This window comes from Mesomycoplasma ovipneumoniae, assembly GCF_038095975.1.
Lineage (GTDB): Bacteria > Bacillota_I > Bacilli_A > Mycoplasmatales > Metamycoplasmataceae > Mesomycoplasma > Mesomycoplasma ovipneumoniae_C.
In genome coordinates this window covers 922,742-980,412 of sequence record NZ_CP146003.1, presented here as the reverse complement: position 1 = coordinate 980,412, position 57,671 = coordinate 922,742, and the positions used below count along the sequence as shown (strand labels likewise).

The 57,671-nt window shown below is 27.5% G+C and carries 54 protein-coding genes and 9 tRNA genes (1 of these 63 cut by a window edge); 38 read left to right on the top strand and 25 right to left on the bottom strand.

What is annotated here, in order from left to right:
- The 11 genes from V3255_RS03595 to V3255_RS03545 form a co-directional block, all read left to right on the top strand.
- Positions 1-492 carry the 3' portion of a ribosome-recycling factor gene (locus tag V3255_RS03595; RefSeq protein WP_333503536.1) on the top strand. It extends 69 nt beyond the left edge of the window, so the window shows 492 of its 561 coding nt (coding positions 70-561); the start codon falls outside the window, past its left edge; its stop codon occupies positions 490-492.
- A 3-nt stretch (positions 493-495) separates the two neighbouring features.
- The gene (locus V3255_RS03590) at positions 496-1,419 is read left to right on the top strand and encodes a phosphatidate cytidylyltransferase (protein ID WP_333503535.1); all 924 of its coding nucleotides are present in this window, start codon (positions 496-498) and stop codon (positions 1,417-1,419) included.
- A gap of 35 nt (positions 1,420-1,454) precedes the next feature.
- The gene (locus V3255_RS03585; protein ID WP_333503534.1) at positions 1,455-5,846 is read left to right on the top strand and encodes a PolC-type DNA polymerase III; all 4,392 of its coding nucleotides are present in this window, start codon (positions 1,455-1,457) and stop codon (positions 5,844-5,846) included.
- Positions 5,847-6,371: 525 nt separating this feature from the next.
- A complete protein-coding gene (locus V3255_RS03580) occupies positions 6,372-6,920 on the top strand; it encodes a hypothetical protein (RefSeq protein ID WP_333503533.1) in 549 nt (182 codons plus the stop codon).
- An 820-nt stretch (positions 6,921-7,740) separates the two neighbouring features.
- Complete coding sequence (locus tag V3255_RS03575; protein WP_333503532.1) at positions 7,741-8,337, top strand: hypothetical protein; 597 nt, start codon at positions 7,741-7,743, stop codon at positions 8,335-8,337.
- A gap of 396 nt (positions 8,338-8,733) precedes the next feature.
- Positions 8,734-9,291 carry a hypothetical protein gene (locus V3255_RS03570; RefSeq protein ID WP_341516244.1) on the top strand — a complete coding sequence of 186 codons (558 nt, stop codon included), beginning with the start codon at positions 8,734-8,736 and terminating at the stop codon, positions 9,289-9,291.
- Between the two features lie 604 nt (positions 9,292-9,895).
- The gene (locus V3255_RS03565; protein WP_069099184.1) at positions 9,896-10,255 is read left to right on the top strand and encodes a hypothetical protein; all 360 of its coding nucleotides are present in this window, start codon (positions 9,896-9,898) and stop codon (positions 10,253-10,255) included.
- The gene (locus V3255_RS03560; protein ID WP_333503530.1) at positions 10,209-11,498 is read left to right on the top strand and encodes a glucose-6-phosphate isomerase; all 1,290 of its coding nucleotides are present in this window, start codon (positions 10,209-10,211) and stop codon (positions 11,496-11,498) included. The genes V3255_RS03565 and V3255_RS03560 overlap by 47 nt, the downstream gene beginning before the upstream one ends.
- A gap of 845 nt (positions 11,499-12,343) precedes the next feature.
- Positions 12,344-12,772, top strand: coding sequence for a DNA (cytosine-5-)-methyltransferase N-terminal subunit (gene dcm_N, locus V3255_RS03555; protein ID WP_337898673.1), 429 nt, complete (start codon positions 12,344-12,346; stop codon positions 12,770-12,772).
- The gene (gene dcm / locus V3255_RS03550) at positions 12,739-13,554 is read left to right on the top strand and encodes a DNA (cytosine-5-)-methyltransferase (protein ID WP_337903061.1); all 816 of its coding nucleotides are present in this window, start codon (positions 12,739-12,741) and stop codon (positions 13,552-13,554) included. The genes dcm_N and dcm overlap by 34 nt, the downstream gene beginning before the upstream one ends.
- A 3-nt stretch (positions 13,555-13,557) precedes the next feature.
- Positions 13,558-14,748 (top strand): MAG4270 family putative restriction endonuclease, encoded by a 1,191-nt coding sequence (locus V3255_RS03545; protein ID WP_425355557.1) that lies wholly within the window; start codon positions 13,558-13,560, stop codon positions 14,746-14,748.
- A 24-nt stretch (positions 14,749-14,772) separates the two neighbouring features.
- On the opposite strand, the gene V3255_RS03540 is transcribed toward V3255_RS03545, so the two are convergent.
- The 3 genes from V3255_RS03540 to rplU form a co-directional block, all read right to left on the bottom strand.
- Complete coding sequence (locus V3255_RS03540; RefSeq protein WP_333503527.1) at positions 14,773-15,105, bottom strand: transposase; 333 nt, start codon at positions 15,103-15,105, stop codon at positions 14,773-14,775.
- A gap of 71 nt (positions 15,106-15,176) precedes the next feature.
- Positions 15,177-15,431 (bottom strand): 50S ribosomal protein L27, encoded by a 255-nt coding sequence (rpmA, locus tag V3255_RS03535; protein WP_010321253.1) that lies wholly within the window; start codon positions 15,429-15,431, stop codon positions 15,177-15,179.
- A gap of 7 nt (positions 15,432-15,438) precedes the next feature.
- On the bottom strand, positions 15,439-15,738 hold the full coding sequence (gene rplU / locus V3255_RS03530) for a 50S ribosomal protein L21 (RefSeq protein WP_044284344.1): 300 nt from the start codon (positions 15,736-15,738) through the stop codon (positions 15,439-15,441).
- A gap of 163 nt (positions 15,739-15,901) precedes the next feature.
- Here rplU and V3255_RS03525 point away from each other — a divergent pair, with 163 nt between their 5' ends.
- Positions 15,902-16,561 (top strand): uracil-DNA glycosylase, encoded by a 660-nt coding sequence (locus V3255_RS03525; protein ID WP_341516242.1) that lies wholly within the window; start codon positions 15,902-15,904, stop codon positions 16,559-16,561.
- Between the two features lie 46 nt (positions 16,562-16,607).
- Positions 16,608-17,678 (top strand): M42 family metallopeptidase, encoded by a 1,071-nt coding sequence (locus V3255_RS03520; RefSeq protein WP_333503525.1) that lies wholly within the window; start codon positions 16,608-16,610, stop codon positions 17,676-17,678.
- A gap of 47 nt (positions 17,679-17,725) precedes the next feature.
- Here the strand turns inward: V3255_RS03520 and V3255_RS03515 are convergent, their stop codons facing one another.
- Positions 17,726-18,001 carry a hypothetical protein gene (locus V3255_RS03515; RefSeq protein WP_333503524.1) on the bottom strand — a complete coding sequence of 92 codons (276 nt, stop codon included), beginning with the start codon at positions 17,999-18,001 and terminating at the stop codon, positions 17,726-17,728.
- A 74-nt stretch (positions 18,002-18,075) separates the two neighbouring features.
- On the opposite strand from V3255_RS03515, the gene V3255_RS03510 reads away from it, so the two are divergent.
- The 6 genes from V3255_RS03510 to rpmB all read left to right on the top strand — a co-directional run bounded on the left by V3255_RS03510 (position 18,076) and on the right by rpmB (position 22,100).
- Positions 18,076-18,867 carry a leucine-rich repeat domain-containing protein gene (locus V3255_RS03510; RefSeq protein WP_333503523.1) on the top strand — a complete coding sequence of 264 codons (792 nt, stop codon included), beginning with the start codon at positions 18,076-18,078 and terminating at the stop codon, positions 18,865-18,867.
- An 89-nt stretch (positions 18,868-18,956) separates the two neighbouring features.
- The gene (gene pyk / locus V3255_RS03505) at positions 18,957-20,393 is read left to right on the top strand and encodes a pyruvate kinase (protein WP_080684857.1); all 1,437 of its coding nucleotides are present in this window, start codon (positions 18,957-18,959) and stop codon (positions 20,391-20,393) included.
- 229 nt (positions 20,394-20,622) lie between these two features.
- Entirely contained in the window at positions 20,623-21,273 is a 651-nt protein-coding gene (infC, locus tag V3255_RS03500) for a translation initiation factor IF-3 (RefSeq protein WP_010321260.1), read from the top strand.
- Positions 21,266-21,460: a 50S ribosomal protein L35 gene (gene rpmI, locus V3255_RS03495; protein ID WP_044284348.1), complete on the top strand. Its 195-nt coding sequence runs from the start codon at positions 21,266-21,268 to the stop codon at positions 21,458-21,460. Before infC ends, rpmI begins: the two co-directional genes overlap by 8 nt.
- Before the next feature lie 61 nt (positions 21,461-21,521).
- A complete protein-coding gene (gene rplT, locus V3255_RS03490; protein ID WP_044284349.1) occupies positions 21,522-21,878 on the top strand; it encodes a 50S ribosomal protein L20 in 357 nt (118 codons plus the stop codon).
- 27 nt (positions 21,879-21,905) lie between these two features.
- Positions 21,906-22,100, top strand: a complete 195-nt coding sequence (gene rpmB / locus V3255_RS03485) for a 50S ribosomal protein L28 (RefSeq protein WP_337902995.1) — start codon at positions 21,906-21,908, stop codon at positions 22,098-22,100.
- A gap of 1,101 nt (positions 22,101-23,201) precedes the next feature.
- Here rpmB and V3255_RS03480 read toward each other — a convergent pair.
- The 12 genes from V3255_RS03480 to V3255_RS03425 all read right to left on the bottom strand — a co-directional run bounded on the left by V3255_RS03480 (position 23,202) and on the right by V3255_RS03425 (position 29,181).
- Positions 23,202-23,324 (bottom strand): hypothetical protein, encoded by a 123-nt coding sequence (locus V3255_RS03480; RefSeq protein WP_333503522.1) that lies wholly within the window; start codon positions 23,322-23,324, stop codon positions 23,202-23,204.
- A 1,010-nt stretch (positions 23,325-24,334) separates the two neighbouring features.
- Positions 24,335-26,890 carry a DNA gyrase subunit A gene (gene gyrA / locus V3255_RS03475; protein WP_333503521.1) on the bottom strand — a complete coding sequence of 852 codons (2,556 nt, stop codon included), beginning with the start codon at positions 26,888-26,890 and terminating at the stop codon, positions 24,335-24,337.
- A gap of 393 nt (positions 26,891-27,283) precedes the next feature.
- Positions 27,284-28,000, bottom strand: a complete 717-nt coding sequence (locus V3255_RS03470) for a hypothetical protein (RefSeq protein ID WP_080684858.1) — start codon at positions 27,998-28,000, stop codon at positions 27,284-27,286.
- Between the two features lie 337 nt (positions 28,001-28,337).
- Positions 28,338-28,413, bottom strand: a tRNA-Phe gene (locus tag V3255_RS03465).
- Between the two features lies 1 nt (position 28,414).
- A tRNA-Asp gene (locus V3255_RS03460) sits at positions 28,415-28,490 on the bottom strand.
- A gap of 1 nt (position 28,491) precedes the next feature.
- Positions 28,492-28,566 (bottom strand) — tRNA-Met (locus V3255_RS03455).
- Positions 28,567-28,591: 25 nt separating this feature from the next.
- A tRNA-Ser gene (locus V3255_RS03450) sits at positions 28,592-28,682 on the bottom strand.
- Between the two features lie 4 nt (positions 28,683-28,686).
- A tRNA-Ile gene (locus V3255_RS03445) sits at positions 28,687-28,762 on the bottom strand.
- Between the two features lie 30 nt (positions 28,763-28,792).
- Positions 28,793-28,869, bottom strand: a tRNA-Met gene (locus V3255_RS03440).
- Between the two features lie 2 nt (positions 28,870-28,871).
- Positions 28,872-28,948: transfer RNA gene (locus tag V3255_RS03435), tRNA-Ala, on the bottom strand.
- A gap of 3 nt (positions 28,949-28,951) precedes the next feature.
- Positions 28,952-29,028: transfer RNA gene (locus V3255_RS03430), tRNA-Pro, on the bottom strand.
- Positions 29,029-29,104: 76 nt separating this feature from the next.
- Positions 29,105-29,181 (bottom strand) — tRNA-Arg (locus V3255_RS03425).
- Positions 29,182-29,259: 78 nt separating this feature from the next.
- On the opposite strand from V3255_RS03425, the gene ylqF reads away from it, so the two are divergent.
- On the top strand, positions 29,260-30,051 hold the full coding sequence (gene ylqF, locus V3255_RS03420; protein ID WP_337902993.1) for a ribosome biogenesis GTPase YlqF: 792 nt from the start codon (positions 29,260-29,262) through the stop codon (positions 30,049-30,051).
- Between the two features lie 272 nt (positions 30,052-30,323).
- On the opposite strand, the gene V3255_RS03415 is transcribed toward ylqF, so the two are convergent.
- The 9 genes from V3255_RS03415 to V3255_RS03375 form a co-directional block, all read right to left on the bottom strand.
- Positions 30,324-31,814: a hypothetical protein gene (locus V3255_RS03415; RefSeq protein ID WP_333503519.1), complete on the bottom strand. Its 1,491-nt coding sequence runs from the start codon at positions 31,812-31,814 to the stop codon at positions 30,324-30,326.
- A gap of 452 nt (positions 31,815-32,266) precedes the next feature.
- On the bottom strand, positions 32,267-32,770 hold the full coding sequence (lepB, locus tag V3255_RS03410) for a signal peptidase I (protein ID WP_333503518.1): 504 nt from the start codon (positions 32,768-32,770) through the stop codon (positions 32,267-32,269).
- A gap of 55 nt (positions 32,771-32,825) precedes the next feature.
- Positions 32,826-33,524: a pseudouridine synthase gene (locus V3255_RS03405; RefSeq protein ID WP_333503517.1), complete on the bottom strand. Its 699-nt coding sequence runs from the start codon at positions 33,522-33,524 to the stop codon at positions 32,826-32,828.
- The gene (locus V3255_RS03400; RefSeq protein ID WP_333503516.1) at positions 33,511-33,933 is read right to left on the bottom strand and encodes an iron-sulfur cluster assembly scaffold protein; all 423 of its coding nucleotides are present in this window, start codon (positions 33,931-33,933) and stop codon (positions 33,511-33,513) included. Before V3255_RS03400 ends, V3255_RS03405 begins: the two co-directional genes overlap by 14 nt.
- Positions 33,926-35,071, bottom strand: coding sequence for an aminotransferase class V-fold PLP-dependent enzyme (locus tag V3255_RS03395; protein WP_333503515.1), 1,146 nt, complete (start codon positions 35,069-35,071; stop codon positions 33,926-33,928). Before V3255_RS03395 ends, V3255_RS03400 begins: the two co-directional genes overlap by 8 nt.
- Complete coding sequence (locus V3255_RS03390; RefSeq protein WP_333503514.1) at positions 35,064-35,777, bottom strand: TlyA family RNA methyltransferase; 714 nt, start codon at positions 35,775-35,777, stop codon at positions 35,064-35,066. Before V3255_RS03390 ends, V3255_RS03395 begins: the two co-directional genes overlap by 8 nt.
- Positions 35,778-36,239, bottom strand: coding sequence for a hypothetical protein (locus V3255_RS03385; RefSeq protein WP_333503513.1), 462 nt, complete (start codon positions 36,237-36,239; stop codon positions 35,778-35,780).
- On the bottom strand, positions 36,205-36,999 hold the full coding sequence (locus V3255_RS03380) for a transcription antitermination protein NusB (RefSeq protein WP_333503512.1): 795 nt from the start codon (positions 36,997-36,999) through the stop codon (positions 36,205-36,207). Before V3255_RS03380 ends, V3255_RS03385 begins: the two co-directional genes overlap by 35 nt.
- A gap of 202 nt (positions 37,000-37,201) precedes the next feature.
- Positions 37,202-38,398 carry a phosphopentomutase gene (locus V3255_RS03375; protein ID WP_333503511.1) on the bottom strand — a complete coding sequence of 399 codons (1,197 nt, stop codon included), beginning with the start codon at positions 38,396-38,398 and terminating at the stop codon, positions 37,202-37,204.
- Between the two features lie 75 nt (positions 38,399-38,473).
- On the opposite strand from V3255_RS03375, the gene V3255_RS03370 reads away from it, so the two are divergent.
- From V3255_RS03370 to V3255_RS03285, 18 genes are all read left to right on the top strand, one after another.
- Entirely contained in the window at positions 38,474-40,513 is a 2,040-nt protein-coding gene (locus tag V3255_RS03370; protein ID WP_337902991.1) for an Mbov_0121 family peptidase domain-containing ABC transporter, read from the top strand.
- Complete coding sequence (locus tag V3255_RS03365) at positions 40,485-40,868, top strand: MAG1140 family protein (protein ID WP_303438725.1); 384 nt, start codon at positions 40,485-40,487, stop codon at positions 40,866-40,868. The genes V3255_RS03370 and V3255_RS03365 overlap by 29 nt, the downstream gene beginning before the upstream one ends.
- A gap of 20 nt (positions 40,869-40,888) precedes the next feature.
- Positions 40,889-41,341 carry an rRNA maturation RNase YbeY gene (ybeY, locus tag V3255_RS03360; protein WP_333503555.1) on the top strand — a complete coding sequence of 151 codons (453 nt, stop codon included), beginning with the start codon at positions 40,889-40,891 and terminating at the stop codon, positions 41,339-41,341.
- Entirely contained in the window at positions 41,341-41,736 is a 396-nt protein-coding gene (gene cdd / locus V3255_RS03355; RefSeq protein ID WP_333503508.1) for a cytidine deaminase, read from the top strand. Before ybeY ends, cdd begins: the two co-directional genes overlap by 1 nt.
- A gap of 2 nt (positions 41,737-41,738) precedes the next feature.
- Positions 41,739-42,623 carry a GTPase Era gene (era, locus tag V3255_RS03350; protein WP_333503507.1) on the top strand — a complete coding sequence of 295 codons (885 nt, stop codon included), beginning with the start codon at positions 41,739-41,741 and terminating at the stop codon, positions 42,621-42,623.
- Between the two features lie 251 nt (positions 42,624-42,874).
- Positions 42,875-44,236 carry a dihydrolipoyl dehydrogenase gene (locus V3255_RS03345; RefSeq protein WP_333503506.1) on the top strand — a complete coding sequence of 454 codons (1,362 nt, stop codon included), beginning with the start codon at positions 42,875-42,877 and terminating at the stop codon, positions 44,234-44,236.
- A 1,136-nt stretch (positions 44,237-45,372) separates the two neighbouring features.
- Positions 45,373-47,166: an SGNH/GDSL hydrolase family protein gene (locus V3255_RS03340; protein ID WP_341516241.1), complete on the top strand. Its 1,794-nt coding sequence runs from the start codon at positions 45,373-45,375 to the stop codon at positions 47,164-47,166.
- 635 nt (positions 47,167-47,801) lie between these two features.
- A complete protein-coding gene (locus tag V3255_RS03335) occupies positions 47,802-48,599 on the top strand; it encodes a hypothetical protein (protein ID WP_333503666.1) in 798 nt (265 codons plus the stop codon).
- Between the two features lie 19 nt (positions 48,600-48,618).
- Positions 48,619-48,987, top strand: a complete 369-nt coding sequence (locus V3255_RS03330; RefSeq protein ID WP_258825294.1) for a single-stranded DNA-binding protein — start codon at positions 48,619-48,621, stop codon at positions 48,985-48,987.
- Positions 48,988-49,005: 18 nt separating this feature from the next.
- Positions 49,006-49,533, top strand: coding sequence for a single-stranded DNA-binding protein (locus tag V3255_RS03325; protein WP_318050892.1), 528 nt, complete (start codon positions 49,006-49,008; stop codon positions 49,531-49,533).
- A 21-nt stretch (positions 49,534-49,554) separates the two neighbouring features.
- Complete coding sequence (locus V3255_RS03320) at positions 49,555-50,283, top strand: hypothetical protein (RefSeq protein WP_277446691.1); 729 nt, start codon at positions 49,555-49,557, stop codon at positions 50,281-50,283.
- Between the two features lie 16 nt (positions 50,284-50,299).
- A complete protein-coding gene (locus V3255_RS03315; RefSeq protein ID WP_333503665.1) occupies positions 50,300-50,554 on the top strand; it encodes a hypothetical protein in 255 nt (84 codons plus the stop codon).
- Between the two features lie 2 nt (positions 50,555-50,556).
- Positions 50,557-51,975 carry a hypothetical protein gene (locus V3255_RS03310; RefSeq protein ID WP_341516240.1) on the top strand — a complete coding sequence of 473 codons (1,419 nt, stop codon included), beginning with the start codon at positions 50,557-50,559 and terminating at the stop codon, positions 51,973-51,975.
- A gap of 6 nt (positions 51,976-51,981) precedes the next feature.
- On the top strand, positions 51,982-54,294 hold the full coding sequence (locus tag V3255_RS03305) for a type IV secretory system conjugative DNA transfer family protein (RefSeq protein WP_337902987.1): 2,313 nt from the start codon (positions 51,982-51,984) through the stop codon (positions 54,292-54,294).
- 62 nt (positions 54,295-54,356) lie between these two features.
- On the top strand, positions 54,357-55,349 hold the full coding sequence (locus tag V3255_RS03300; protein ID WP_333503478.1) for a hypothetical protein: 993 nt from the start codon (positions 54,357-54,359) through the stop codon (positions 55,347-55,349).
- 129 nt (positions 55,350-55,478) lie between these two features.
- Positions 55,479-55,658, top strand: coding sequence for a hypothetical protein (locus tag V3255_RS03295; protein WP_333503479.1), 180 nt, complete (start codon positions 55,479-55,481; stop codon positions 55,656-55,658).
- Positions 55,659-55,722: 64 nt separating this feature from the next.
- The gene (locus V3255_RS03290; RefSeq protein ID WP_277446696.1) at positions 55,723-55,932 is read left to right on the top strand and encodes a hypothetical protein; all 210 of its coding nucleotides are present in this window, start codon (positions 55,723-55,725) and stop codon (positions 55,930-55,932) included.
- Positions 55,913-57,544 carry a hypothetical protein gene (locus V3255_RS03285; RefSeq protein WP_333503480.1) on the top strand — a complete coding sequence of 544 codons (1,632 nt, stop codon included), beginning with the start codon at positions 55,913-55,915 and terminating at the stop codon, positions 57,542-57,544. The genes V3255_RS03290 and V3255_RS03285 overlap by 20 nt, the downstream gene beginning before the upstream one ends.
- Positions 57,545-57,671 lie beyond the last annotated feature (127 nt).

Genomic DNA, 57,671 nt, shown 5'->3' with positions numbered 1-57,671 from the left:
TATTTGGAGAAAAGTTTCCAAAAAGTAAGTGTTGGCGCACCAAATCCCCAATTAATTTCCCATATTAAAGTTAGTTTTTACGGGACGCTAACCCCAATTAATGAAATTGCATCAATTTCAACCCCTGTACCCTTACAACTTTTAGTAAGACCGTATGAAATGTCACTTGTAAAAGAAATTGCAACCGCAATAGTTGCATCAAAAATTGATGCTCAAGTTCAAAAAGAAGCTAACCAAGTCCGTATAATTTTTCCTGAGCCAACACAGCAAAAACGCCAGGAAAGCGTTCATTTATTAAAAAAAATTCACGAAGAAGCTAAAGTTAAAATACGTCTAATTCGTCAAGATGTTAATAAATTAATAAAAAAAGAAGAGCTTTCCGAGGATCAAGAAAAAGACTATCTCAACCAGGTTCAAAAAATAATCAATTCACAAATAGAAAAAATTGATGAAATTTACGAAAAAAAAGTAAAAGAAATTCAAACTCTTTAAAAAATGCGGGCATTTTTCCCAAATTTTGCATCTAAGGAATTTTTATATCGCTTTTTATCCTCAGTTTTTATTATCGCAATAATTGCTCCAATTTTATTTGTAGGTTATTATTGACATTTTTGGGGACGAATAATTTCCTTTGGTGTTTTAGCATTTGTTTTATTTTATAGTTTATACGAAATTTTTTTTCACTTTCAATCCAAAAAAATTTTTGCTGCAATATCTGCATCATTAGGTTTTTTACTATTTTTATTACCTTCAAATTTTAATTTAAATCAAATCTATTTTTCTAAAGACGTCGAGTTTAGTTGAAGTTCAGTAGAATTTTTTGCAAGAGAACAAGTTTTAGATTATCATATTTTTTTTACCTTACCTTTTTTAATAGTTATTAGATTTATGGATTCTAAACAAAAAACTAATTCTCGTTTTTTCTCTGATATTTTACTTAAATTTATAATTATTTTTATAGTTACATTATTTTTTAAATTTTTGTGAATATTAAACACATTTAATGTGTTTTTAGTTATTTCTTTGGCTTTAATTGCCGTAATTTCCGACATTTTTGGCTATATTTTTGGTTCAATTTTTGGAAGAAAAATATTTGCTTGAAAATTTGATTTTTCTCCCAAAAAATCAATGGAAGGATTCATTTTTTCCTTCATTTTTTCCTTAATTTTTACTTTATTAATTTTTTTACATCTAAATTTCGGAATTAGTTTGAATAATTGACTACTGTTTAAAATTTTGGCAATAATTTTTCTACCAATTATAGCTATTTTTGGTGACATATTTTTTTCTGTTATAAAAAGATATTTGAATATAAAGGATTTTTCACAAATTATTAAGGGCCATGGTGGAATTTTTGACCGTCTTGACTCTATTAGCTTTGTTTTTTTATCATTTTTTACAATTATTCTAATAATTTAATTTTTTCTTTTTTTTAAAAAAGAATGAGGATGGCTATGAATGTAAGGTTCAAAAAATTTTGTGAGTGAGTTAATTGGCAAATACCGCCAGATTGAGATGATGTTCGAATAATTCAAAAAGAAAATTCAAACCAAGATAATAGCTCAAATGAATTTTCGGCAATATTTAAAAAAACTACCCTACCAAAATTTTTTGACTTATATTCATTTATTAAGTTAATTTCGACAATTAATAAAAAATCCTCAATTTCAAGTTGTAAAATTAATTTTGATTATGAAATTGAACAGAATTATTTTCATGAACATGAATTATTAGAGTATCTAAATGGTTTAATGGAAAAGATTTCAAAATCTAAGAATTTTTTTACAGATAAAGAAATCGTAATAGCCGGTCCAGCTAAATTTAAAATTTTCTTTTCAGATCCAGAAAGCTTTAATTCTTTTAAAGAGTACGAAAATAAATTGCTGAAAATAATAAAAAAAATTGGCTTAATTCATTTAGATCTAGTTTTTATACTTGAAAACAGGCAATTACCACCTCAAAAAGAATTAAATATACCTATAGAAAGTGTTTTGGACACTTCACCACCTCAAACTTCTGTTCGCAAGAAAAAAACCTCTAAAAAACATAGTAATTTTGAGCTTATTAATTTAAAATTCATTCGCTCACATAAGAATTCTAATGTCGAATTCCACGGCGAAATTTATAAAATTTCAACAATAAAATCAAAAAACGGTGGTCAAATTTTAAAAATTTATGTAAATGACTATGAATACACAGAAGCAGTTGTTGTTGATAAATTTTTGCGAGCAAATCAAAATGTTGACCTAAAAGTTGGCGATTTAGTAAAAATTCTCGCTGAAATCAAGGACACAACTTCGCGATATAAGTCAAATATTGATCTAACTTTGCGTGACATTACTAAAATAGAAACATCTGACTTTTTTCCTGAGCAAAATATTGATAGCGCTAGTGAAAAAAGAGTCGAAATTGCCGCTAGAACTTGAAAATCAACTATGGACGGAATCGCAAGTGCAAGTGCATATGTTCGTCATGCATTAAAAAATGGATATTCGGCAATTGGAATAGCTGATTTAGATTCGGTCCAAGCTTTCCCTGAGTTTTATGCTGCTATTAAATCGACAAATATTAAGCCTATTTACGGCTCAACTTTTTCAACATATCCATCAAAAATTGAAAAAGTTTTAAATTTTAACGGTAAAAATCAGTCACTAAATTCAGCTAGATTTGTCATTTTTGACTTAGAAACAACGGGACTTTCTTCATATTATAATGAAATTATTGAGTTTGGTGCGCTTGTTTTTCAAGATGGAATTGAAATTGAAAAACATCAGTTTTTTATTAAACCATCACAAAAAATACCACATTTAATTACAAAAATTACTGGAATTACCCAGGAAATGATTGATGAATTTGCGATTTTGCCGGTCGTTGCTGTTGAGAAAATAGAAAAAATTATTAAAAATTCGGTTCTAGTGGCCCATAATGCAAATTTTGACTTTAATTTTTTAAATCAATTTTTTAAAAAACATGCACAAAAATCAGTGGAAAATCCAATTATTGATACGCTCGAAGTAAGTCGTTTTTTGAATCCTTCAGAAAAAAGTCATAGTCTTAAAAATGTGGCAAAAAGATTTGAAATTTATTATGATGATGAGGTAGCTCACCGGGCAGATTATGATGCGCAAATTTTATCCAATGTCTGAAGAAATTTTCTTAATACATTACAAAATCAAAATATTCAAGATTTAGAGCAACTTTCATCAGTAAAAGACTCAATTTTTGATATTCGTCCAGAAAAAGTTTTTCCAAAACAGTTGACAATATTAGCCAAAAATCAAATCGGCCTAAAAAAACTTTATAAATTAGTGTCGCTAGCAAATACAGAAAATTTAATTTCCCGTCCGCTAATTTTTTATGACAAAATTGAAAAAGACCCTGATTTATTGGTAGGTTCAGGAGGAATCGATTCGCTTTTAATCCAGAATTTACTTTATTTTGGGCCTGATAGTGTTCAAAAATTTGAAAAAATATTCGATTTTATCGAAGTTCCGCCTCCAACTGCGTTTGTTCATTTAGTAAAACGTGAAATTTTTACACAAAATCAGATCGAAGATTTGATAAAAAATCTGTTGAATTTGGCAAAAAAATTAAAAATTCCAGCTGTTGCAATTGGTGATGTTCGTTATTGCCAGTCTCGTGAAAAAATTTTTCATGAACTTTATATTTATGCAAAAGGTGTCGGCGGAGTCAACCATCATTTGTTCGATCACCAAGAAAAGGAACGAAAAGACCCTAAAAACAGTCACATTTTTCCCGATAAGCATTTTTTTACAACTGATGATTTAAAAAAACAGTTTGAATTTTTACAAAATCCTGAATTAGTTGATGAATTTGTGGTAAAAAACTCCAATTTAATTGTTAATTCAATTTCAGATAGCATTGAAATTATTAAACCCGGCCTTCACCCGCCAGAATTTGATAATTCCGAAGTTAATTTAAAAGAAACTGTTTACAAAAATGCATATAAAAAATACGGAAATCCATTGCCAGAAATAATCAAAACTAGAATAGAAAAAGAACTTATTCCAATCATTCAGCACGGTTTTCACGTTGTTTATTGAATTTCAAAGCGAATAGTCGATGAAGCCAAATCTCAAGGAGCAATTGTTGATTCTCGTGGGTCGGTAGGTTCTTCTATTGTTGCATATTTGACCGGAATTACAGATGTAAACCCACTTTTACCGCATTATTTGTGTCAAAAATGCTCTAAAGTGGAATTTTTTGACTCACAAGAATTTTTATCAGGTTATGATTTGCTTGACAAAGAATGTCAAAATTGTGGTGAACTTATGGATAAAGACGGTCATAACATCCCTTTTGAGACTTTTTTAGGATTTAATGCCGAAAAAGTTCCTGACATTGATCTAAATTTTTCAGGTGAGACGCAACTTAAAATGCACGATTTTGTTCGTGACCTTTTTGGAAAAGATAAAACATTTCGTGCTGGAACTATTTTGACAAATGCCGAAAAAACTGTTTTTGGTCTAGGGAGAAAACTTGGCGAATTTAAGGCAATGTATGATTCAAAATTTGATCTAAACCGTGAAGTTTCATATTTTACAAATACATTTCTTGATTTTCTGGCCACAAAAGCCCAAGGTGTAAAACGAACATCAGGAAAACATGCTGGTGGAATTATAGTTATCCCTCAAAACCGTGAAATAGAAGATTTTACTCCTATTAATTTTCCGGCAAATAATGAAAAATCTGACTGAAAAACAACGCATTTTGATTATAATGCGCTTCATGATAACCTTTTGAAGCTAGATATTTTAGGACATGATGATCCAACAATTTTGCTTCATTTAGAGGAAATTACTGGAGTAAAATCGGATCAAATTCCAAAAAGTGACGATAAAATCTTATCACTTTTTACGACTGCAAAAGAATTAGGAATACAACCAGGTCAAATGCTTGGTGAACAGACAGGAACAATTGGAATTCCAGAATTTGGGACTCCGTTTGTTAGAAGAATGCTTCAAGTTGCAAAAGTAAAATCTTTTGCTGATATTGTCGCAGTTTGTGGTCTTGCCCACGGAGGCGGAGTCTGGCAAAATAATGCTGAAGTGCTAATTTCGAAAAAAAACCACGCAATTAATGAGGTAATTTCCTGTCGTGATGATATTATGATTTATCTTTTAAGAATGAAACTAGATCATCATGACGCTTTTAATATTATGGAAAAAGTTCGAAAAGGAAAAGGACTTACACAAGGCGAAATTGATATTTTAACCGAAAAAAAAGTTCCAACTTGGTATATTGACTCATTGCAAAAAATTGGCTATATGTTTCCAAAAGCTCATGCTGTTGCTTATGCAATGAAAGCTTGAAAAATCGCATATTTTAAACTATATCACCCACTTGCATTTTATTCATCATATTTTTCAATCAGACCTGATGTTAAAGATATTGATACTTTAATTCAACCGGCAGACAAAATTGAGGCTAAAATTCTGACATTACAACAGAGGCAAACAAATCAAAACGGATCAGGCCAAGGTTTAACCCCAAAAGAAAAGGATTTAATTCCCTTTTTAGAAATCAGTCTTGAACTAAAACTACGAGGATTTGAAATTGAAAATGTTAATCTTTTAATGTCAGATGCCCAAAATTGAATTGTTAATAAAGAAAATAATTCATTAATTCCACCATTTATTTCAGTTGATGGAATTGGTGATATTAACGCTCGAAAAATCATTCAAGCTCGTAATTTACGGCCTTTTTCGTCAATTGAAGATTTCCAGACCAGGACAGATACAAATAATACTGCGCTAAAAAAATTAATACAATTGGGAGTTTTTGATAAAATTTCTAAAACAACACAAGTAAATTTATTTGATTAAGTAAAAACAACAAAAAGCGAGTAAAATTATGAATATCGGTGGCAAAGTTTTATGCAAAGTCAAATCTTTACACAATTCCAAATTTTATTGTGTTATTTAATAGGATTTTCCATCAATTATTTCCTTAGGTTAATTAAAAAAATGAACTTTTGATCAAGAGTTGAAAAATTTCTAAATCTTAAAATACCAAAAAAATTTTCAATAATCCCGTTTTTGTCTAATATTTTGTATTTTAGCCTTTTTGTCTATTTAGTTTTTCTGTTTAATCCTTATAAGCGAAAAAAGCATTATTTTTTGCTTATTTTGTTTTTTTTAACAACCTATCCATTTCCTTATCTCGCAATTGTTTCAATGTTAAGTTTGAGTCATAATGGAGATTTTTTAAGACATTTTTATTTAAACATTTTTAACAATTTTTTTATTTTGCATTTGTTTGAAATAATTACTTACTTAATTTTTTATTTCCCTTATTCATATGTTTGTAGTTTTTTACAAAAAACATTCCGTTTTTATTTAATAAAAAAAGTGAAACAAAAATTAGGTCGACTAAATCCAGAAAATAAATTCGGTTTTTTAACTAACTTTGATTATGATAGATATTATAAATTTGCGTGTCAAAGAAAACTTTATTCACGTTATTTTGACATTAATAATTGACACCAATATGATCAAATTGTCGAAAATATTATCAAGTGAATAAATAACGTTTCATGACATTCACAAGGTTATTTACCAAGATATTATTCTCATATAATTTTGGAAGTGTTTTTATTTAATTCTGATAATTCTAATAATTCAGAATCAAAAATCAATCCAAAAAAATGAAAATATTTTTTAATATTTTATTTTATTTTTACAGCATTGCATTTTATATTTACATGATATCCACTTTGATTAGTTGCTGGATATTATTATTGAGACCAATTAAATGTGAATCTATATAAAGAACTTTTTCAAGAAGATGTTGCTGTTTGATTACTGCCATTATTTTTTCTTTTTCTAGGTTATGTCATTATTCCTGCGGTTCTTTATTTCCCAAAAACAGCGCTGACACTTTGACTTTTCGAAGGATAAGAATTATTAAAATTAGTAGAAAAAAATTCAGACAAATAATTTTTATCTATGATTTTGATTGTACTACTTTTGTTAATTTTTCTACTAATTTATTTTGTTTTAGTCTTCCCGAGTTTCCCAGTTTGATGAGATAATTTTAAAAAAGTCTCAGGTTTTCCGTGCTTTTTTAACTTTTTTGTCAAAAGTTAATTACAAATTTTATTAGTGACTTATTAAGATATCAAAGTAGAAATCATGCCTATTTCAAATATTTTGATCACTAGAAACTCCACCGCGATTTTTAAATATCATTTGCTAATTTGATGTGTTAAATTCAACCCTTTGTCTTAATTTTTGCCATCAAATTGGCAAACCCAGGGAAATAACTATAAAAGCAAAAACACTAAATTTTAAATCTAACCCTAGCAACATCGAGTTGATCATTGCTTTTTAATATAATATAGTATAATATAATTAACCACATTTTATATCTAATGATAAATTTAAGGAGGCTTTAAATGCTTAAATTATCCAAATTTAAAATCATTTTTGGAATAACAACTTTTGCGACAGTTGTCACTTTACCTTTTTTAATATTAAGTATTAAATATTAAGTATTAATCAAAAAACTGTCAAAAATGATAAAAATATATCTGAGACAACTTTCTCTAAAACATTAAAATCCGAATCTCTGAAAGTAATTTCAGCTTTAAAACAAAAAAATGCCGAGTCCTTTTCTTCTACTAACGAAAATACTGAAGCGCGGATTAAGGATTTTTCAAAATTTGAAAAAGATTTTCAAGATTTTATCGATGAAGTTTCACAAAACCCGAATTTAAACTTGGAAAAAATAGCTAAAGAAAAATTACTAAAAAAAGGTGTTACCGTCGATAATATTGAAAAAATATTTGCTTCAAAAAATTCAAAAAATAACAAAATTCAAAATCAAGATTTACTTGTTAACCCTCAATCCTTTTCTTCTAGGAGCACTCCCAATTTAAAAATGAAAGAATTTGCGGATAAACTTTGGGAGCAACACGTTTTCAATGCCGCATTTGCTGCTATAAATTACGGTCTTGCAGTGGCTTATGGAGTTATTTGAATGTTGGGATCAGCATTTGCTAGCACTATTGCTGGCGGTGTCTCAACATACCTTTCAGTTCTATACAAAGATGCTTATAATTCTCTTGTGTATGACAAAAATTGAGATGCTATTAAAGAAACAGACGCTATTTATTATACTAAAGAAGCATCTAAAGCATTATCTCGTTATAGTATCGTATCAACACCACTCAAAATTTTAGAAATGTGGAAAAAATTAAGATTAGGACAAAAAGCAGTGATGGTTATTCTAAATTCGGTAAAATGGGTTAATCCCCAAATTGTTATTGTGTTATCTGCAATAGATTTTTTCCAATCAATGGCTTCCTTAGGTTAATTAATTAAAAAAATGAACTTTTGATCAAGAGTTGAAAAATTTCTAAACCTTAAAATACCAAAAAAATTTTCAATAATCCCGTTTTTGTCTAATGTTTTGTATTTTAGACTTTTTTTCTTTTTAGTTTTTCTGTTTAATCCTTATAAGCAAAAAAAGCACTATTTTTTGCTTATTTTGTTTTTTTTAATAAGCTATCCATTTCCTTATTTTGCAATTGTTTCAATGTTAAGTTTGAGTCATAATGGAGATTTTTTAAGACATTTTTATTCAAAAATTTTTAACAATTTTTTTATTTTGCATTTGTTTGAAATAATTACTTACTTAATTTTTTATTTCCCTTATTCATATGTTTGTAGTTTTTTACAAAAAATATTCCGTTTTTATTTAATAAAAAAAGTGAAACAAAAATTAGGTCGACTAAATCCAGAAAATAAATTCGGTTTTTTAACTAACTTTGATTATGATAGATATTATAAATTTGCGTGTCAAAGAAAACTTTATTCACGTTTTTTTGACATGAATGATTGACATAAATATGACCAAATTGTTGAAAATATTATTAAGTCAATAAATAATTCTGGATGATATACAGATACTTATCTACCAAGATATTATGCTCATATAATTTTGGAAGTGTTTTTATTTAATTCTGATAATTCTGATAATTCTAATAATTCAGAATCAAAAATCAATCCAAAAAAATGAAAATATTTTTTAATATTTTATTTTATTTTTACAGCATTGCATTTTATATTTACATGATATCCACTTTGATTAGTTGCTGGATATCATTATTGAGACCAATTAAATGTGAATCTATATAAAGAACTTTTTCGAGAAGATGTTGCTGTTTGATTACTACCACTCTTATTTCTTTTTCTAGGTTATGTCATTATTCCTGTGGTTCTTTATTTCCCAAAAACATCGCTGACATTTTGACTTTTTGAAGGGTAAAAATTATTAAAATTAGTAGAAAAAATTCAGATAACTAGTTTTTATCTATGATTTTGATTGTACCACTTTTATCAATTTTTTCTACTAATTTATTTTGTTTTGAGTCTTCCCCAGTTTACGAGTTTGATGAGATAATTTTAAAAAAGTATCGGCCTTTCTGTGCTTTTTTAATTTTTTTGTCAAAAGTTAATTACAAATTTTATTAGTGATTTATTAAGATATCAAAGTAGAAATCATGCCTATTTCAAATATTTTGATCACTAGAAACACCACAGCGATTTTTAAATATGATCGCTGATTTCATGTGTTAAATTCAACCCTTTGTCTTAATTTTTTGACATCAAACTGGCAAACCCAGAAAAAAAATAATTCTTAATTCCACAATTTATTTCAGTTGATGGAATTGGTGATATTAACACCCTAAAAATCATTCAACCCCGTAATTTACGGCCTTTTTTGTCAATTGAAGATTTTCAGACCAGGACAAAAACAAACAATATAACACTAAAAAAAATAATATAACTGGCAGTTTTTGGTAAAATTTCTAAAATAACACAAGTAAATTTATTTGATTAAACAAAAACAACAAAAAGCGAGTAAAATTATGGATATCGGTGACAAAGTACTATGTAAAATCAAATCTCTACATAAAAAATATTTTTGGGTTTCAATGCCTGATGGCTATGATGGTGTTGTTTTTTTAGATGCAAAACAACTAACAAATGGTCGAAAAATTGATAATTATTACCAAATAGGCCAACAACTTATTTTAAAAATTGAGACAATTTCTCATTTTAACAAAAAAGCATCACTTTTAGATACCCGTAGAGTAATTTACTACAATGAAGCCGAACATCTTTTAGAAACTCAATCAGGATTTAAAAATCTACAAAAATTATGCGAGGAGCAAATAAATTATGAGTCTAAGTTTAGAAATAAAGTCAAAAATAAACCTGAATTATAGTGAATTTCAACAAAAAGTTGCTAAAATTCACGAGAAAATTAATTCAAAATCTAGTCCTGATATTAATTTTTTAGGGTGAAATGATTTTCCTAGTTCTGCTGTTAATTTTGATGAAATCAAAAAAATGCAGCAAAAAATCCAAAAATTACATGAAGACTCTATTAATATTTTAGTTGTAATTGGAATTGGTGGTTCATATTTGGGAGCAAAAGCTGCTATTGATTTTACAGGTGGTCTTGGCCCTTTTGATAATAAACCTGAGGTTATTTTTTTAGGAAATTCGCTGTCATCAACAGATTTAGCCCAGAAACTTGAATATTTAAAGACAAAAAAATTCGCAATTAATGTTATTTCCAAATCTGGATCAACAATTGAGCCAGCAGTTACATTTCAAATTTTATACCAATTTTTAGTTGATCAAGTTGGTGAAAAAGAAGCAAAAAATAGGACTTTTGTTACAACAGGTTTTAAATCTGGCGAACTTTTAGAAATAGCGAAAGCAAATAATTTTGAAACATTTGAAGTTATTGACTCAATTGGTGGCCGTTTTAGCGTTCTTTCATCTGTTGGATTTTTTCCAATGATATTTGCTGGAATTGATGTTTTTGAGGTAATTGAAGGAGCAAAACAAGCACACAAGAGTTATTCAAAAGAGCTTGTTGAAGAAAATTTAGCCTATAAATACGCACTTTCTCGTTTTTTACTTTACAAAAATCACGACTATAAAACTGAAATTTTAGTTTCATATGAACCATTTTTAATGTATTTTAATGAGTGGTGAAAACAACTTTTTGGTGAATCTGAAGGAAAAGATTTAAAAGGAATTTTTCCAGCTTCTGCAATTTTTACTACAGATTTGCATTCACTTGGCCAATTTATTCAATCAGGAACTAAAAATTTTTTTCAAACTGTTATTTATATAAAGAAACCAAAATTTGACATTGAAATTAAAAAGTTGCCAACTTTTGAAACAAAAATTAACACACTTTCAGGAAAAACTGTAAATGAAATTAATTATCAAGCATTTTTAGCAACAACACTAGCGCATTCAGAGCAAGGAAACAACCCTAATTTTGTAATTCAAGTTGAAGATAGCTCGCCAAAAACATTCGGTCATTTAGTAATGTTTTTTGAAAAAGCATGCGCAATGTCGGCTTATTTGCTCGGAGTTAATCCATTTAATCAACCTGGTGTTGAAGATTACAAAAAAGAGTTAGTGAAAAATTTAGGCTGATCTAAGTAATTTTTTTGCATTTTCCTGATCTCCCCAGTTTGATGAGCCAATCTTAAAAAAGTGTCCGATTTTTTGGGCACTTTTTTAACTTTTTTGGCAAATTCAGGAATAATAACTACAAAGCAAAAACACTAAATTTTAAATCTGACCATCACGAAAGAAAAAATACAACTACTATTTAAACTCAATGCAAATAGAAAACTCATTTTTATTTACAGTGAGCCTAAAAAAATATATGAAGTTTTGAAAGAACAATAACCAAAAGCCATAAATTCAAAGATTTCTAAACGGGTAAATTTAAGGCATTCCATCATATTTAAAAACATAATGGATAATTCGCATTTTCTAATTTTTTTATGACAAAAACATAACTAATTTCCCCTTAATTCAATATCAAAATTTATTAATTTATTCTTAGTGAGTCTTATTATAACATAATTTTATTTTAGGCCAAACATTTTTTTCAAAAGGTTAATTTCTAAACTATAAAAATTAAGGTTTTAGCCTAAAAAAAACAAGCATTTACGGGTATTTTTTGCAAATTCACATTCACTAAAAGTGAATTTTTGCCATCAAACTGTCAAACTCAGGAGTTAAAAATTTAGGCTGATCTAACTAATTTTTTTTAGATTTTTGCTCTAAAAAATAAACAAAATTAAAAAATAAACTCGGAAAAAAAGCCAACACCTTACTGTTAACTTTTTTGTCTTGGTTTATTTTGGTCTGGTTTTTTTAAAAATTTGCTATAAATTTACACACTTTTTGTAAAATTTACGATTTCTATAGTCTTTGAATTTACTTTAAGTTTTTATTACGCGTTATAATATAAAGTAATTTTTGAAGAAAGGTTATTTATGAAAAAAATAACTATTTTTGAAGCTTTTGCTGGTCTAGGATCACAATTACGTGCGCTCAAATTGGTAGGAAAAACTCTAAATTTTGAAGTTGAATCATTAGGAATTATTGAGTGATATATTCACGCTATTATTTCTTATCAAATTATTAATTATGAAGTCTTACCAGCAGATACAAAAACGCCAATAGAAGTAATTATTGATCAACTTTCTTCATTAAGGCTTTCAATAGATAGCAAAAATTTAGTGTCTAAAAATTATTTTCAAAAAATGAAGGAAGATAAATTGCGTAAAATTTATCCTTATTTTTTAAAAATGCTCAATAATCCGTCTCTCTCTCTCTCTCTTCTCTATCTAAGGATAATAAAAATAATTATTATCCTTGATATTCAGATATTAATCAAGTTAATCAAATACCTAAAAATATAGATATTTTTACTTATTCTTTCCCTTGCCAAGACTTATCGACACAAGGATTACAAAAAGGTCTTAACCCTTCAACAAGAAGCGGGCTACTTTGGCAAATTAAAAGAATTTTAGAAAATAATTTAGATAATTTACCTAAAGTTTTGTTGATGGAAAATGTAAAAAATTTAGCTAGTCAAAAATTTCGTGCTGAATTTAATAATTGAATTAATTTTTTAAAAACTTTAGGCTACCAAAGTAAATGAAAAATTTTAAACTCTACTGATTTTGGCTCATCTCAAAATAGACAAAGAGTTTTCATGGTTTCTTGGTTGACTAATAAAAAATTTGAATGACCAACCCCAATAAAACATAACAATAATTTAAAGAAGATTTTAGATTTTACTCATCTACCAAATGAAGAAAATCTAGCTAGCAAAATTTTTAAATATCAACTAACAACCCCTAGAATAACAAACTCAAGTATTAAGAAAAGGGAAATTATTAATTTTACTAAATTTAATTCTGAAAACTATATTTATTATCCTGACTTTTTCGGGCCAACACTTACAGCATCAGGGGCTAACTCTAGACTTAAATTTTTGATTCAAGAAAACTATATAAGAGAAATAAATTTTTATGAGTCCTTTAAATATATGGGTTTTACAGCACGTGATGCTCATAAAATTTATAAAACAAATTTAGTTCCACCAAAATCTATAATATTTTTAGCTGGTAATTCAATATCTATCGAAGTTCTAAAAGCACTATTTGAAAAAATTGTTTTGCTTTTAGAAAAGGAGTAATAGATGAGTGCAACTTTGAGATGGAGTAAATTAAAAATTAAAAGCAAATCAGAAAACAAAAATAAACCACAATTTAAAGGGGAAATATTTTTTGTTTATGATATTGAAAGTTTAGTAATTCATCATTTTTATATTCAAATTAATAGTTGTGTCATGTCTAAATTAGTAACTCAAAGTCATAGAGAAAAACATGAACAACACGATATTAATAAAACAAGTTGTTGCTATTATAAAAAAAGGGAAGAGTTTTTTAATAGTCTTAAGCAAAAAGTTGTTCAAAAAGATAGAAAAGATAAATCTAAAATTTATAATCAAGATGATTTACAAATCTTAAATAAAGGTGAAATTAAACGCTTAAATAAACTATTACGAAAACCAAATTTTTTAACCACAATTAAAAATTTATATAAATTTATCTATGGTTCCAACCCAGGTGGAGAATTATTTATACCTAAAAATGCTCCTATTATTTTAGATGATGAGGAAAATTTTGATAAAAATATCAGTTATTTTGCACTCTTTTTCACATATTATTCTGATTTTAAAAATAATAATTATGAATATGATGAATATTATGGTATTTATAAGGATGATGATTTATTCGAAGATGGTGAAAATTATTTTGATAGATTTAAAGATGCTCCTAAAAATTCAAAACTTCATAAAGTTTATCAATCATTAGTAAAACTCACTAGCAAAAAATCCAGTAAAGAAAGTGGCAAGAAAATTTTAGCAGAAATTAAAAAGTACTTATCATTAGATCAAATTAATTCTTTAGTAGAAAAAGAAAGAACAAAAATTCAAAAAATTAAGATAGATTCTATTAATATTCTTGATTTGAATAAACAAATTTATTTAGACAGGGCACATATTTTCCCAGTTGAAAGAATTAAAGATAAAATAGTAAAACTAGTAAATATGGAAAGCTATAAACTTGCCAGTCATGAAGTACAACGCTTTGTTAAAAAAATCACAGAAGCTCATAATTTAATAGCTTTAGATAAAAACTCACATACTCAGTTTGATAGAAATAAATTTACATGAGATTCCAAAAATGGAAAATTGGTGGTTAAGTGTTGCAACTCACCACAAACATGCGAGCATATATCTAAAAAAATTACCGATCTTCCAAAAGAAAAAATTACTGATGATATTTTAGATAATCTTTATTTAAGAAATTCTGGGAATATTTAGTTTTTTTGGTTCGCTAAGTTTTCCTTATTCTGATTTATCTTTAGTTATTTCGTAATATCTCTTAGCTATTTCTATTAATTCTTCTATTGTAAATTCGTTTCAATCAGGTTCAATTTGTTTTTTAGGTTTGCGACTGCCCGGCTTTTTGTTGGCACCCTTTTTATTTAATAATTGATCTTGCATACCATTATTATAGCATCGAATAATTTTTTTGGTTCTTAGATCTAGATGTTTTCTGGTTATAAAATTTGTATCTGGCGAAATATCATTTATATAATTTATTGTTTGTTTTAATCCAAATTCACTGTTAATTTTATAAATCATATCAAACTCGTCTTTTATAAAGTGTCTTGACATTAGAATTCTCCTTTTTGTTGCATTTGAAAATTTAAAAAAGCTAACACCCAAAGTGTCAGCTTTTTTAAATTTTAATCGCTAACAATAACTGTTGCATATTTGCGCTTTCTAGTTTTATGAAATTTTACAATTCCATCTGCAAGTGCAAATAAAGTATCATCGCCACCAATTCCAACATTTAATCCAGGGTAAATTTTAGTTCCCCTTTGACGGTAAATTATTGAACCAGTTAGCGCAAATTGTCCATCAGCGATTTTTTGACCGAGTCTACGACCTATCGAATCACGGCCATTCTTGGTAGAACCACCAGCTTTGGTCTTTGCCATTTCTAAATTATCCCTTCAATTCTGTTATTTTTACGCGGGTAAAGGGTTGTCTGTGCCCTAATTTACGTTTGTGAGTTGATTTTGGATTGTGACGGTAAACGACAATTTTTTTACCACGGCCTTGCTTTTCGACAACGCCAACAACAGTTGCATTTTCAACAAAAGGAGTTCCAATTTTTCCATTAATAAAAAGAACATCTGTGAAAATTACGTTTTCACCTTCATTTTTATCAATTTTTTCAATAAAAATTGTTTGATCCTTTTCAACTAAAAGCTGTTTACCACCGGTTTTAATAATTGCAAACATAAGATGCTCCTATGAATAATCATCCTAAAGGCACTAAATACTGATATTATTTAGATTTTAACCTTTTTGGTATGGGATGGTTTAACAAAATAAACAAAGAAATTATACCACTTTTATTAAAAAATCAAAAAAATTATTTTTTTAGTTTGTTATAATTTGACCTATGAAATCTAGCCCAACTTTTGCCACTTTTTTAGAACAAGAAATTAAAAAAACTTATTTCCAACAGCTTGAAAAAACACTAGAAATGGAATACAAAAATTATCAAATATACCCACAAAAACAAGATTTATTTCGTGCCATCGAGCTAACAAGTCTTGAAAATTTAAAAATAGTAATTGTCGGTCAAGACCCTTATCATCAAAAAGGACAAGCAGATGGACTTGCTTTTTCCAGTCGAGCCAAAATTTTACCACCGTCGCTTAAAAATATTTTTTCTGAAATAAAAAAATCATATCCAAACTTTTCAAAAACAGACGGAAATTTGCAAAATTGAGCAAAACAAGGCGTTTTACTGCTAAATACAGTTCTTTCTGTCAGAGAATCAACCCCTAATTCACATGAAAAAATAGGATGACAAACTTTTAGTCTTAATTTAATAAATTTTATTGTGGCTAACAAAAAAGACATCGTCTTTTTAATTTTAGGTCAAAAAGCTAAAACTTGCCTTAAAAATGTTGACTTTTCTGCTCAAAAAGTATTTTTTTATTCACACCCTTCGCTCTTAGGTTTTTGGAGATCACTAGAAAATTCAAGAGTTTTTGAAAAAATCAATGATTTTTTAAAACTGAAAAATAAAGAGCAAATTAATTGGAATTTATAGAAAAAAGTGTATAATTTTATATCAAAAACGTTTAAAGGAATTTGTTATGCAAATATTAGAAAAATTAAAAAAATATTGCGATATTGATGGAATGTCCCGTTATGAGGATGAAATTGTTACTGAATTAAAAAGATCAACTGCTAATCTTGATCTAAGTTATTCTCGTGACGGTTTTGGGTCATTAATTATGCAACAAAAAAAGCAAAATTCTGGACCTAAAATAGTTGTTGCAGCACATATGGATGAAGTTGGTTTCATTGTTTTAGACATTACCGAAAAAGGTTATATAAAAGTAAAATCTGTTGGTGGTATTTGAGGAAATGCTGTAATTGGTGCTAAATTTAAGTTAATAAACTCTTTAGGCCAAGAATTTTACGGTGTTGCTGGTCATACTTCAATTCACATTATGGAGCGCCAGAAAATTGAAAAAGCCTTGATGGTAAAAGATCTTTACTTTGATTTTGGGTTTAGATCAAAAAAAGAAGCCCAAGATCTTTCCGTTGAAATAGGAAACAGAATTTACTTTAGTAATCCTAGTTTTTTGATGCATAATCAAGATTATTTTGCATCAAAGGCGATAGATAACCGTGCTGGAGTTGTTGTAATTGACGAACTTGCTCACCGTTTGCATAATAAAAATTTAAAATCTAACCCAATTTTAGTCGGAACTGTTCAAGAAGAAGTCGGTTCACGTGGTGCAAAAATGGTTGCAAAAATGATTAAAGCTGATGTTGCTTTTGCAATTGACACAGGTGCTGCACATGATACCGAGGATGCAATCCCTGGCGTGCAAAAATTAGGAGCCGGAGTTGCTATTGACATTGCCGATGGTGGCGCATTGATGGATCCAAGACTTGTTGACATTATTTTCCGAATTGCCAAAGAAAGAAACATACCAATTTACCGATATGTTTCTCAAGGTGGAGGAACTGATGCAGAAGAACTCCAATATTCAGGTTATGGAACTCCTACAGTTAGCATCTCGATTCCGCAGCGCTATTTACATTCAACATATGGTCTAATTAGTATTTCTGACATTAAGGCTGCAACTGATTTAATCGAGGCTTTTATTTTAGAATTTGGCCAAGAAGAAAATGAACAATTAATTTATAAATAATAGTTTAAAAATCTTTTTGTTATATTTAAAATTTAACAGTAATTAAGTTAATAAATAAAATAAATTGGCTGTTTTTGTGCTTTTTCTGCTTCTGCTTTAGCGAGTTTTGAGTCATCTCATTTTACAGTATGATCTTGACCTTTAATTTCACCAGATCCTGTTGTAAAAGTTCGATAAACAGCGGCAATTCCCAATAAAGCAGGCGCAATTTTTCCAACTGCAGTTGCTACATTTGAAATAACAGCAAAAGCACCAGCACCCCCAGTTTCATGTTTATCTTTTTCGCTTAATTTAACGAAATTTTGGTTTGGTTGTTTTTTCATATTTGTATCTCCTTTCACCCAAAGTTAGTCAAAAGCCTAAAAAACATCTAAAAAAGGAAAAATTTAGGAAAAAAGTGCAAGTTTTCAGATTATCCCGCGATGAAGCGATAAAAATAATTAAAAATCCAGAATTTTTGCAAGGCAAAATTCTGGATTTATCATCCTTTAATTTTCAAGAAATTGATGATTTTGCTTTTTCAGGAATGAATTTAGAACTTAAAAAACTAATTTTGCCAAATTCACTTTTAAAAATTGGCGAGTCTGCTTTCATGTTAAACAAAATTGAAGAAGTAGTTTTTGGCCCAAATGTTGAAATTATTTTAGACTCAGCTTTTGAATCTAATTTAATAAAAAATATTAAAATTCCTGAAAAAGTAACTGTATTAAATACCTCAGTTTTTGCAAGTAATCAAATTGAAAACCTCGTAATTCCTGAATGAGTTAGCCAAATTAAATCTGATTCATTTGCCGACAATGAAATCCAAACCATTAAATTTAATTCAAACAAAATTAATGTTGATATTTACTCTTTTGTTGGAAACTCACCAAAAAAAATTGATATTTTTGGTGAGTTTTCTTTTAAAAATGAAAGTAAATTGTTGAATTTCTATAAAGTCAAATTTGATTTTTTTAAAAATTTTGACAAATTTGAAAATAACTTCAAAATTATCATTGATAATTTTGAAGTTAGCCAAATTTTCTTATCATTCAATTGAGAAAATTTGGAGACTATAAACTTAATTTCGCCTCATTTTCAAACTGAAAAAGAGCTTGAAATTTTTATTAACAAGTCAAAAATTGATAAAAATCTTCATTTTGAAGGTTCAGGGCCTGATTTTTTGAAAAAAACATTAAAAATTTGCTAATATTTTTTAGTTTGATATTATAATTATAAATAATTTTTTATATATTTTCAACAATTTTAAAACTAAAAACAAGGACACAAACAAAAATCATGAATGCAATGAAAAATTATATTTCAAAAAGAACGAAAATAATTGCGACAATCGGCCCATCAACCCAAGATTATGAAGTTTTAAAACAACTAGTTTTAGCTGGAGTTAGTGTAATTCGGGCTAATTTTTCTCACGGAACATACGAAGAGCAGCGCCAAAAATTCGAAAATGCTCGCAAAGCTTCGCAAGAACTTCAAATTCCAATTTCAATTATGCTTGACACAAAAGGACCTGAAATCCGTGTAGGTAAAATTCTTAATGGTTCGCAAAAAATTCTTGCAAATCAACATTTAACTGTCCTAACTGATAAAGATTCTTATGAAAATTTTGAAGGAACTGACCAAGTAATAACTGTTTCACACGAAATTGACAAAGACTTAAAAGTTGGGGATAGAGTTCTTTTTGATGATGGAAAATTACAATCAGAAGTTGTTGAAATTGAAGATGGAAAAGTTGTTGTAAAGACAAAAAATTCCCACATTTTAAAACCAAACAAGCGCCTAAATATGCCTGGCGTTCCTTTTTCATTACCTTTTTTATCTCAAAAAGACATTAACGACGTGCTTTTTGGGATTTCAGAAAATATTAATTATGTTGCTGCATCCTTTGTAAATTCAGCTGAAAATGTTAAGGAATTACGTAAACTTTTAGATGAAAACGGTGGTTCTCACATTCAAATAATTTCAAAAATCGAATCAACACTAGGTCTTGAAAATATCGATGAAATTATCGAGTTATCTGATGGAATTATGGTAGCCCGTGGTGATTTAGGACTCGAAGTTCCTTATGAAGAAGTTCCATATCAACAAAAAAGAATAATTAGAAAATGTCGTTTTGCTGGAAAAACTGTTGTCGTGGCAACACAAATGCTTGATTCAATGGAAAAATCTTCTCAACCAACTCGTGCTGAAGTTTCTGATGTTTATTGAGCAACTGAGTTAGGCGCTGATGCGACAATGTTATCTGGCGAATCAGCCCAAGGTCAATTCCCTGTTGAATCAGTTCAAGTTATGGCCGTTATTAATAAAAGAGCCGAAAAAGAGTTCTATAATAAGCTTTTTTATACAAAACAGTTAGCTGTAATTACCAAAAACTCAAAAGGTCCTCGAGCAAAAATTGCTCACAAATTAGCTCACCTTGCTTATGAAAATGAAATAAAATATACTGTTGTTCTATCAAGAACCGGTGAACTTTTAAAAGCAATAGCTAAATTTCGTCCAAATACCGCCGTTATCGGTGTTGTAAATAATGAAAAATTAATTTCAGGATTTGGAATAACATCTTCAGTTTTTGTTTCAATTAATTCTATTTCCGAATTTAACGCGATAAAAAGTGACTTTAATTTAGCGCGTAATGTTTTAAAACCTTTTGGAGCCGAAAAGGGAGACACCTTTTTAGTTGTTGAAAACGAAAAAATGGTGCAATTTGTTTATTAATTTTTAAATTTTTAAAAATTTGCTTTTGAAAATTTAAAAATTAAGTATAATTATAATGCAAATTTTTATTTGCAGAAAGTAGATTTGCTCTCACCTGAAGATCGCAAGATCTTGGGTTTACCTAGCAAACAAAGATTATTATTTTTTTGTTTAAATTATAATTTAATACTTTTTAAGATTTTTGTATAAACATAGTAAAAACCATTGAAAATGGAGATAAATTTAAATTTTGAATCCTAAAAATCTTTTTCAAAGAAAGCCACAACAAGATCACCAAATTAACGAAAATATTATGTTTCCTAACGTTTTTTTAGTTGGATCTGACAATGAAAAAATTGGAAAAACTCCGACTAAAGAAGCACTTGAACTTGCAAAATCCAAAGGACTTGATTTAGTTTTAATTTCAATTAAAGAAGTAAAAACTAAAGATGAAAAAGTTCAAAAAGTTCCAATAGCAAAAATTCTTGATTATGGTAAGTTTCGATACGACATAAAAAAGAAAAAAAAGGAAGAAAAAGAAAAGCAATCCTTTACTAATAACCGTGAAATACGGGTTAGTTTTAATATTAACAAGCAAGATATTCTTGTAAAATCAAAAAAAGCTAGAGAGTTTATTCTTGATGGCGACCGTGTGAAAATTGCTCTTCGTTTTCGTGGTCGTGAAATTACCCGAATTGATCAAGGTAAAATAACACTTGAGATATTTTTTGACCAATTGAAATACATTGCAAAAAAAAGCAAGGAAATTTCGCAAAACGGTAATTTTTTAGTTATGCATCTTGAACGTGATCGCAAAAAACTACCTAAATTCACTTCTTCAAAACAGCTAAAAGAACTTTTAGAATACGAAGAAATTCAAAATAAGGAAAAAAATGCCTAAAATCAAATTAAAAACAAAGTCAGCTTTGAAAAAAAGAATTAAGGTTACTGCAACCGGAAAAATTAAACACGGACATGCATATCGCTCACATTTAGCGCAAAATAAATCTACAAAACAAAAGCGCCAATCAAGAAAAGCTACTTTAATCGATCCTTCAGATTACAAAAGAATAAAAAAACTAATTTAATTAATTCAAAGAATTCACTAAATTTTTTGAAACTACATTATATAAAAGGAGAAATTTTATTATGAGAGTCAAAGGTGGAAGTGTAACGCGCCAGCGTCGCCGTCGTTGATTAAAATTAGCAAAAGGTTATTGAGGGCATAAATCAATCGGATTTAAAGTTGCAAAACAGGCAGTAATTAAATCTTGAACCTATGCTTTTCGTGATCGAAAACAGCGTAAACGTGAATTTCGAAAATTATGAATTAGTAGAATAAATGCTGCAGCTCGTGACCAAGGAATTTCATATTCGCAATTAATGCATAAAATCAAACTTGCAAACATTGAAATTAATCGTAAAATGCTTGCTGAAATGGCAATTAGTCGCAAAACTGAATTTGATAATATCATTAAAATTGCTTTAGAAAAAGGTCAAAAATAATCCCTTTCTTATCATAGGAGGAAAAAAATGGCAAGAAAAGACCCAATTTCACAACGTGGATCAATGAGCGGAAATAACCGTTCTCACGCCCTAAATGCAACTAAACGTAAATTTAATCTAAATTTACAGCAAATAGTTCTAAAAACTGCCTCAGGGCAAAAAGTTCGTATTAAAGTTTCAGCTAAAACCAAAAAAACCTTACAAAAATGAGGTAAAATTTAAAATCTGAAATTTTAATAGATTAAAAAATCACCTTAAAAAATAAAGAAACAAACACATTAATTTAGACGCATCAAAAAAGATGCGTCTATTTTTTTTATTAATTTATTTTAAATTGCGATTTATACTTTTTATATTAGTTAAATATGTTAAAATTAATTTAATAATTTTATATAGTTCAAGCAAATTTAAAGGAAACTTAGTATAATTTATATAATTCAAAATGCAACTTGAAATTTGTATAAAAATAGAGGCTAACCAATTTAATTAGATAATGTTTAAGAAAGAAAGTTTAGAAAAATTTTTCAATTTAAAATTCAACAATTGAATTTTATTTATCCCATTTTTTGGCACTAACAGCTATTATAAATTATTCGATTTACTTGTAGAATACAACAGTTTTGAGGGGATTTTATACTATAAAACCAGACTAATTTCACGACTTTTCTATTTAATTCTTCATTTATTTTCAATCATTTTGACCATTTCATTATTTGTGTTAATTTTTGTTTACAGAGTTCATTTTTTTACTTTTGGTGAAAATTTTATTTTTAGCCTTGAAAATAAAGATAATTATTTTTATGACTATAATATTTGATTTCCGAATATTATGAATGTGGTGATATATTCTTTCATTGCGTTTTTTGGATTTTTTTTAAATGCTTTTTGAGCAAAATTTGTTATTTACTTTTTTAAGAAATTTTTATACTGAAAATACAATTTGGAAAATAAAACCACAACCTTTGAATTTTTAGAAAATTTTAATTTAGAGCCTTTTGTAAATTCCGTTCTTGTTGACACTGAAAATTGTAAAAAAAAGAGGAAGAAATCAAGAAAAATTTGTTGAAAATATAAACATAACTACCCAATAATTAGCCTTTTTACAGAAGCAATTAATTCCCCTAAGCATACTAGACGTTCTTTTAAATATCGTAATATTAAGTTAAGGAACCGCAAGGAAATTAGTGAATTTGACTGGGTTGTAGCTGAGATGCAGAACTATTATTGATTTTATACATTTATTTTTGCTTCAATTTTTAATAAAAATGAAAAAAATTTTAACAGAAAAAAGTTTTTCTACTACTTATTTAAAATTTTATTTTTTTATATTTTATCAATTTGAATTCTTCTTTTTTTAGCAATTTTTCTATGCTTTAATCATTTTCTTCTTGATGAACCAACATTTTGGTTAAAAATTTCAACATTAGGAACTGTTATTGTTCCCATTTTTCTACTACCCGTTATCCTAGAACCTATATTTATTGAGTGAACATATCGCCGCATCAAAAAGCGATTTTTTGATGCTAATCTAATTAAGTCTGAAAAACAAGATTCAATATAAATGTTTTTTAAGGATATTATCTAAATGCACCTAAATTAGGCAAAAAATTAAGATTATTGCTTTTTATTCAGGATTTTGATTGTATTGTTTTAGTTGATTTTCAGTATTTTATTCCTGAGTTTCCCAGTTTAGGCAAAAATTCACTTTTTAGTGAATATAAATATGGAAAAATACCCGTAAATACGGGTTTTTTTACGCAAAGTTTTAATTTTTATAATTTTAAATTTAGTCTTTGCAAAAAAATTTTTAAAAAAATGCTTGGTCAAAAAAATTTTTAAGTTATAATAGAGTCACTAAGAATGAATTAATAAATTTTGATATTGAATTAAGGTGGGCTTGGTTATGTTTTTGCCATAAAAAAATCAGATAGTGCGATTTATCCATTATATTTTTAAATATGATGGAATGCCTTGAATTTAACCGTTTAGAAATCTATAAATTTAGGGCTTTTGGTTATTGTTCTTTCAAAACTTCATATATTTTTTTAGGCTCAATTTAAGTAAAAAGAGTTTTCTTTTTACATTGAGTTTAAATAGTAGTTGTATTTTTTTATGGTTTTTGTTAGCGTTTTAAACTAAAAAAGTGGTTTAAAAATTTCATAATTTTGCTTTTTAAGCTAAAATTTTAGCTTTTTTAGTTTGATTAATAAGTAGATTTTTCTTTCGTAATGGTTAGATTTAAAATTTAGTGTTTTTTTTGATAGTTATTTTTCCTGGGTTTGCTAGTTTGACGTCAAAAATTAAGAAAAGGGATGAATTTAAGACTATAAATCAGCGTCTAAATTACACTGTAAAATGCAAAATTAGGATTTTAAAGTCTTTAGATTCTGTAATTTTAATGCACCTAAATTTTTTTTAACTGTGAATTTGTTAGTGATTTGTCTAAAATTGATAGATTAATTTGCCTCTTTTTTAATTAAAGTAACAAAACTTATTTCGTCTTCACCTTTGAGTTTAATTAATTTTACCCCTTTTGTCCTACGACTAATTATTGGAACGCTATCAAGATCAATTCTAATTGCAAAGCCTCTTTTAGTGATAATTATTGCTTCCTGATCTGGGCCAATTGTGCCAACAAAAATAAGATCGCCAGCCTTTTCGTCGTCTAGACCTTTTAGTCCTTTAGTTGCTCTTCCGGTTAGTCGGTATTCTTCAACAGGAGTTTTTTTCCCATAACCATGTTTACTTAAATTAAAGACAAAATCATTGCCAAAAGTGTAACAAGCGCCAACTATTTCGTGTCCTTCTTGAAGAGCGATTCCTTTAACACCGATTGAAGCCCGACCGGTATTTCGCAATAATTTAATTGCCCAGCGATTTACAAGTCCTTGGGATGAGGCTAAAATAATATTGATTTCAGAACTTGCTGGGACAATAAAGGCTGATTTTAAATAATCTCCCTCAACAAGTTTTAAAGCGATTTTTCCATTTTTTGGAATATAACTAAACTCTGAAAGTTCCGTTTTTTTAATATAACCAAAAGCAGAAACCGTGATAAGTCAGTGATCTTTGTATTGCTGGTTTCAAGGAATTAATGCACTAATATTTTCATCTTTTTGTACTTGTACAAGATTTAAAAATGGGAGACCTTTTCCTTGTTTTGAACTATCAGGAATTTGGTGAGCTCGAAGTTTGAAAATTTTAGCACTTGAGGAAATAATTAAAAGATCGCTGTGGGTGTTTGTAATGCAAACAGATTTTAGCTCGTCATCTTTGTATAAATTTGAAACTGAGGCACCAAAGCCACCACGATTTTGTAGCCGATATTCTTCTAAATTTAACCTTTTTACATAGTTATTTTGGGTCAGCGAAATAATTACTTTTTCATTAGGGATAAAATCTTCTTCATTAAGTCGTATAATTTCGGTAATAATTTCAGATCTTCGTGGATCACTGAATTGTTCAGCGGTTGCTTTGTGTTGGGTAATAATTAATTCAATTAGTTTTTCAGGTGATTCAATTATTGACTTAATCTCATCAATTTCGATTTTTAGACTTTCAATGTCACTAATTAATTTTTCGATTGCCAAACTAGTTAGCCGACCAAGACGCATATCAATTATTGCTTTTGTTTGAACAGGATTTAAATTATAAGTTTGGGCTAATCTTTCTTGAGCAATTTGGTCTGAACTTGAAGATTTTATTATTGTAATTACATTGTCAATATTTTCAATAGCAATTTTTAAACCGCTTAAAATATTAAGTCTTTCGCTAGCTTTTTCCAGGTCAAAATTGAGTACACGAAGATTAATTTCTTTTTGGTGTTCAAGATAATGAGTTAAAATTTCCTTTAAATTCATTAATTTTGGCACACCTTTTACAAGCGCAAGCATATTTATTGAATAACTAATTTGTAAATCGGTGCTGTGATAAAGTTTATTTAAAATAACTTCAGGATTAAATCCTTTTTTAATATCAAAAACAACACGAATTCCGTGACGAGTACTTTCATCACGAATATCTTTAATTCCAAGAATTTTCTTATTTTTTACTAAAAAAGCAACCTTTTCGATAATAGAGGGTTTTTTAACTTCATAAGGAATTTCGTAAAAAATAATTCGTGATCTACCTGAATTTAAATGTTCAATTTTTGCTTTTGATCTAATTCAAAAAGTACCTTTTCCGGTTAAATATGCTTGATTTATCCCTTTTTTTCCCGAAATTATTGCGCCTGTTGGAAAATCTGGGCCAGGAAGAGTCTCAATTAATTCATTAATGTCAATATTTGGATTTCTTGCAAAAGTAATGAAAGTTTCAATAATTTCGCCTAAGTTATGCGGTGGAATTTTGGTGGTCATTCCAACAGCAATTCCAGAAACCCCTGAAACTAATAAATTTGGAAATCGTGCTGGTAAAATTTCAGGTTCCATTTCACTTGCATCATAATTAGGTCTGAAATTTACAGTATTTTTTTTAATACCTTCAATCATTTTATTAGAAATTTTTGACAGTCGCGCCTCAGTGTAACGCATTGCCGCAGCTTCATCGCCATCAATTGAACCAAAATTACCGTGTCCATCGATAAGTGGGTAGCGTAGTGAGAAAGGTTGAGCCATTCGAACCATTGAATCATAAACAGAAGCATCACCATGTGGGTGATATTTTCCAAGAACATCACCGACAATTCTAGCTGATTTTTTATAACTAGTTCCTGAAGTTATTCCAAGTTCACTCATTGTGTATAAAATTCGTCTATGAACAGGCTTTAGTCCATCACGAACATCAGGTAGAGCTCTTGAAACAATAACTGACATTGAATAATCAAGAAATGAAACTTTCATCTCATCTTCGATTTTAATTGGAACAATATTGTCAGTTACTGTTTCTAAAATTGTTGGTTTAACTTCGAAAATTTGGTCTGAGTCATCCGATTTGTCATCTTCACTATTTAAGCTAGAATCAATTTCTTTGATTTCTTCGTTATCTTTATGGTTTTTATTGTCCTCAATCATATATTTCCTTTTAAAAGCAATACTAATTTTAAAATTATACCATAATTTCCGGCTTTTTTTGAATTTTTGGTTGAAAAACTTCGAAATTTTTTTAATTATGTGTACCAACATAATTAAAAAAATATTTTTGTTTAAATAATAATTAATTTAGTTTTGATGACAAAAATAATCTGTGCCAAAAGTTGAAATTTAAACCTTAGATAAAACGGGGCTCAACTAAAAAAGTGCCGTAAAATACGGCATTTTATGATAACACCAAAACTGTAATAGTTAAATTTTTGGTTCCAATAATTCAAGACAATTCCTTAAAAAACAAAAAAACGAGCTTTGTAAGGCTCGAAATTTTCTAAAAATTGTAAAACAACTTGCTAAATTAATTTTTACTATTCAAAATTAGTGTTGGTGAAGTGTTAAAAGAATAAGGGCAAAAACAATTCCGGCTGCAAAAAGAATAAGCGAAATATGCCATTGTTTTGAGGAATTATTCCTGAGGTGAATAAATTCGGGAACTAATTCGATTATTACCACAAAACTCAAAATTGCTCCACCAGAAACATTGAAAAATGGAATTAGTCAACCAGTTTGAATAAAAAATCTATTCAAAAAAGCGCCTATTACGATAATTGGAATTAAAATTAGCGTTGTAATTAAGTTGTAAATTACGGACTTTTTAATACTTTGACCATATTGAACTTGCCGATAATGAATAATTAAAATTTCAATTAACATATGAGCGACAAAAGTCCCAATTAAATATCAATTAACTTCTTCTCCTGCAGTCACTCTGGCAATAACAGATCCTAGTATAAATCCATCAATTGTTCGGTGTGAAAGTAGAAGTAAAATTGCAAGTCAAGCAGATTTTGGACTGTCAATGTCAGAAAAATTTACAATATGATCGCTATGATCGTGCTGTTTGTGATCCAAGTGCAAATCTTTTTTAAAAATGCGAATAAAAAATCAACGGGCAATAAAAACGCTTGTCAGACCTAAAATTGAACCGCCGCCAATTATTAGAATTTTAAATAAATTTTCTAGATCACCATAGCTATGAGCGAAATTTTCAGCACCATTAAATCCTTCTTGCATAAGTCCAACTGTTGCAACCATCAACAAAAGACCGGTGCTGAGTGAATAGAGATAAATATTTGACGTTCGTTTAATTCGCGGTTTAACAATTGCAATCAAAAATACTATTAAAACCGGAACTGCTAGAATAATTAAAAGGAAAATTAGTAAATTTACAGTAAGGGAAAGATAAAAATCCGGATTTTGGTAAAAAATTGTTAATACCTTCTCTCTACATAAAAATAAATACTAAATTTTACAAGATAAATATTTTTTTTAACTAAAAAATATTAAAAAAAAATTAAAAATTAAAAAATGCCGTAATCTACGACATTTTTATTATAACTACTTATAAATTATTGGAGGTTGCAATTAGGTATGGTGGCTCCGACAGGAATCGAACCAGTGACACACGGTGCTTCAAACCGTTGCTCTACCAACTGAGCTACGGAGCCATGGCGGTCTAGACGGGGATCGAACCCGCGATCTCCTCCGTGACAGAGAGGCGTATTAACCACTTTACTACTAGACCTTGGTTGCGGAGGTAGGAATCGAACCTACGGCCTTTGGGTTATGAGCCCAACGAGCTACCTCTGCTCTACTCCGCTGTGTTAAGATTTTTTTTAAAATAAATGGCGGGCAATGAGGGATTCGAACCCCCGCGGGCTTTCACACCCCTGCCAGTTTTCAAGACTAGTCCCTTCAGCCACTTGGGTAATTGCCCATTTTGGTGGATCTAACTGGATTCGAACCAATGACCAACCGGTTATGAGCCGGATGCTCTAACCGCTGAGCTATAGATCCAGGCGATTTTGTTATATATTATGTGAAAATTGGTGGCTCCAAGGAGATTCGAACTCATGACCTTCCGGGTATGAACCGGACGCTCTAACCAACTGAGCTATAGAGCCAATGGTGGAGAGGAAGGGAGTCGAACCCTCTACCTCCTGCGTGCAAAACAGGCGCTCTAGCCAGATGAGCTACCCCCCCAAATGGTGAAGAAGACAGGATTTGAACCTGCGACCACTACGTCCCAAACGTAGCGCTCTGCCAAGCTGAGCTACTTCTCCAATTAATAATTATACACTATTTTTTGAAAAAGCAAAATTTTTTTATTTATTTTTTTTATTTTTAAAAATAAAAAAATGGCGATCACGAGAGGATTCGAACCTCTGACCACAAGCTTAGAAGGCTCGTGCTCTATCCTACTGAGCTACGTGACCACAATTTACAATTATACCACTTTTTTAATAAAAAGATTTATAATTTATTGCATGAAAATAAATTGATTTCCAGGTCATATGGCAAAAAGCATAAATGACATAGAAAATAAAGCGCGAATAGCAGATCTTTTTATTTTAGTTGTGGATGGCAGATGTCCTATTTCTAGTCTAAACGAGAATTTCTCGCAAATTGCAAAAGAAAAAATGACACTAGTAATAGTAACAAAAATTGATCTAGCTGATAAAAATAAATTCACTAAAATAAAAAAATTTTTTACGGATAAAAAATTTTTTGTTCTCTTTGTAAATTTACGAGATTATTCAGCTAGATTAGAAATTATATCACATTTAAATAAAATATTTAAAATAAAACAAGAAAAAAATTCAACTAAATTTTTTTCACCAAGTCTAAAATGTTTTGTTGTCGGAGTACCTAACACTGGAAAATCAACGCTAATAAATTTAATCACAAAATCACAACTAAAAGTAGGAAACCAACCGGGAATAACGAGAAATAATCAATGAATTAGCTATGATAAATTTCTTTTTCTTGACACCCCAGGTATCCTATTGCCAAAAATGGATGATCAAATTTTAGCCGTAAAATTAGCTATTATTGGTTTGATAAGGTGAGAAATTATAAATATTAGTGATCTTTTTATTGAAGCATACAAAATAATTTCTGAACAATACCCAAATTTCATCACAGATTTAGAACTAAAACCTTCGCTAATTGACTCAGAAATTGAAGAAAACTTGTTAATTTTGTGTAAAAATAAAAAATTTATAAATAAAAGCGGTCTAGATTTGCCTCGCTGTCGAAAGTGATTTTTAATGCATATAGGTAAACAAAAAATTACACTAGATTAATTTTTTTAACAAAATTAAATTTCACTAAAAAAATTTTTTAGAATAATCATTTTTTAAAAAGATCTAAATTATTGTGTTAATTTAGGTGCAAAAACGCGGCATTTTTGTTGCTTTTTGCGACCTAAAAGCAAGATCATTATTTTAGATTTTAACTTTATGTTTTTAGTTTTTGGTTTTTAAAACTATACAAAAGTCTATAAAATGGTTGTTTAAAATATAAAAGAATTTTTACCACAAACTACAAATAAAAATTATTGGTCTGATTTTTTCTACTAGTTTAAACTTATGTGTGTTTTATTGCTATTTTTTTTGTCTTTTTCTTCATACTTATCTAAATAATTGTTTTTTAAATCCTCAATTAGTTCAAGTCGGCTAACGTTTTTATCAAAAACAATATTCTTATCCTTAGGAAAAGCCAAGATTTGGAAAGCAACTTTATCAAAACTAGATTTAGGACTTCTAACAAAATTTAGTGTTAAATCCGTTTTAAAAATTGGTGTCAAAAAAATATTATTATCTTCTGTTTTTCTAAGAACTAATTTTTCTCATTCCACCCTTTTTGGATAATTATTAGGATCCGGTATACTATGGGGAACCCATCTTCAAAATGATTCATAGCCAATTCGCTCCCAAGTTTCGTAAATAAAAATATTATTATTTTTTAGAAATTCATCAAGTTTTTCCCCATCTAGAAACTTTTGTTCAAAATCAAAAATTAGATCATTTTGGTCAATTTTTAATCTAGGATCTAATTTTAAAATTCGGTCGATAATTGTTGTCTTAAATTCGTCAATATTTTTAATAATTGCGTGTTTTTTTGGTAAAAAACTGTTAGATCAAGGATTAATTCTATTTGTAATTAAATCAAGAATTTTTGGCTTTAAAGTTTTAATATTATTAATTTCTTGGCTAAAATCGATAATAATAGACATAAAAGAGGGGGAAGAACTGCTAATCTCGTTTTTTGACAAATTGTACTTTTTTGCGAGTTTATTATAAATTTTTCTAGCTTCTGTTTCAATTAATATTTTCTCCTTTTCATAATCTATAATTTTATCATTATCACCAGCATAAATTTTTTCATCAATATCCCTAAAGGTGATTGTTTTATTTTTAGGGTAGACTATAACATTAAAAAAAGGCGAATCATCAAAAACTACATCGGGTTCAATTAATTTCGAATCTATAACAAAATCTGGTACAAATCTTGTGGCTGTAATGTTTGAAAAACCATTTTCTTCAAAATAATAGTAGGTAACACGAGTTGGCCTTGAATATCTGATACGTTCGCGTATTATTATATTATTTTTTTCTAAGACTTTTTCAAGAAGTTCTCCTTTTAGAAATTTGTCTTCAAATTCTGACTTGAGTTCAGAAGTATTCATTTTGGCAAAATTAGGATTATTTTTTATAATTTCTTCAGTTCTATCAACAATATTTTTTTGAAATTGTTCGAGGTTTTCAATTATTATTCTACTTTGTTCGCCAAGGAATAAATGTTTATCTCTCTGCTTTTTGGGTTGATTATAAAACAGATTTAAGGCTGAAAAAGTGCCGTTTTTTGCATTAAATTCTTCATAATGCTTTGCTAGTAAATTTAAAAAATAGTGAGAATTGTAATTTTGGGGATTGTTAATTCCGTCATCTGTGTTAAAAATCTGTTTATTAATAAAATGAATTAAATTTCCGCAGGAAGTTAAAAAAAATGCCGGAATTAAAAGTGTTGTTCCCAAAAATTTAGTGAGAATTAATTTATTTTTCATCATTAACCAAATAAGGAAGTGTTAATTTATCATCAACAGAATTATCAACAGTTACAGATTTAAATTTTTTGATATAAATTCGATAGTAGCTGATTTTTCTGATTTCTTTTAGTCTCCAATAAAGTAAGTATTTTCACTAGCTTTTAACATATTTTTAAAATTAGGAGTGCCTAACCGATATTTTCCAAAATAACCGATTTTTGTTTTTGGTTAAATCACTATGATCTATAAAAATTACCAAAACTGATAAAATCGCTTGTTACCTTCATCATATTCTCCTTATAATTTTGTTCTTATATTTTTAACAAATTATATCATGATCTTCAAAAACAAGAAAGTAAAAATAAAAAAATATAATTTCATCATATTTTGCAAAAAAATTATATTTTTTTATTTTAACAGTTGTCTATATTTATAAATTAATAAATTTATGTAGAGCAAGTGCTTAATCCCTATAAAATCCCAATGACATCATCTAGATCAAAAAATCCAAAATCTCTGCTATCGCTACTGTTTTCTAAATTATCACCAACAGCAAAAAATTTATTTTCAGGCACTATTCCATCGAACAAAAAAGTTGCGCTTTTGATAAAATCTGCAACTTTTTTATCATTTATGTAAATTTCATTTTCTTTAACAGTTATTTTATCCCCTGGCAGTCCCAAAATCCTTTTAATTAAAACTATTTCTTTGTAATTAAAAGCGACAATATTGTTTCTTTTTGGTGATTTTACCCTATTAATAAAAATTTTTTGTCCGTGTTGAAGAGTTGGAAACATCGAGTTACCTTCAACATCAACTAACCTAAAAATAAAAGTAAAGAGAATAAAAACTGTTACGGCAATTGAAAAGACTAAAGCTGACAAACCAAATAAAAAGGTTTTTTTATTAAAAAATTTTTTCTTTGGCTTATCAGTTACAAAATTATTTTTTCCCATAGTTGAATCATTTTTCATTTAAGTATTACACGAATAATTATATATAATAGTTGTTTAGCTAAAATTTAATTTGTTAAAAAATATTCTTCAGTGACAAAATTTCGGCTTGAGACAGTTTACGTTTTTCACCTGGCTTTAAATTTCCAAGTTCAATAGTTGCAAAACTTAATCTTCGGAGCATAAGTACTTTTTTGGAAACAGAGATAAAAATTTTTTTAACATGATGGTTGGAACCTTGCCAAACTTTGACAATATATGTCCGTGAGGCCACTTTTTGAACTTTTTGAACAGATTTTACATTATCTAAATAAATTTCATTGTTATTCAAAAAATTAATTTCCTCGTCATTTAAGTTAAAATCAGTTTTGACTAAATATGTTCTCTGAATTTTTGAACTAGGATGAAGTAATTTATTGCTAGTCTCGCCATCATTTGTTACCAAAATTAGACCGGTTGTTTCAAAATCCAGTCGTCCTACTGGAAACAAATAGGAATTTTTATCAAAAAATTCCATTATTGTCGGCCTATTTTGTGGATCAGTTCGACTTGTAATATAATTTTTTGGTTTGTTTAGCGCATATCAGACGATTTTTGGTTTTTTATTTATTTTTTGACCGTCAAACTCAACAACATCAAGCTCAGAAATTTTTTGGCCGATTCGTGCAAATTGGCCATTAATTTTTATTCGTTTTTCATTGATTAATATTTCGGCTTTTCGTCTGGAGGCAATTCCCATTTGCGATAAAAATTTATGAATTCTAACTGTTTTCATGATTTTTAATTTGTTTTTGCAACAAAAACAAAGGTAGACTGATACAAATTACTCGGTTTGGGTGACTTTTAACCATAAAAAGCGCATTTAAATCTCCTAAAATTGGGATAATTTTTTGAGATTTAATCATTTCTTCATAATTTTCAAGCAAAATTTGCGCTTCACTTATGGTTTTATTAATTAAAATTTTTTCAAATAAATAACAACTTGCGAGCAAAAGAGTACAACCTGAAGCACAAAATTGTATTTTTTTAATTTTTTGTCCAATAATTTCTAAGTCTAACTGAGCCCAATCATCACAGTTATTATTCATTTCAGAGCTTGTTGACTTACAAATTCGTCGCTTTTCTTTGAATTTTTCATTAGCATCGACAATAATATTTCGTCGAATAATAAAATCATTATACAAAATCTAAAAACCTCTTTTCTTCTAAGTTGGTAATTAAGTCGTCAATATCAGCAAAATCATTGTAAAAACCAAGCGAAACTCTGATGAAACTATCATTTTTTAGCACTTTTTTTAGTAACGGTACACAAAAATTCCCGCTTCGAACATAAATATCGTTATTTCCTAGGTATGAAGCAACATCTTGAGCGCTAAAACCTTTAATATTGAAAATTATAATATGGTCGCCTTTTTTAGAAAAAATTTCAATATCATCAATTTTTTCTAATTTTTCATATAAATAATCAGACAAAATTTTAATTTTTTTATAAATTGTTTCAAGTCCAATTTCATTTATAAAATCAATAGCAGCATTTAAGCCCCAAATTGCAGCAAAATTTAGTGTTCCGGCCTCAAATTTGCGATAATCATTATAAAAAAGCAAATTTTTGTTGTCAAATTTTCGAATTATGCCCCCTCCAAATTTTACAGGTTCCAGTGACCCCATCAAATATTTTTTTATTGCAAGCACGCCTAATCCAGTTGGCCCGTAAAATTTATTAGAACTAAAAGCCAATGCATGGCAAAAATTCATACTAACTTTTTGAAAGTTTATTGATTGTGTTGCATCATTTATTACAAAAGCGCCGTTTTTTATAGCTGTTTCTCAAATTTTGGCTAAATCTAGATCAACTAAAATTGAATTATTTGCCTGAGTTAAAGCAATAACAGCTGTTTTTGGTGAAATTTTGTCAACTATTTTTGTGCTATAAACAATTTTTGCGCGCACCTTTTGAGCAATTTTGACTCAAACAAGTAAATTTGAAGAATGATTTAAAGGTGAGAGCAAAATTTCATCTCCCTTTCTTATGACTTTTTTAATCATATTGGCAAAAAGGTTTATTGATTCTGTTGTTCCGGAAGTAAAAATAATTTCTTCAGGCAAACCATCAATTAATTTTGCAATTTTTTCACGAGTTTGGTTTAAAATCTGTAAATTTTCAAAGGCGATTTTTGAATTTGATGAATGAGTATTAACAGCACAATTTGTGTAAAAATGGTTAATTTTTTCAACTACAGATATCGGTTTTTGCGTCATTGCTGCTGAATCTAAATAAGTTACTTTATTTAAAAAAGGAAAAAACTCTTTAAAATTAGTCATTTTTCTTGATAAAATGCAAAAAATATTCGATATTTTTTGATTTTAACCCTTTAATTGGCGATTTAGTCGAATTAACAAAATCAAAGTCATTTTTAGCAAATTCAACCAGTCTGTTAATTAAAAACTCATGAAATTCAGGCAAAACATAACCGCCTTTTTGGACATATTTTGAGCTAGCCTCAAATTGAGGTTTAAATAAAGCAATAAAACTTTGCCCTTTTTTTAACAGATTTTTTACAACACTAACAACAATTTTGAGACTAATAAAGGAAACATCGCAAACAATTATGTCGATTTTTTCATCAAAAAAATCACTTGTAACATATTTAATGTTGGTTTTTTCTTTTACTGAAACTCTAGGGTCAATTCTTAAAGAATAATCTAATTGATTCAAGCCTGAATCAAGTGCAAAAACTTTTTTTGCGCCTTTTTCAAGGCAAATTTGTGTAAAACCACCTTTAGAAGACCCAATATCTAGAACAATTTTGTTATTAAAATCAAGTCCAAATTTTTCGTAAGCTCAAAGTAATTTTATGGCGCCGCGGGAGACATATTTTTCTTTTATTTCAACTGTCACTTGGTCTAAATCTTTAATTTTATATGCTGGCAGAAGGCATACTTTATTATTAACTTTTACATGACCAGTTTTAATTAATGATTCAGCTTTTTCAAAACCCATGCTTAGAATTTTGCTAAGTAGGTTCATTTATTTTCATCTCCTTAAAATTTCAATGAGTTTGATATTAAAATTTGGATCAGTTTTTATTCATTCAAGCGATAAATTGTTAAAAGCATCTCTTCGACGGCCTTCAAAGTCGAATAATTTTTGTCTGAATTTAAATCTTTGTAGGTAAATTTGCCAACTATAAAACAAAAAGATTGCTAAATTTTTATGAATTCTTAAGTTGCTGAATAAATTTAGGTTTAAAAACTGTTTCATGCATGAAATTCAATTTTCAACTTTGTAAATATTATTGACTAATTTTAAATCAAGTTGAGCACATTGTTGATTTGAAACACTAATTTCTAAAATTTTTGAAAGGTTATAAAATAAAAATTTAAATTTTTTTCCAAGTATTTTTTTATATTTTCAAAATTTAGTCTCAATTTTGATATGACTTTTTATTTCATGTTTATTTTTGAGGTCTAAGAAGATTCTTGTTTTCATAATAATTGTATACTTTTTGCAAAACAGCATTTACAAAACTAAATTCATCGCCACCTTCAATGCTAAAAATTTTAGTGATTTCAATAGCCTCATTAAAAATAATTCGGCGAGGTTGGAAAAATAATTCAGCAGCTCCCAAAAGCAAAATTGATCGAATCAATGGCAACATTCTATCTCAACTTCAATTAGATTTTAACTGTAAAGTAATGACTTTTTTCAAAAAAACATAGTTTTTCTTGACAAAAGTAAGAATTTTTAGCTGATCAAAAGTCACTTCAAAATACTTATTTTTTATTTCATCAATGTCGATATTTTGATCAAAAAGTTGTGAGCCATAAATAATTGAAATATTAGCCATTCTTTTAATTCGTTGTTTGGATAGACTTTGAAACTCATGACAACTATTTTCATCGTCGTCTTCAAAGTTTTTAATATGGTTCTTTTGATGATTTATTGACTCACTATTTGAGCAAAAAGCTCGATTTTCATATGTTATTTTCATTAAATTGCTGTTGTGTTGACAACTTTGGGGTCTCAAGATGTCGTAGTTTTTTAGACCCTCTTGAGTTTCATTTTGACTTAAATTACCAGGTAAATTTTTAGAACTATTACAGTCGACCGAACTTACAAAAAGAGAGCGTTGCTTTTGTAAAACATGTGCAAATTCCTTTGCTTCTAGATCAAAATAAGGAAGAGTATTTTTTTTCTTATTCCTATATTTTTGGCTTTTTGGCGAATTTTTTTTGTTTAAATGATTCATTTTATTCCACTTTTTTGCTTTTGCTGACTAGATAATTGAGTTTAAATCTTACTAATTATAAAAAATAATAAATTATACTTTAAATTTAATAAAATTTTATCATTTTTCAATATATTAAAAAGAACTTATAACAATTATTTAGCCCTTTTATTGGAAAAATTCTGAAATTAAAATATTTAAAGCTACTAAATTTAAGGAATAATTATTCTAAAGAATCGAAAATATCTTCACCTATTTCTGCTTGCTCAACTTGAAAATTTCTGGCAATTATGTTTCCAATAGTTGCAAGTGAATCAACAGGATTTTTTAACTTTTTGAACTTTGATGTGAATTTTTTTGAAAAAATTGTTAGTGGTAGAGCCTCGCGTGTGTGATTTGTGCCGGGAAAACAAGGGTCATTTCCGTGATCAGAAGAAACAATTAACAAGTCATCATCTTTTAAAGTATTTACTAATTTTGCTAGTTTAATGTCAAAATTATTTAAATTTTGACAATATCCCATAATATCTCGACGGTGACCATAACTTGAGTCAAATTCGACCAAATTCACAAAAATAAATTGATTTTTTGTGGATTTGGAGGCAATATCAATTGCGATATCCATATTATTTTCATCACTGTCAGGCCCAAAAATTTTATCAAGTCCCTGTTTTGAAAAAATATCGCCAATTTTACCGACTCCGATAGTTTCAATTCCTTTTTGCTGTAATCTATCAAGAATTGATTTTGGCGGTGTATTTGCATAGTCATGTCTGTTAAAAGTGCGTGTAAATTTTCCGTTTTGGCCAATATAAGGGCGAGCAATAACGCGAGCAACGTTTCATTCTGGCCTTGAAGAACAAATTTTTCTTGCAGCTTTTGCATAGCGATATAGATTTTCAAGTCCTAATGTTTCTTCATGACCACAAATTTGTAGAGTTGAATCAGGTGAGGTATAGACAATTATTTTGCCCTCATCGATAGATTTTTGTCCTAATTCTGACAAAATTACAGTCCCACTAATTGATTTATTGCCAATAATTTCTCGATTATCAAAGGCTTTTTCGAGCTCTCTTATTAGTTCATTAGGAAAACCCTGATCAAAATTTGGGTTAGGATTAACAGTTTCAATTCCCATCATTTCTCAGTGACCCGCGAGGGTGTCTTTTGCATTTGATTTTACGATAATTTTTGAAACATAAGCAAGTGGTTCTTTATTTATTTTGCCACTATTTTCAATTTTAGCCACATTAGAAATTCCCATTTTTTTTCAGAAAGGAATTCTTAATTCACCAGTTTTTGAAACACAATATAAAGTATTTGCGCCCGAATCGCCAAAAACTTCTTGAAAACCATCATCCCCAATTCCGAGCGAATCAGTTACTATTAAGAAAATTCGATTAAATTTGTATTGTTCCATAATTTTTTGTTAGTTTTTCCTAAATTTTTCTATTTTTTAATATTTTAATTAATTTTACAACAATTAGGGCAGAAGATGAAAGTATTTTTGCAAAAGGATTTAAAAGATTGTGGATTGGCGGTTCTTCAATCAATTTATCATTTCTTTTATGATAAAAAAATATCAATAAACTCTTTAAAAACAAAAGCTTTTTATTCAAATGACGGGATAAACATTGCTAATTTAGAGCGATTAGCAAAGGAATTTGGAATTATTCTTGAATCTTACGGGGGTCCTTATGAGAATTTAAAAACTTTAGAGATCGTAAAACCGACTATTATTCTAATTAAAACTGGTGATTTAAATCATTATGTTTTATTAACAAAAGTAAAAAAATCAAAATTTGAAATTATCGATCCCTTAAAAGGAAAAGTCAAAATTAAAGCTGAAACAATGGCAAAAATTTTCCAAAATGTTGTAATTTTTGCCCAAAAAGATCCTGAATATAAAAGATCAAAAATAAAAGATAAATCATGGAATAATTGGTGATTTTTCCTTGAGTCAAAAAGTAATTGGTATCTTATTTTTTTATTTTTTATAACTGCAGTTAGTAATTTTTTATCTTCATTATTCATGAAAACAATAATTGACAAGGTTTTGCCACAACAAGACATTGGACTTGTTATAAAAGTGAGTCTTTTCTTTGCTTGGGTTGTAATTTGGCGAATTTTACAAGATATTATTAAAAAAATATATATTCATAAAATTGAACTAAAAATTGAAAAAGATATTTTTGACCGTTTTTTTAATGCTTTAAAAACGGGCAAAAATTTTCAACTTTTAAAATTAGATAATCATGATTACATTAGAAGAATTAATTTAATTCCAAGTTTTGCAGCTTTTTCGGCCAGTTTTTATTACCATATTTTTAACGAAGTTATTACTTTTTTAATTTCATTTTTTATATTGTTGTGGATAGACATTAAAATTTTGGGCTTAATTATTGGAATAGGCATAATTTACCTTTTTATTAGCATAATTGTGCGAAAAAGTATTTCAAAAAATCACCAATTTTTAATGGAAGATCAACTAAATAGCTTGACAAGTACAAATGACATGATTTTTTCGCTTGAAAATTTAAAGCGTGATGATGTTTATAAAAATTTAAAACATCAATTTGATGAAAAATATTACCGTTATAAAAAAACAGAATTTAATATTTGGAAAAAAGAGAGTTATTTATCAAGTTTCAATAATTTTCTTTTTTCAATAGCACCAATTTTAATTGTAGTTATTTCCTCTTTTTGAATTTTTGACAAAAAATTATCAATCGGCGAATTACTGCTTTTTTTAAGTTTTTTTAGTTTTTTTATTAATCCGCTTTCTTCATTTGTTAATATAGTCACTAATTTGCCAATTTTTTTAAAGGAATTTGAGCTTTTAAATTTTGTGCTCAACATTGAAAAAGAGACAACCGGCAAATATCACCAAAAAATTTCAGATATAAAATTAAAAGATCTAAGCGTAAGTTATTATAAAAATAAGACGCTTTTTTATATTGAAAAAATGCAAATAAAAGAAAATTTGCACATAATTGGAAAAAATGGAAGCGGAAAGTCTACATTTTTACGACTTTTAAATCAGGAAATTGTTTATAACGGTGATTTTTTAATTAATAATCTTGATTTAAAATATTATGACCAAAATGAGTTACGCAAGAAAATTTGTTACATAAAATCGCAAAATTATTTCCCTAACATTAGCGTTCTTTCTTTTATAACAAATGAAAATCCTGAAAAAATTCAAAATTTAATTAATAATTTTCAACGATTTGACATTCAAGAAATGCTTTATGAATGGCAAATTTCCCTTGATTCAAAATTTGTTAACAATGGCTCAAATTTTTCAAGTGGACAAAAGCAAATAATCGCACTTTTGCAACTTTTAACTAAGGATTTTGACTTAATTTTATTAGATGAGGCTTTTGAAAACATCGATGAAAAAAATTTTGAATTTTTAAAGAAAGTAATCTCAAATTACCAAAAAAATGCAATGTTTATCGAGATCTCTCATTCAAAAAGGTATGTAATTGAACAAGGAGAAACTTTTGACATCAAAGATATATCAAAACAATAAGATAACAATAATAATTAGTGTCTTTTTGCTAATTTTGATGGGTACAAGTTTTTACTATTTTTTCCAAATAAAAACTTATAGGACCGTTAATTTTATTTTAGAAATCGATGAAAAACATAAAACATTTGCAACAGTAAATTCAGACATATATTATTTAATGGATAAAGATTCATTTGCCCAATTTCAATTTCAGGACCGAGTAGTTAGACTTGAAATTACAAAAATTGTTAATGTAAAACAGAATGAATTTGTTATTGAATTCACAAAATCGCTATTATTAAAGCCAAAAACTCAATTGCCGGCAGTTCTTTTTTTAAAAAATACAGGTAATTTTTTAGATCTTTTTACAAAATAGAATAAAATTAAATATAAATGGTGAAAATTCTAATTAATTTTGAGAATCAAAGTAAGGTTAAGTTTAAATTTTTAAAGTTGTTTAAAAAAATTTTTGAAATTTTTGTAAAAAATGAAAATTTACAAGGTGAAATTAATCTAGATTTAATGCTAATAAGTGAAGAAAAGGCCCAAAAACTAGCTCTTAAATTCAAAAATAAAGACTATGTTCCTGATGTTTTATCATTTCCAAGTGGCTTGAAAATTCAAGAAAATAATTTGCAAATTCATTTTTTAGGCGAAATTTTTATGACACCATCAAAAATTCAAAAACAGGCAAAAGACTATAATCACACCGAAAAACGCGAATTTTCATACCTTTTTGCTCATAGCCTTTATCATTTACTAGGTTTGGATCATGATAATGATGAAAATAATAAATTTATGCACGAAAAAGTAGAGAACATTTTAAAAAATTTGGAGATTTTTCGCTAATGGAACAAATATTTGAATCCCTAAAAAAACTGAGTAAAAATTCCTACTGTCCTTATTCTAATTTTCCAGTAGCCTCAATTTTGCTAACAAAACAAGGAGGCGCTTTTGAAGGTATTAATGTTGAAAATGCCGTTTATCCTGCAGGAATTTGCGCTGAAAGAGTAGCGATATTTCAAGCAATTGCCCAAGGAGTTAACCCTGAAAATTTTAAAGAAATTCATATTTATAGCCCAAAATCTAGTAAATTTATTGTCCCTTGTGGTCAATGTTTACAAGTTTTTGTTGAATTTTTTTCTGAAAATGTTAGCATTTTTCTTTATAATTCAAAAGCAGAATTTATTGAGAAAAAATTAAATCAACTTCTCCCTTTGCAATTTAATAAGGATTTTTTATAAATATGGATACAAAAACATGTTTTGTTGCAGTTATTGGCCAACCTAATTCAGGTAAATCTTCACTAATAAACTCGATTGTTCAATTTCCAGTTTCAATTGTTAGTCTAAAAGCCCAAACTACTAGAGATGCAATTAACGCAATTTATAATAAAGATAATCTTCAAATAGTTTTTGTTGACACACCTGGTTTTCATAATAAAATTAATAATTTAAGTAATTCTCTAAATTTCGCAATAAATTCGACACTTGAGGGAATAGATCTTGTTCTTTTTTTGCAGCCAGTTAATGAGCCAATTGATGAAAATACACAGGCATTTGCTAAAAAAATTGCAAATATTAAAAACAAAATCGCAATAATTACTAAAACTGATATTGAAGACGGCGAGTTTACTTTTGAAAAACAGTCACAAAAAATGAAAGAATTTGATTTTGAATTTGACAATATTCTACCTTTTTCAACTAATTTTGAAGATTTACGAGTTAATTTATTAAGTCAAATTGAAAAATATGCCTATCCGTCAAATCATTTTTTTAATAATTTAGATGTTACTGATCAAAGTTCACGTTTTTTTGCAAAAGAAATAATAAGAAAACAAATACTTTTGAATGTTGATGATGAAATTCCACACCAAACCGCTGTTGTCATTGACAATTTTGATGAATCAGAAAAAAATTGTATCCGAATTGATGCAACAATTTATGTTGGTAGAAAATCCCATTTGCCGATAATTATTGGTAAAGCCGGCTCAGTTCTTGGACAAATTGGTACTAACGCTCGCAAGGAACTTGAAGAGATTTTTGGTAAAAAGGTTGTTCTAAAAAACAGAGTAGCTGTTGCTAAAAAATGGTTTAATGATCCTAAAATGATTAAGAAATTTGGCTATTAAAAATTTAAGTTTGTATAATTTTTCTCTTAAATAATTAATTTGGCAACTATTGCTAAACAAGCGTTTTTTGGTGCTAAAATTACTAAAAAAAATTATTAAAATTTATTAAAAATAGATTTTAATTTTAATAAATTAAATATTTTACAATTTTGCTGTAAAATATTTAACTAAGCAAGCATTCTTTTTTAAAATTATTTAAAAAGCTTGCTGTTCATAATTTATTAATTTTAACTTCAAAAAAGGAGTAACATATGAAAAAATTTGATGTTGCAGTAATTGGTGGCGGTCCAGGCGGATACTCTTTGGCTGCTATTTTAGCTAATAACGGTAAAAATGTCGCACTTTTTGAATCAAATGTCTTAGGCGGAACTTGTGTAAATAGAGGCTGCATTCCAACTAAAACAATTTTAAAGTCTGCAAAAATAAGACAATTAATGTCCAATTCTGACAAATACGGTTTTGAATCTAGTCACACATTTAATTTAGAAAAAATCTTTGAAAATGCCCGTAATAATAGTAAAAAATTGCAACAAGCAATCAAAGGTACCCTAGATGGTGCAGGCGTTTCTGTTTTTAACCAAGAAGCAAAATTAGTTTCTAAAAACATAATTAAAGCTGAAAACAACGAAATTTATGCCGATAAAATAGTTCTTGCAACCGGAAGTAGGCCAAGAAAAATACAAATTGAAGGCATTGAAAACGCAAATGTTTATACTTCTGATGATTTAATTTTAGATTATCACGATTTTGATGAATTAACAATAATTGGTGGGGGAGTTATTGCCCTTGAGTTTGCTAGTTTTTATGCCAACTTTGACAAAAAAATAACTATAATTGAATCAAATAATCAATTATTTGGTAATTTTGACGAATCAATAAGAGATGCTGTCAATTCAATTATCCAAAGAGATAAAATAAATGTCATAACAAATGCAAAAGTTTTAAAATACGAAACTGATGGTCTGCTTATTCAACAAGGCGAAAATATTTCTAAACATAAAACCGGAAATATTTTACTTGCAGTTGGTAGAACTGTTAATAATGATTCATTTTCTGAGTTAAATCTAGAAAAATATGACAATGGTGTTTTAAAAGTAAACGAATTTTTCCAAACCTCTGAAGAAAATATTTATGCAATTGGCGATTTAAACGCAATTATGATGTTATCAACAAGCGCATATAAACATGGAGATGTTGTTGCAAAACATATTTTGCACCAAAAATCTAATGAAAAATTTGTAAAATCCAATATTCCGTTTGCAATTTACACAAATCCAGATATTTCATTTGTTGGAAAAAGTGAAAAAGAGCTAGAAAGTGCAAAAATTGAATTTGAATCAGCGCAAGTTTTTGCAAGAAATTTGCCAAGAGCACATGCTAACTTAGATTTTGAAATTGGTTTTGTCAAAATTAATTACGAAAAAAACACTTACAAAATTCTATCAGCAACTATTTTTCTTGAAGATTCATCGACTTTGATTAACCAAATCGCATTAGCAATAAGCAAAAATATGACAATTCTAGACCTTCAAAATTCAGCTTTTACCCACCCTACACTTGCTGAATCGGTTTATTATATTTCGAGAAATATTGCTTTTAGTAAAAAATCCTAATAATTACTGTTTTTTAGCCTAAAATTTCAGTTGAAATTTTAGGAAATTATTTTCTGTTTTCCTTAAACTGGTTAATTCTAAAACCATTGTTTCTTATTGAAATTAATTGTACTTAAGTTTCCTTTAAATTAAAAAGATCCAGAAATTAAAGTAAATTAGCATATTTCCGAGTTTCCCAGTTTAATGAGATAATCTAAAAAAGTGTCCTGGTTTAGTTTTGGGCACTTTTTTAACTTTTTTGGCAAACTCAGGAAAAATAACTATCAAAGCAAAAACAATGAATTTTAAATCTAACACTCATGAAAGAAAAAATCTACTTATTAATCAAATAAAGCAAACTAAAAAAGCTAAAATTTTAACTTAAAAGCAAAATATAAAATATCTAAACTGCTTTTTTAGTTTAAAACACTGACAAAAATCAATTTATGGACAAAATAACAAAAACCATAAAAAAATACAACTACTATTTAAACTCAATGTAAATAGAAAACTCGTTTTTATTTAAATTGAGCCTAAAAAAATATGTGAAGTTTTGAAAGAGCCATAACCAAAAGCCCTAAATTTCTAGATTTCTAAACGGTGAAATTTAAGGCATACCATCATATTTAAAAATATAATGGAAAATTCGCATTTTCTGATTTTTTTATGACAAAAACATAATAAGCACTCCTTAATTCAATATCAAATTTATTAATTATTCTTATGTGATAGTAATTATAACATAACTTTATTTTTGACCAAGCATTTTTTTGCAGAACGTTAACTTCAAAACTATAAAAATTAAGATTTAGCGTCAAAAAACCCGGATTTACCGGTATTTTGCATATTTTTATTCAATAAAAAGTTAATTTTTGCCATCAAACCGGAAAAATCGAGATCCAGCAAACTAAAGTAAATTAGCATATTAATTCACGAAGATAAAATTTTTTAATAAATAATAAAATAAGTAGGCTAATTTTAATTTAATTTTTTTGTTGCAATTTTGACCAAAAATGCCTTAAATTTATAGAAAAAATACTAAAATCCGCGAATTAAAAGTGGGGTTTTTCAACTAATTTAGATTTTTTAGTTTTTTTTATTTTTATTTTTTTTAGTATAATTTTTAACTTATTAAACTAAAATCGAAAGGAAACAGTATGAAATACAAAAATGTTCAAAACTATCCCGTTAGAAAAAGATTAAAACTTATATCATTAGGTTTATTACCAATAGCTACTGCAGTAACGTTTGTTGCGTGTGTTTCTCAAGACTCAGCAAAACTACAATCATTCAAATATTTAGCCATTGGTGATTCTGTTACCGCCGGATTTAATCAAGAAACTTATCGCGATTTTCAAGGTAAGCTTAACTCGCAAGGGGGGGGCGTAAGTGGTCTTTCGTATCCTTCCTTTTTTGCGCACTATTTGCAAAAGTTGAACAAAGATTCGCTGGTTTCATATGATAATTTGGCTTTTTCTGGTGCAACAGTAAAAAATTGACTTAATTTAATTAATCCTACAAAATACACAACTGGAAAAGTCGCTGATAATCCTTTTGTCCCTAAAAATAACGATCAAAATACAAAATTTAATGATTTATCTACCGTTTTTGGCAATTTTAATAAATCAAGTTACCCTGAACTAACTCAGAAAATTAAAAACGCTAATCTTTTGACAATGACTCTTGGCGCTAATGATATTTTCTTAGTTGCAACCAAATTTGGCTCACTTTTATCTCCTGAAACATCCGGAATTAAAGAGGAATTAGATAAAATTACTGTAGAATCAGCCCCAGCAACAACTCAAGAAACAGCTCCTGCTGATGGTAAGAAAGATACTAAGGAAAAAGAGGATTTAAAACCAAAAATAGCCAAATATATAAAAAACGAAATTTCTACCAAAATAACAGAATTTAAAGCAGATTTAGAAAATCTCTTAAAAGAATTAAAAACAATTAATCCTAATTTACATATAAATTTACTTCCATATAAATTGCCAAACTCACTTTTAGTTCAAGTTTTAAGTAACCTTTTTGCTAATGATTTTGGTTTAGAAAAAGATTACTTCCAAAAAGTTACAACCGAAATTAATACTGCAATTCGCCAAACAGCGCAAAAAGCTAGTGTAAATTACGTTGATCCATTTGATGCAGACATTTGAAATGATTCTGATACAAAATTAGGAGCAACACAATTTGATATTCACCCTCAAGTTAAGGGATACAAAAAAATAGCTGAACAATTATTGCTAAAATTAGCAACTGATCAATCTCAAGCTGGTGCTGTTGTTGATAATATTAAAAAATCTACAAAATTCACTGATAATACTTCAGGAAATTTAACATATAGACATGTTCTTGATCTCTCAAGTGTTGCAAAAACTAATGAAGAACTATTGAAGAAAATAAATGACAATAAATCCGAAACCGATTTCATTGATGAAGAGTCTGAATTTGAAAAATCGCAAGCATCACTAGTTAAGGATGATAAAAAAGATTTGGTTGATTCGATGATATCAGTTTTGAGTTCAAATATTTTTGGAAAATTAGATTTTAAAGACTTAGTTGCAAAATCAGGAAATTTTTATTCTAGTATTCTTGTCAATCTTATTCCTGAATCAGCATCAGAAAAATCACTAGCAGAAATTTTAAAAACACTTGGAGAATTTGCTACACCTTTTCTAAAAAAACCAGGCACTGATATAGTTAAAGCTGCGCTCAATAGAGCATTAACTGATCTAGAAAAAAAAGTAAAAGATCCTAAAAACCACTCAAAAATCACATTCCCTTCAATAATTAATAGCATTATTTCTGGCTTTGTTTTAAATATTAATATTTCAAAAGCTTTAGCGAAGTTACCAGAGATATTAGCTAATCAATCATCAACTTCATCATCAACTTCAACTACAAACTCAACCCCTTCAACTTCAGGAAATTCAACCTCTAGGTCTTAATCAGCTCCCTAAAACACGTTATTAAAAATTAATACTTTAAAAGAACATGGCATTTTTTAACGTCATGTTTTTTTATTAAAAAATAACAATCAAAGCTAAAATACTAAATTTTAAATCTAACATTCATGAAAGAAAAATCTACTTACTAATCAAATAAAGCAAACTAAAAAAGCTAAAATTTTACCTTAAAAATCAAAATTATAAAATATTTAAACTACCTTTTTAAGTTAAAATACTGACAAAAATCAATTTATGGGTAAAACAACAACAATCATAAAAAAATACAACTACTATTTAAACTCAATGCAAATAGAAAACTCGTTTTTATTTAAATTGAGCCTAAAAAAACATATGAAGTTTTGAAAGAACAATAACCAAAATCCTTAAATTTATAGATTTCTAAACGGGTAAATTTAAGGCAATCCATTATATTTAAAAACATAATGGAAAATTCAGATTTTCTGATTTTTTTTATGTGAAAAACATAACTAATTCCCCCTTAATTCAATACCAAAATTTATTAATTTATTCTTAGCGAGAACTATTATAACATAATTTTATTTTATACCAAGCATTTTTGTAAGCTGTTAAAATTTGTGAACATTTTAAGCCTCTTAAAAAGAGGTTTTTTTATTATGCTTAGTAACAACTTTGTTCCGGAAAATTTATATTTTTTACCAGAGAATGAAATTAATTTGATTTGAACAACTTTTGAGAATCAAATTTTTGAAAATGGTTGAGTAAATAAAAGCGATTTTATAAAACTAATAAAACAACAAGTCGAATTAAATGAAATAGATATTGTTATTGCAAAGCAAATAATTAGTAATCTCGGTTTTCTAATTTCTAGTAATTGAATTAAAGTTGATAAAAGTTTTAGCAACTTCATTTTTGCAAAAAATAAATATGAAGTTCTAGAATTTTATTTCAAAGAAAATAGCAAAGAAAATTTAAGTTTTTTAAATAGTTTTTTGCAAACTAGAAATCGTGTGTGTTTTTTAACTCGAAAATTTCCTTTCGATGATAAATACATAAATTTCAAAGGGCAGCTTGAAGATTTGAATAAAGAAACAAAAAATTTTATTCTTGATGAATTAATAAAAACAATAATTGAAGATTTTGAAACAGGCAAAGACAAAGAATTATTTCTAAATATTTTAGATGAAGCAGAAAATTTTGGAGATTGAAAACCTGTTGAATTAGCAATGATTCAAAATATTAATTTAGAAATAGATGAGGATATAAATTTTATACAAATAAAAAATAATGAAATTTTTGATTATGCAAAATCGGGAAAAGAAGTCCTTATTAAATTTTTAAAAAATAATAATTCAATTGAATATCTTTTTTCAAAGTATTCTGAAATGCAAAAAGAACTTGATTTTGAAAAAAAATACATTTTTGCTCTTGTTCAAAAAATAAAAAAAGACTAAATTTAAGGAGAATAGAATAATGTTAAACAAAGTTTTGGTTGTCGGGCAAGTTGTTTCAGCTCCTTTTCTCAGCCAAACCAACAATTCAAGTTTAAATTTTGTTAGATTTAAAATTGAAGTTAAAAATAAAAACAGTCAAAAACCTACTAATTTTTATGTTATTGGATTTGGCTCGAAAACTAAAATAACTAATGAAATATCAATTGGCGATTTAATTTTTGTTCAAGGTCCAGTTAGTCTTTCAAGTTTTCAAAATCCTCAAAACGAAAAAATTTTTTATCTGGAAATTAAAATCGAGGATTATCAAATAATTTCTAAAAATCATTCAAAACCTAATCATTCTTTAGATTTAAAAAATAATGAAAAATTTCCTCACGAATATAAATAATGAAAGAAAGGAGTTAAGATGGAAAATCAAGTCAATTTAATTGGTAGACTAACGAGTTCTGTAAACTTTAAATCCTCTAATAATAAACATTACATCTATTTTAATTTAGCAGTTGGGGATAATTCTAAAACCGATTTTTTTACTATTTTTTGCTTTAACGAAAAGTTTTTAAAACTAGCTGAATGAATCACGAAAGGTTCGCCTCTGGCAGTCAGATGTAAGCTTCGAAGTTTTGTTAAAAATAATAAACGTGAATTAACCTTAATTTTAGAAGATTTTAAATTACTTGAAACAAAAAAACAATTTGAAAAAAGAAAGGATAAAAATTTTGAAACTTTAAATTTAAGTCAACCAAATTTTGACAAACCTGAAGAAGATGACTTAAGCCAAAATAATACTACAAATATTTTAGATGAATTTGATTTTGATAGCTGGGATTTAAGTCAAGAACAAACAAATTTAGATCAACCTTTAGATCCAAAAAAACATATTGAAGTAACAAAAGAAGAGCAATTAAACTTTTTAGAAGATTTTTTTGCTAAATAATAAAAAATAGAGGTTTTAACAATGGAACTAGACAAAAAATACTGAGGAATAAAAATAAATCTTTCTAAATTAAAGCAAGCAGAATTATATCCTTTAATTTTAGAACATATTCCTGATTTCGCAAATTTACCAATCGAAAAAAGTGAAAAAATATTAATTGAATATTTAGTTTCTAACAATAAATTAAATGAACTACCAAAAACTAATTCTAAATTTTCTTATACGCCAAGAAACAATAAATATAGAGATAATCTTTTTTCTAATGAAAAAAATGAACAAATCGTTAAACAACTATCAATTCAATTAATTGAACTTTCTAAAACTAACCCTATTATTACTGAAAAAATTAAAAATGATGCAATTAAATTTTCGGGTTGGGTTGAAAAAAATTCATACTTAACAATGAGAAATGAATTTAAAAAAACTAATGATTTAGATTTTGAAAAAGCAAAGCCTGACTGATATTTTAAAAATATTCAATTTGTTAAACTAGATAAAGATAATTTTTGGGAACCTAAAAAATTGTCTAAATCACACGAAGGGCTAATGTATTATTTTTTAACCCAAGACATGAATTCAATTGAATATTTATACGCCCAGTATGCTCGAGCAAGCCAATTTATTCAATTTACTAAAATTTTTAATATTGCTGCTAAGTCATATGACAACAAATTAGCTTTAAAGCAAGATTTAAACCCACACACAGAAGAAATTAAAACTGATAGCTTAAAAATTAAACACAAAATTTAGTAAAGGAAATCTAATTATGATAACAATAAATCAAGAAAAATTTGACACTATTTTCAAAGAAAAATTAATTAAAAATTTACTTGAAAATCGCAAAGATAAATTAATTGAATACGGCAAAAGCGAAAATGTTAATTTTCTTACTGGTCTAGAAGAATTAGAACTTAACTATGTTACAGCCCTTTATTCAGAAATGTTATTAGGCGATGATTGAGCCCAATTAAGACTAGAATCTATGTTTTTATCAGCAACAATAGATAAACAGAAAGCTTAAAAATGGCTGGATTCGAAAATGAAGTGCTTGTGCTTTTTAAAGGTGCTTTTAATTCAAGATCTAAAGATTGAGAAATTCGATCCAAATTTGAGGCTATTTATCGCAATAAAGAATTTCTTGAATATATTTCTCGGCTCGATGCTTGTATTGCCGAAGAAAATAATTATTTAGTTAAAAATTTTTGGGAAACAGCAGAAGATAAATCGCCAAAAGCATACGCTTCTTATTTAAAATCAATTTTAGAAAAGCAAAAAAAAGATCTTAGAAATGGAGTTGAGTTACAAAAAAATTTATTACAAATTTTACCCGATGGCCAGAGCCAAATAGTCCCGGTTGAGCAAGCTAAAAAAAACACAAGAGTTAGTAAAGATCAAACAGTTTGGTCTTATGTAATTAGTTTTAAAGATATTGAATTAATACATAAAAACAAAATTTCAACGTTAGAAGAACATGGCAAATATTTAAGTCCTGAAATAAATAAATGGTTAAAATTAAATAATTTAAAAATTAAGGATTTAAATATTTTTGCTGGGGTTCATTACAATACTAACCACCCCCATATTCATTTATGGATTTCCGAAAAAAGAAAGACTATTAAATTTGATGGCAAATTAAGGTTTGACAAACGGGAAAAATTTAAATATGCAAAAAATCTTGCTGAAGGAGTTTTAGTTGCATTATCGCCAAAGCAAAATTTAGAAGATTTATATGATTTAGTTAATGACCTGCGCGAAATTAAAAAAGAAACTAAAAAAGCAATTGAAGAATTTGATTTGCGCGATTTAAGCTTAGATCCAAAATTGCAAAAATCCATTATTGAGTATTCAAATGTTTATTCTGAAAAAATAAGTTCTAGCAATAAAAACTCAATTGAAAGTGCAAAGAATTTACCAGAATTATTTGACTCAATTAAAAAACTTTCAGAAGAAAAAAATTTCCCTAGTTTAAGTTTAGATATTTTGGAAAAAAACAAAATTTTAAATTCTAATTCTCAAAAGCGGTCTAAATTTTTCAAATATTTAGACGAGTCAAAAAAAGAGACAATCAATTTATTATTCAAAAAAATTCTTGATACCGACTTAAGGACTAAGAATTTAATTTATAGATTTAACGAAACTATAAACAAAATTAGCGAATATCAAAAAAAGCAAGATTTTGAAGTTATCTCATACGCAAAAAATATCATTGATAAGGAGCAAAAGGAATTTTTTTACCAAAACCGTAACATTGTATTAAAAAAACTTAATAAAGAACTTGATTTTGCAGAAATAAATAGAAAAAATAACAAAGATAAAAAAACTAGTTTGCAAAAAATTAACAATCAAAACGCTTTCTTTTCCTATTACCAAGAAGATAAGCCTAAAAAAGAAATAAATTTGGTTTATTGATATAAAAGAACAGTAAAAAAAATCACAGGTTAATTTAAAATGAAGTTAGAACAATTTCCAAAAGCATTACAAAAAATTATAATTGCTATCATTAGTTTTGTTGCTCCATTTTTAATTTGTTTGGGTATTTGGCCTTGGATTTTTGCAAAGAAATTTAATCCAATTAAAAATATTTTTAATGCTTATTACTCATTAATTTTGGACTGAAAAGAAATTGTTTGAATTTTATTAATAGCATTTCTTAGCTCATTTATTTTTTATTTTATTATTCATTTTTTCGAACGCCACAAAAAAAAACTTTTTTCAAAAGACTTGAACAAAACTTTTTTACTTTTCGATGAAATTGAAAAAATAGGTAGTCAAACAGAATTTAAAAATTTATTTTTAGTTCAAAAAGAAAAAAAATTAAGTTTAATTAAAAAAGACAAAAGCACTATTTCTGAAAAATCTGGTTGAGTAATAAAAACTGAATTAGTCAATAAAAAAACTAATGAAGTCGATTTTTATGTTTGTTCAAATTCTCATGCCTTTATTTTAGGTGACACAAGATCTGGGAAAACTCAAAAATTCATTATCCCGACAATCAAATACAACATTCACATCAAAGACGAAAACAAAAGACCTAATTTAATGGTGATTGATCCAAAAGGTGAACTTTTTACTAGCCTCTCTGAGGAAATTGAAAACCAAGGTTATGAAATTGTTTTGCTGGATTTTCAAAATTTAGGCAAATCTCGGGGAATAAATTTTTTATCATTGATTTGAGACAAATTTCATTCTCCCTATAAAACTGAAGCAGAAAAACTACAAAATTATGATGTTGCATCAAGTTGACTCCAAAAAACAATCGAATCTATTCACGAGTGGGATAACAATAGTAAAGACAGTTTTTGATCAAAACAAGCTCAAGAGATAATTTATATAATAGGTTGATATTTACTTCTTTATTCAAATATCGATAAAACATTTACCAAAGAAAAATATGTTTTTGCAAATTTTGCTTATTTTTTATCACTTCATAATTTTGTCAAAGGACCTTGAATTGAAATTTGTAAAAATTCAAATAATAAAGAACTTTCTTCATTCTATAATGAAAAAATTGCTCAGTTTATCAGCACCAATCCAGATACTCTAACTTCGATACTTGTGAATGCTTATGGCGCTATTTCAAAATTTAACTCAATAGGCCTAAAAATGTTCTCTTCAAAAGATCAAACAAATTTTGACGAACTAGTACAACAATCAGATCCTGATTTTAAAGAAAAATTTAATTCAAATATTAAACCTTTTGCAGTTTTTATTACGTTTCAACTCGATTCAAATATCGGACAACTAATGATCCCTTCGATCATAAACAATTGTTATTCTTCTTTAATTTCAATAGCAAATTCTAAACCAAACCGACGAAATTTTAGAGATTTTCTATTTTTGGGTGATGAATTTGGAAATTTGCCTTCCGTTTATCAAATGTCGACCAAAATGTCGACAGCCGCGTCTTATGGAATTTATTTTGCATTAGTTTTGCAAAATATTCAGCAACTGACTAAATATGGTAAGGAAAATGATACTATCTTATCAAATTCTGCTTTGAAAATTTACTTCAGATCCAACGACATTAAATCGATTGAAACCTTCGTTAAATTCGCTGGGAAAAAAGACGTAATTAAAAAATCCTATTCAAATTCTGAAAAAGCCGAAAAATCTAATCAAACTTCTAATTCTGAAACAGTTTCTCAAGAAAATATCATAAGCGTTAATAAATTAGCACAAATGCCACCTGAACAATCATGAGTCTTTGTCACGGGGTTAAAGCCAATTCATATAAAGACGAATTTTGCTTATGAAATTTGAAATCATCCGCAGAAAAGCTTGGAAAGTTTTTATGAAAACAAAGAAGTTAATTTTAATTTTGATTTTATTGAATTTGATTTTGAAAAAAAATTAAATGGCGAAAGCGGAAATTTTATAAATGGTGCTCAAAAAAATATACTAGACCAAAAAGAGTTAGATAAAACAATAATCGAATATTCAATAGTTTACAAAAAATATTTTAAAAAACTTGATATTGAAAAAGATGAACTAAACAACGAACTAAAGAAAATGATTGATAAATTAAAAAATTTAGTTAATTCTAGTGAAAACAAAAGTAATTTAGTTGCAAATAAAAAAGTAAAAAATGACTTGAATTTTAAATTAGTAGAAAAAATCGAAAAAGAAATTAATTCACTTAATTTACTTCTAAATTCCGATAAGCAATGAGTTGATGATAGTTATAAAAGTTCAATTAAAAATCAAATAGTTAAAAAGGAAATTCAATTAACTGAACTAAAAAATCAAAAATTTGGGAAATAAAAAAAGAAGCTTTTCAGCCTCCGAAAACGCGCCCAAATAGCAATTAGAAGACAGGTTACCAAATGAGCATAATTGATTATACCACAAAATTCAAAAACACTTCTAAAAAAAATAAAAAAATTTTTTGCTCTAATTCTTCTTACCTTTTTTATGTGTTTTGAGTAATTAGAGATTTTGAATTTAAAAAGATAGGAGAAAAATGTAAGTTTTTAGATGCTAAACAAATTTTAGAAAAGTTAAATGCAAAATGAGAGTCTAAAACTTGAAATATTAAAACTATTTATAAAATTCTAAATTATTTAGCTAAAGAGAATATTATTGAAACACAAAAAATAGCTAATAAATTAATTGTTGTTAGCGTGCTTGATTTAAAAAAATATTATATCCCTAAAAAAATATTAGATTTATGTATTAGTTTTGAAAATTTAGTTTCATCAAATTATTTTAGAGTTTACCAGTATTTGAAAAATTTAGCAATTAAAAATTTCAAATTGAATAACTGAAAAAATAGTAATTATTGAGTAGAAAATTCTTATACATATTTCCAAAATTTGGGATTAAGCAATGAAACTATTTCCAGGGCACTAAAATGGTTTTCAGAAAATAATATTCAAATTCAATTTGAAAATAAAACTATTTCTAAAAAGTTAATCCATAGCGTTAATTTAGACAAAAATACTTATTATAAAGCAGTTAAATATGAAAAACAATTAATTTCTATCAGCTTAAAAACCATTCAAAAAAATTTATATAGACAATTTCAGAATAACAAAGTTTATTTTTGATCAAAAAATATTTTTGAGTGAAAAGTTTCAAAAACAATAGTTGTCAAAATTAAAAAAATTTTTGAATACGTAATTAAGAGACCTTGTTATTTGCTTAGAAAATCAAAAAATGGGCTTTCTTATTTACCTTGCTGATGTAAAAATAAGGGTGCCCATTGAAAAATTAATCACGAAAAACCAAAATACAAATCTTTTTATCAAGACAAAAGATTGATTATTCGGCAACAAGGCCGGAATTGAAATTCAAAGCTCTTGGTTCTTCAAATTTAAAATTATACACTAAAAAAAATTAAAAACCAAATATAAGTCAATTTTTAGTGTTTCTCCAAAAATCGGCTTATATATACTTTAGAAAAACTATAAATAGTTTTATATATATTAATTAGAAAAGGAAACAAAATGAAAAAAGAAAATAGTCTAAATGTCTTACATGAAAAACTAAAAATGTTGCAAAATTCGGATATGGATACTTTAAAAGATTTAAAAAAATTACTTTTAGCTGAACTTGAAGCTGAAGTTGCCACACGAAAACAGCAAATCGAATTAATCGAGAAATTAATTAAAAACAAACAAAAATAGAAAAAATATATGAATTTATTTGCTAATTTCTTTTATTCTTTTAAAAAAAGGTATAATTTATAGTATGAATTCGGTTGCAATGTTAATTTTAGCACCACTTTCATTTGTTTTTTGATTTTCTTTTGGTTATTACTTTTTATTTAAATCAGAAAGATTTAAGTCATATTTGAAAATTAATCCAAAAAGAAAATTAATATTTCTTGGATTTTGAGTAATTTTAATTGTCGTAATTATTTTTGGAGTTTTTAAAACTTATGTTGACTTTTTCTCTTAAATCAAAACTAAAATATTTATTAATTCTTGGATTAAGTAGCCCTTTATTTTTAATTTCATGTATTGATCCTTATACTGAAGTTAGAAAAAATATAACTGAAACCCTTTTACCAAAAGGATCTAAGAGTTCTGTAAATACACAAGGAAAAGAACAAGATAAAACTGAACAAACAATTAGTGTTCCAGGTTCAGAACTAAATCAAACTTATTCTGAAATAATTAATGATTCTTTGCTTGGTTTTAACGGTATTAAAAAAAATCCAAAAATTCCACAAAATTTATACTCAAGAGATAAAAATTATGTAACTGAAATTGGTGATGCTAGTTTTATTTCTAGCCCGAATAACAAATACGGTTTATCAAATTACTGATTTTATTATAAATCACTACCTTTTATGTTAGAAGATAGCAATATTAAAGCAGGTTCAAGCAATTTTAAAGAGGAATATTATAAAAGATTATCTTATTTGGAAGAAAAATTAAAAAAATATACTTGAGAAAATCTTGGAGAATATAACTCTAATAAAAACTTTTCGGCTTGAGATAAAATAATGCAAGATTTTAACGAAAAAACTGGTCTAAAAGACAAAAATGCCGGTTTTGATCAAACTATTGCATTTGATTATCCCGAAACAGATGAATATTGGCCAATAGTAAAAAAAGAACTACCTCCAGAAGAACGTGAAAACAAAACTTACGTTCAAAAACAAATGTTAGTTCATGATTTTATGTTTGGTAATGCCTTTGCAAGCCCAAGACATATGGATCTTTATCTAAAATCCGAAAAGTTAGTTAGTAATAAAACTGAAAGAATATGAAATTATATTAGGTATTTTCGTGACGATTATTATCGCGAAACAAATTATAAACCTAGTCCAACAGAAAGACATTGATACTCTTTACTTGAATTAATTCAAAGAATTCAGAGAAATTATAATGGCCAATATGCAGCAGCTGAATTAATGAAAACTCTTAGCAAATTAGAGCAAAGATTATTTAACATCAACGATAAAACCAAATCTTTAAAAGACCAAATTGAAAATAATCTTAAAAGCATATTTTTAGATATTTTTCGAAAGTATCAAATTTTTTTCTTACCAGATAGTCACACAAGTTTAAGAAAAGACTTAGTTTTTAATATTGATTTAGGCCAAAATGTAGATATGCAATCACTTGCTGCTGATTTGATTAAGGTATACAATTCAAAAATTGCACCTTTGATTTGAAAATATAATTCAGAAGCTTCTGATACTGAAAAAATTGGGCCTTTAAAAAGTTGACTTGATAATGTTTTTCTTGATGAATATGTCTACCCTTTAATGGGTGGTCTAAAATTTGTAGAATTAGACGAGAAAAAAACTGATGATGGAAAAGATAATCCTATTTCCTTAAGAAAATGAGAAGAATGAAAAGATAATTATAAAGAATTTTATGGTTGAGAATACAAAGAATCTATTCTTTCACATCCAGCTTCTAAAAATATAGATTCTTCTTCAAATGATTCTAGTTCTGAAAGTTCATCTACTTCTTCTAATTCTTCCGGTTCTTCTAGTTCTGAATCAACTCAAGACAATAATCCAGAGATAGTTGGATCTGCTTCTACTTCTAATTAATATTTATTTTATTTAATTTTTGTTTGTTTTTTAATTAATGCTATTTTTTAGTACTCTTTTTTTATTATTTTAGACTCCTATTTTATTCTCTTATATTATTTAGCAAAAATTTTAAAAATATCATATT